This is a genomic window from Thermosinus carboxydivorans Nor1, assembly GCF_000169155.1.
Lineage (GTDB): Bacteria > Bacillota > Negativicutes > Sporomusales > Thermosinaceae > Thermosinus > Thermosinus carboxydivorans.
In genome coordinates this window covers 1-57,671 of record NZ_AAWL01000001.1, presented here as the reverse complement: position 1 = coordinate 57,671, position 57,671 = coordinate 1, and the positions used below count along the sequence as shown (strand labels likewise).

49 protein-coding genes, 1 pseudogene and 1 riboswitch (1 of these 51 running past the window's edge) are annotated in these 57,671 nt (G+C 53.1%); of the genes and pseudogenes, 40 read left to right on the top strand and 10 right to left on the bottom strand.

What is annotated here, in order from left to right; all coding sequences use genetic code 11:
• A protein-coding gene (locus TCARDRAFT_RS00240; protein WP_007288004.1) for an MFS transporter crosses the window boundary here: on the bottom strand, positions 1 to 92 show its 5' end (the start). Its footprint begins 1,252 nt before the window's first position; 92 of the gene's 1,344 nt are visible here — the first part of the coding sequence; its start codon is at positions 90 to 92; its stop codon lies off the left edge, out of view.
• Between the two features lie 487 nt (positions 93 to 579).
• Positions 580 to 719, top strand: a riboswitch (cyclic di-AMP (ydaO/yuaA leader).
• 44 nt (positions 720 to 763) lie between these two features.
• Here TCARDRAFT_RS00240 and TCARDRAFT_RS00235 point away from each other — a divergent pair.
• The 6 genes from TCARDRAFT_RS00235 to gmd all read left to right on the top strand — a co-directional run bounded on the left by TCARDRAFT_RS00235 (position 764) and on the right by gmd (position 9,095).
• Positions 764 to 1,156 carry a DUF2294 domain-containing protein gene (locus TCARDRAFT_RS00235; RefSeq protein ID WP_007288003.1) on the top strand — a complete coding sequence of 131 codons (393 nt, stop codon included), beginning with the start codon at positions 764 to 766 and terminating at the stop codon, positions 1,154 to 1,156.
• Between the two features lie 185 nt (positions 1,157 to 1,341).
• A complete protein-coding gene (locus TCARDRAFT_RS00230) occupies positions 1,342 to 3,183 on the top strand; it encodes an APC family permease (RefSeq protein WP_040682870.1) in 1,842 nt (613 codons plus the stop codon).
• A gap of 155 nt (positions 3,184 to 3,338) precedes the next feature.
• Entirely contained in the window at positions 3,339 to 4,739 is a 1,401-nt protein-coding gene (locus TCARDRAFT_RS00225; protein WP_007288001.1) for an FAD-binding oxidoreductase, read from the top strand.
• A 137-nt stretch (positions 4,740 to 4,876) separates the two neighbouring features.
• A complete protein-coding gene (locus TCARDRAFT_RS00220) occupies positions 4,877 to 6,076 on the top strand; it encodes an IS1182 family transposase (RefSeq protein WP_007288000.1) in 1,200 nt (399 codons plus the stop codon).
• 636 nt (positions 6,077 to 6,712) lie between these two features.
• Complete coding sequence (locus TCARDRAFT_RS00215; protein WP_007287999.1) at positions 6,713 to 7,903, top strand: glycosyltransferase; 1,191 nt, start codon at positions 6,713 to 6,715, stop codon at positions 7,901 to 7,903.
• Between the two features lie 106 nt (positions 7,904 to 8,009).
• On the top strand, positions 8,010 to 9,095 hold the full coding sequence (gene gmd, locus TCARDRAFT_RS00210; protein ID WP_007287998.1) for a GDP-mannose 4,6-dehydratase: 1,086 nt from the start codon (positions 8,010 to 8,012) through the stop codon (positions 9,093 to 9,095).
• Positions 9,096 to 9,161: 66 nt separating this feature from the next.
• On the opposite strand, the gene fcl is transcribed toward gmd, so the two are convergent.
• From fcl to TCARDRAFT_RS00195, 4 genes are all read right to left on the bottom strand, one after another.
• Positions 9,162 to 10,091: a GDP-L-fucose synthase gene (gene fcl, locus TCARDRAFT_RS00205; protein ID WP_007287997.1), complete on the bottom strand. Its 930-nt coding sequence runs from the start codon at positions 10,089 to 10,091 to the stop codon at positions 9,162 to 9,164.
• 192 nt (positions 10,092 to 10,283) lie between these two features.
• Positions 10,284 to 10,448 (bottom strand): DUF1540 domain-containing protein, encoded by a 165-nt coding sequence (locus TCARDRAFT_RS14765; protein ID WP_232199058.1) that lies wholly within the window; start codon positions 10,446 to 10,448, stop codon positions 10,284 to 10,286.
• Between the two features lie 772 nt (positions 10,449 to 11,220).
• Entirely contained in the window at positions 11,221 to 12,186 is a 966-nt protein-coding gene (locus TCARDRAFT_RS00200) for a bile acid:sodium symporter family protein (protein ID WP_007287996.1), read from the bottom strand.
• A gap of 213 nt (positions 12,187 to 12,399) precedes the next feature.
• The gene (locus TCARDRAFT_RS00195; RefSeq protein ID WP_007287995.1) at positions 12,400 to 12,648 is read right to left on the bottom strand and encodes a GlsB/YeaQ/YmgE family stress response membrane protein; all 249 of its coding nucleotides are present in this window, start codon (positions 12,646 to 12,648) and stop codon (positions 12,400 to 12,402) included.
• Between the two features lie 94 nt (positions 12,649 to 12,742).
• Between TCARDRAFT_RS00195 and TCARDRAFT_RS00190 the strand changes: the two genes are divergently transcribed.
• The 13 genes from TCARDRAFT_RS00190 to TCARDRAFT_RS00130 all read left to right on the top strand — a co-directional run bounded on the left by TCARDRAFT_RS00190 (position 12,743) and on the right by TCARDRAFT_RS00130 (position 30,310).
• Entirely contained in the window at positions 12,743 to 13,660 is a 918-nt protein-coding gene (locus TCARDRAFT_RS00190; protein WP_007287994.1) for a hypothetical protein, read from the top strand.
• 231 nt (positions 13,661 to 13,891) lie between these two features.
• Positions 13,892 to 15,166: an ArsB/NhaD family transporter gene (locus TCARDRAFT_RS00185; protein ID WP_007287993.1), complete on the top strand. Its 1,275-nt coding sequence runs from the start codon at positions 13,892 to 13,894 to the stop codon at positions 15,164 to 15,166.
• A 245-nt stretch (positions 15,167 to 15,411) separates the two neighbouring features.
• A complete protein-coding gene (locus TCARDRAFT_RS14450) occupies positions 15,412 to 17,502 on the top strand; it encodes a CHASE4 domain-containing protein (protein ID WP_007287992.1) in 2,091 nt (696 codons plus the stop codon).
• Complete coding sequence (locus tag TCARDRAFT_RS00175; protein ID WP_007287991.1) at positions 17,489 to 18,184, top strand: uracil-DNA glycosylase; 696 nt, start codon at positions 17,489 to 17,491, stop codon at positions 18,182 to 18,184. Before TCARDRAFT_RS14450 ends, TCARDRAFT_RS00175 begins: the two co-directional genes overlap by 14 nt.
• A 30-nt stretch (positions 18,185 to 18,214) precedes the next feature.
• Complete coding sequence (locus TCARDRAFT_RS00170; RefSeq protein ID WP_083795341.1) at positions 18,215 to 20,290, top strand: sigma 54-interacting transcriptional regulator; 2,076 nt, start codon at positions 18,215 to 18,217, stop codon at positions 20,288 to 20,290.
• Positions 20,291 to 20,423: 133 nt separating this feature from the next.
• Positions 20,424 to 21,083, top strand: a complete 660-nt coding sequence (locus tag TCARDRAFT_RS00165; RefSeq protein WP_007287989.1) for a nucleoside recognition domain-containing protein — start codon at positions 20,424 to 20,426, stop codon at positions 21,081 to 21,083.
• On the top strand, positions 21,064 to 21,534 hold the full coding sequence (locus tag TCARDRAFT_RS00160) for a nucleoside recognition domain-containing protein (protein WP_007287988.1): 471 nt from the start codon (positions 21,064 to 21,066) through the stop codon (positions 21,532 to 21,534). The genes TCARDRAFT_RS00165 and TCARDRAFT_RS00160 overlap by 20 nt, the downstream gene beginning before the upstream one ends.
• 22 nt (positions 21,535 to 21,556) lie before the next feature.
• Complete coding sequence (locus TCARDRAFT_RS00155) at positions 21,557 to 22,702, top strand: M20 family metallopeptidase (protein ID WP_007287987.1); 1,146 nt, start codon at positions 21,557 to 21,559, stop codon at positions 22,700 to 22,702.
• A 936-nt stretch (positions 22,703 to 23,638) separates the two neighbouring features.
• Positions 23,639 to 25,186 (top strand): 2-isopropylmalate synthase, encoded by a 1,548-nt coding sequence (locus TCARDRAFT_RS00150; protein WP_007287986.1) that lies wholly within the window; start codon positions 23,639 to 23,641, stop codon positions 25,184 to 25,186.
• A 2-nt stretch (positions 25,187 to 25,188) separates the two neighbouring features.
• A complete protein-coding gene (leuC, locus tag TCARDRAFT_RS00145) occupies positions 25,189 to 26,451 on the top strand; it encodes a 3-isopropylmalate dehydratase large subunit (RefSeq protein WP_007287985.1) in 1,263 nt (420 codons plus the stop codon).
• Positions 26,448 to 26,939, top strand: coding sequence for a 3-isopropylmalate dehydratase small subunit (locus tag TCARDRAFT_RS00140; RefSeq protein ID WP_007287984.1), 492 nt, complete (start codon positions 26,448 to 26,450; stop codon positions 26,937 to 26,939). Before leuC ends, TCARDRAFT_RS00140 begins: the two co-directional genes overlap by 4 nt.
• Positions 26,936 to 28,003, top strand: coding sequence for a 3-isopropylmalate dehydrogenase (leuB, locus tag TCARDRAFT_RS00135; protein WP_007287983.1), 1,068 nt, complete (start codon positions 26,936 to 26,938; stop codon positions 28,001 to 28,003). The genes TCARDRAFT_RS00140 and leuB overlap by 4 nt, the downstream gene beginning before the upstream one ends.
• Before the next feature lie 120 nt (positions 28,004 to 28,123).
• Complete coding sequence (locus tag TCARDRAFT_RS00130) at positions 28,124 to 30,310, top strand: putative bifunctional diguanylate cyclase/phosphodiesterase (RefSeq protein ID WP_007287982.1); 2,187 nt, start codon at positions 28,124 to 28,126, stop codon at positions 30,308 to 30,310.
• 61 nt (positions 30,311 to 30,371) lie between these two features.
• Here the strand turns inward: TCARDRAFT_RS00130 and TCARDRAFT_RS00125 are convergent, their stop codons facing one another.
• The gene (locus TCARDRAFT_RS00125; RefSeq protein WP_007287981.1) at positions 30,372 to 30,845 is read right to left on the bottom strand and encodes a coiled-coil domain-containing protein; all 474 of its coding nucleotides are present in this window, start codon (positions 30,843 to 30,845) and stop codon (positions 30,372 to 30,374) included.
• Positions 30,846 to 30,964: 119 nt separating this feature from the next.
• Positions 30,965 to 31,420 (bottom strand): N-acetyltransferase, encoded by a 456-nt coding sequence (locus tag TCARDRAFT_RS00120; protein ID WP_007287980.1) that lies wholly within the window; start codon positions 31,418 to 31,420, stop codon positions 30,965 to 30,967.
• Between the two features lie 435 nt (positions 31,421 to 31,855).
• Between TCARDRAFT_RS00120 and TCARDRAFT_RS00115 the strand changes: the two genes are divergently transcribed.
• Entirely contained in the window at positions 31,856 to 32,638 is a 783-nt protein-coding gene (locus TCARDRAFT_RS00115; RefSeq protein ID WP_007287979.1) for a sulfite exporter TauE/SafE family protein, read from the top strand.
• 71 nt (positions 32,639 to 32,709) lie between these two features.
• On the opposite strand, the gene buk is transcribed toward TCARDRAFT_RS00115, so the two are convergent.
• Complete coding sequence (buk, locus tag TCARDRAFT_RS00110) at positions 32,710 to 33,777, bottom strand: butyrate kinase (RefSeq protein WP_007287978.1); 1,068 nt, start codon at positions 33,775 to 33,777, stop codon at positions 32,710 to 32,712.
• Positions 33,778 to 33,906: 129 nt separating this feature from the next.
• Positions 33,907 to 34,551, bottom strand: a complete 645-nt coding sequence (gene ytaF / locus TCARDRAFT_RS00105; RefSeq protein ID WP_007287977.1) for a sporulation membrane protein YtaF — start codon at positions 34,549 to 34,551, stop codon at positions 33,907 to 33,909.
• Between the two features lie 178 nt (positions 34,552 to 34,729).
• On the opposite strand from ytaF, the pseudogene gyrA reads away from it, so the two are divergent.
• From gyrA to TCARDRAFT_RS00065, 8 genes and pseudogenes are all read left to right on the top strand, one after another.
• Positions 34,730 to 37,164: pseudogene (gene gyrA / locus TCARDRAFT_RS00100) on the top strand (DNA gyrase subunit A).
• Between the two features lie 146 nt (positions 37,165 to 37,310).
• Positions 37,311 to 37,916 (top strand): undecaprenyl-diphosphatase, encoded by a 606-nt coding sequence (locus tag TCARDRAFT_RS00095; protein WP_007287974.1) that lies wholly within the window; start codon positions 37,311 to 37,313, stop codon positions 37,914 to 37,916.
• A gap of 14 nt (positions 37,917 to 37,930) precedes the next feature.
• Positions 37,931 to 38,482 (top strand): RNA polymerase sigma factor, encoded by a 552-nt coding sequence (locus TCARDRAFT_RS00090; protein ID WP_007287973.1) that lies wholly within the window; start codon positions 37,931 to 37,933, stop codon positions 38,480 to 38,482.
• Positions 38,479 to 38,958 carry an anti-sigma factor family protein gene (locus TCARDRAFT_RS00085; RefSeq protein WP_007287972.1) on the top strand — a complete coding sequence of 160 codons (480 nt, stop codon included), beginning with the start codon at positions 38,479 to 38,481 and terminating at the stop codon, positions 38,956 to 38,958. Before TCARDRAFT_RS00090 ends, TCARDRAFT_RS00085 begins: the two co-directional genes overlap by 4 nt.
• A 9-nt stretch (positions 38,959 to 38,967) precedes the next feature.
• A complete protein-coding gene (locus TCARDRAFT_RS00080; RefSeq protein ID WP_007287971.1) occupies positions 38,968 to 39,807 on the top strand; it encodes a hypothetical protein in 840 nt (279 codons plus the stop codon).
• A 42-nt stretch (positions 39,808 to 39,849) separates the two neighbouring features.
• Positions 39,850 to 40,443: a DedA family protein gene (locus tag TCARDRAFT_RS00075; protein WP_007287970.1), complete on the top strand. Its 594-nt coding sequence runs from the start codon at positions 39,850 to 39,852 to the stop codon at positions 40,441 to 40,443.
• Positions 40,444 to 40,498: 55 nt separating this feature from the next.
• On the top strand, positions 40,499 to 42,124 hold the full coding sequence (locus TCARDRAFT_RS00070) for a putative polysaccharide biosynthesis protein (protein WP_007287969.1): 1,626 nt from the start codon (positions 40,499 to 40,501) through the stop codon (positions 42,122 to 42,124).
• 60 nt (positions 42,125 to 42,184) lie between these two features.
• Positions 42,185 to 43,765, top strand: a complete 1,581-nt coding sequence (locus TCARDRAFT_RS00065; protein ID WP_050769556.1) for an ArnT family glycosyltransferase — start codon at positions 42,185 to 42,187, stop codon at positions 43,763 to 43,765.
• Positions 43,766 to 43,827: 62 nt separating this feature from the next.
• On the opposite strand, the gene TCARDRAFT_RS00060 is transcribed toward TCARDRAFT_RS00065, so the two are convergent.
• A complete protein-coding gene (locus TCARDRAFT_RS00060) occupies positions 43,828 to 44,715 on the bottom strand; it encodes a LysR family transcriptional regulator (protein WP_007287967.1) in 888 nt (295 codons plus the stop codon).
• Positions 44,716 to 44,884: 169 nt separating this feature from the next.
• Here TCARDRAFT_RS00060 and TCARDRAFT_RS00055 point away from each other — a divergent pair, with 169 nt between their 5' ends.
• From TCARDRAFT_RS00055 to TCARDRAFT_RS00005, 12 genes are all read left to right on the top strand, one after another.
• The gene (locus tag TCARDRAFT_RS00055; protein ID WP_007287966.1) at positions 44,885 to 45,730 is read left to right on the top strand and encodes a fumarate hydratase; all 846 of its coding nucleotides are present in this window, start codon (positions 44,885 to 44,887) and stop codon (positions 45,728 to 45,730) included.
• 16 nt (positions 45,731 to 45,746) lie between these two features.
• Positions 45,747 to 46,304, top strand: coding sequence for a Fe-S-containing hydro-lyase (locus TCARDRAFT_RS00050; protein ID WP_007287965.1), 558 nt, complete (start codon positions 45,747 to 45,749; stop codon positions 46,302 to 46,304).
• 34 nt (positions 46,305 to 46,338) lie between these two features.
• The gene (locus TCARDRAFT_RS00045) at positions 46,339 to 47,700 is read left to right on the top strand and encodes an FAD-binding protein (RefSeq protein ID WP_007287964.1); all 1,362 of its coding nucleotides are present in this window, start codon (positions 46,339 to 46,341) and stop codon (positions 47,698 to 47,700) included.
• Between the two features lie 4 nt (positions 47,701 to 47,704).
• Positions 47,705 to 48,052, top strand: a complete 348-nt coding sequence (locus TCARDRAFT_RS15650; RefSeq protein WP_007288239.1) for a fumarate reductase/succinate dehydrogenase flavoprotein domain protein — start codon at positions 47,705 to 47,707, stop codon at positions 48,050 to 48,052.
• Positions 48,052 to 49,002 (top strand): succinate dehydrogenase/fumarate reductase iron-sulfur subunit, encoded by a 951-nt coding sequence (locus tag TCARDRAFT_RS00040; protein ID WP_007287963.1) that lies wholly within the window; start codon positions 48,052 to 48,054, stop codon positions 49,000 to 49,002. The genes TCARDRAFT_RS15650 and TCARDRAFT_RS00040 overlap by 1 nt, the downstream gene beginning before the upstream one ends.
• On the top strand, positions 49,002 to 49,865 hold the full coding sequence (locus tag TCARDRAFT_RS00035) for a CoB--CoM heterodisulfide reductase iron-sulfur subunit B family protein (RefSeq protein WP_040682896.1): 864 nt from the start codon (positions 49,002 to 49,004) through the stop codon (positions 49,863 to 49,865). Before TCARDRAFT_RS00040 ends, TCARDRAFT_RS00035 begins: the two co-directional genes overlap by 1 nt.
• A gap of 133 nt (positions 49,866 to 49,998) precedes the next feature.
• A complete protein-coding gene (locus TCARDRAFT_RS00030) occupies positions 49,999 to 51,906 on the top strand; it encodes a sigma-54-dependent Fis family transcriptional regulator (protein ID WP_007287961.1) in 1,908 nt (635 codons plus the stop codon).
• A gap of 140 nt (positions 51,907 to 52,046) precedes the next feature.
• A complete protein-coding gene (locus tag TCARDRAFT_RS00025; RefSeq protein WP_007287960.1) occupies positions 52,047 to 53,315 on the top strand; it encodes a four-carbon acid sugar kinase family protein in 1,269 nt (422 codons plus the stop codon).
• Positions 53,316 to 53,327: 12 nt separating this feature from the next.
• The gene (gene pdxA / locus TCARDRAFT_RS00020) at positions 53,328 to 54,335 is read left to right on the top strand and encodes a 4-hydroxythreonine-4-phosphate dehydrogenase PdxA (protein ID WP_007287959.1); all 1,008 of its coding nucleotides are present in this window, start codon (positions 53,328 to 53,330) and stop codon (positions 54,333 to 54,335) included.
• A 20-nt stretch (positions 54,336 to 54,355) separates the two neighbouring features.
• Positions 54,356 to 55,636, top strand: a complete 1,281-nt coding sequence (locus TCARDRAFT_RS00015; protein ID WP_007287958.1) for a nickel-dependent lactate racemase family protein — start codon at positions 54,356 to 54,358, stop codon at positions 55,634 to 55,636.
• A 24-nt stretch (positions 55,637 to 55,660) separates the two neighbouring features.
• Entirely contained in the window at positions 55,661 to 57,001 is a 1,341-nt protein-coding gene (locus TCARDRAFT_RS00010) for a GntT/GntP/DsdX family permease (protein WP_007287957.1), read from the top strand.
• Between the two features lie 95 nt (positions 57,002 to 57,096).
• Positions 57,097 to 57,279, top strand: a complete 183-nt coding sequence (locus tag TCARDRAFT_RS00005; RefSeq protein WP_040682868.1) for a hypothetical protein — start codon at positions 57,097 to 57,099, stop codon at positions 57,277 to 57,279.
• The last annotated feature ends 392 nt before the right edge of the window (positions 57,280 to 57,671 follow it).

The following is a 57,671-nucleotide window of genomic DNA, read 5'->3' as shown; positions in this document are numbered from 1 at the left end:
CGGCTGCCGCCATCCGCCGCGCTGGCCTGGGTTAAGCTTTGGGGCAAGAAACGGGGGGGTTGTTGCTCGATAACCTTGACGTGGGTTTCCATACCTTCTCCTCCTCGTTTTTGGTACCGAGGCAAGCGAAAAAGGCTTCCTGTCAGTCGCACTGACAAGAAGCCTTTTTAGTATGCAAAAGCGCCAACAAGCTGCAATCTTAGTTACGCCGCCTACCTTGTCAGCCTCACAGGACTGATTTAAAGGTACCAATAATATTGATTTTGTGTTTATTATGCCACGCCGCCCCGCCCGCTGTCAACCCTGCCCTTATGGCAACCAAGTACGGCGTAAAGTACTGGCTAGATTGTTCTACTAGCTTTTATGCCGACTGTTCATAAAATCATTATTTCGGAAAATGGGAGACAATGTTTTCACACCTGGTTTTTGCCGCGGCTTCAAATTTTGCGCAAACTGTTTTAATGCAGCGCCATAACCATCCCGTTGTATTATTAGCCGGCCAAGGCTATAAAAAGCCAGTTTTTCCTGCTAAAATGAAACTTTCTTTCTGTAACAGATAAGCTATAATTTACTCTGTAAAACAAAGCAAAGCCGAATTCCGTATGGAAGCGGAGGACCCACCTTTTTGGGGTGAATTCTGCCACAAGCAGAAAGGATGTTTACCTCTCTTGCCATCCTAACCCGACAGCTAACTTCGTAGGCTAAAGCAAAGAGGTCGAAAGGCCATATATGGTCTTTTCTTTTTATGGAGGAAACAGTTGTTATGGCTATTAAAAAAACTCTGTTGGAAGCCGAAATTAACGATGCCTTTATTAAGTTTCAGCGCAGCCTCATTGGCCGCGGACCTACGGAAGCCAAGACTTATATTATTGATGATATGGTCTTAATCCGCCTAAAAGGCGTTCTGACGATCGAGGAAACCCATCTTGTCAAAACCGAAAAAGGGCGGCAAATAGTTAAACAAATGCGGCAGATTCTGCGCGAGACATTTAGCGAAGACGCTGAAAACCTGGTAGCCCGCCTCACCGGGTGCCGGGTGGTCAGCAGCCACAGCGACATTAGCACGAAAACGGGCGAGCGGGTGGAAATATATATTCTTGACACAAATTTAGAAAAACAACTCCGTGATGAAGAAAAAACCAAAGTGGACACATAGCTGGCGGACAAAACGCAGAAGCTGCACAGCTTAGGCGATTTGTAGGCCGGTGCGCGAGTAACAGCCGGGCGGCTTATATTGGCCGCAAAGGTCTGGTTGCTTACGCACCGGTTTGCTTTTTATTGAATAACTTCGGGAATACTGTGTTAACAACAATAGGTATAATGGAGGTTGTTGATAGTTTTATGATGCGTGAAATCAGGCGTTTGCTAATTGGCAGACCGCTGCATAATCAAGAGCTTAGTCACGAAAAGCTTCCCAAATGGAAAGCTCTGGCAATTTTTTCATCTGATGCCCTCTCTTCGGTTGGTTATGGTCCAGAACAGATTATGCTGATGCTTGCGGTTCCGGGGGTATTAGCGTATGGCTATATCGGGCCGGTCGCCTTTGCTATCCTTGTCTTACTGGCTATTGTAACTGTTTCCTATGTACAGGTAGCCAAAGCTAACCCCGGCGGTGGCGGCTCCTACTCCGTAGCCATTACTAACCTTGGTGAGTTGCCGGCCTTAACGGCAGCAGCGGCTCTATTTGCCGACTATTCCCTTACTGTAGCAGTAAGTATTTCCTCGGGTACAGAAGCAATCGTATCTGCCTTTCCCCAGTTAGTCCCCCATGCCTTAACAATTGATTTAGCCGTGTTATTTGGTATATTGATGTTAATCAATCTGCGCGGCGTACGCGAATCATCCAATGTTTTTGTCTTTCCTACGTATGCTTTTATTCTGGGAATGTTAGGGCTTATTGCGGCAGGTGTTTATCAGGCGTTTACGCAGCCAGCGCCACTCATCCCGCCCGCATCTGCCGCTAAGCAATGGGACTGGGCAGTAGCCTTTCTGATCCTGCGAGCCTTTGCCTCTGGCTGCAGTTCTATGACCGGGATCGAAGCCATTTCCAACGGCGTACCCATGTTTAAAAAACCGGAAATCCGCAATGCAACAATCACAACTTATTGGATGTCGGCGATCCTTGCCGTCATGTTCGCCGGAATTTCCTTTTTGATTATGCATTATCACATCATGCCGGTGCCTGATGTTACGGCACTCTCGCAGGTGGCCGAGTTAACCTTCGGTCGCAATTGGGCGTATTACTATGTTCAATTTACCACCATGCTGGTACTATATCTGGCCGCCAACACGGCTTATAACGGCCTGCCGCCCTTACTCTCCATTTTAGCAAAGGATGGCTATATGCCCCGTTATCTTGGCGCCAGAGGCGAACGGCTCAGCTTTTCCAACGGAATAATTCTTCTCAGCGTCATAGCCGGCCTGCTAATCACTATTTTCCACGGCAACACCGAACATCTAATTTCTTTGTATGCCATTGGCGTCTTTCTTTCGTTTACCATCGCTCAAGTCGGTATGGTTGTTTACTGGCGCCGCGAGAAAAGCAAAGGCTGGACCAGGCGAGCAATTTTAAATGGAGTAGGGGCCATCGTCACTGGTACCGTTGTGTTGGTCATCGCTATTACCAAATTCTTTTATGGCGCCTGGCTGGTGCTTATTTTCATTCCGACAATGATTTATATTTTTAAAAAAGTCCGTCACCACTACAACGATATGTCAGAACAGCTCCAGCTGCCGCCTGAATATACCAATCCTGCCAGCTTGCAGCACCCCCAAGCTAAGAACTTGATCATCGTACCAGTAGCCAGTATTACCCGCGTGGTAGCCCAATCACTCCAGTACGCCAAAACGCTTAGTCCCGATATCCTGGCAGTGCACATTGCTACCGATGACGAAACAGGTCGTAAATTTAAAGAAAAATGGGAGAAATGGAATCCCGATATCCGCTTGGTTATTATTTACTCTCCTTACCGGTTGGTAATTAAGCCATTGCTGGATTATATTGAACAGCTTGAAAGAACCAAGGCGCCGTCTGATTTTATAACCGTCCTGATCCCGGAATTCGAAACAAAAAAGTGGTGGCACAGATTGCTCCATAACCAAACGGGCTGGGTTTTGCGGACGCTGCTTATCTTAAAAGAAAACGTAATTGTCGCTACTATTCCTTATCACCTACAAAAATAAAATCGGCAACCAATAGCTAAAAGCATTGGCTTATAAGACCCATTTTGATATATTTTATAAAAAATTTTTATAGACAAATTTTACCTGCCAGATTATACTGAATTTAGCAAGTAGTATAACTTGCTGGTTATACCCGAGTGAGGGAGGGAAAAAACATGGCCTCTTACAATCCGGTGAACGAGGCTGTAATTGCAGAGCTGAAAAAGATCGTCGGGGAGAAATATGTGTGGACCACCCCCGAGAAGATGGAGCCCTATTCCCACGACGAAGTAACCGACCCCAAATATGTGAAAATGCCGGAAGCAGTGGTCCTGCCGGCCAATGCGGCGGAAATCGCCGAAATTATTAAACTTGCCAACCGCGAACGCATACCCGTTGTCCCACGGGGCGCCGGCACCGGCCTGGCCAGTGCCGCCGTGCCATTCAAAGGCGGCATCGTCCTGTCGTTGGAGCGGATGAATAAAATTTTGGAAATTGATACCATTAATATGTTTATGGTCGTTGAACCAGGCGTAACCACCGAGGCGGTGCAAAAAGCGGCCAACGCCGCCGGTTATCTCTATGCCGGCGATCCGTGCAGCGGCGACAGTTCCTTCATCGGCGGCAATGTTGCCACCAATGCGGGCGGCAATAAGGCGGTCAAATACGGTACCACCCGCCGCCAGATATACGGTCTGGAGATTGTCACTCCCGAGGGGGAAATTGTCACCCTGGGCGGCAAATGCATGAAAGATTCCACCGGCTATAGTCTCGTCAACCTGATTATTGGCTCAGAAGGCACCCTGGGCGTCATTACCAAGATATATCTGAAGCTGATGCCGCTTCCCAAGGAACAGATTGACCTGCTGGCCGTATTCCCTGATCTTACGACCGCAATCGGGGTCGTACCAAAAATCATGGCCGCCGGTATCACGCCCACCTGCGTTGAGTTCATGGACAACGAAACCATCAAGTGCTGCGAGGAATTTTTGCGGGAAAAACAGCCCCACAGCGATAATGGCTATTATATTATCATTAAGCTGGAAGGCGAAAATGAAGAACAACTTGAAGAACAAGCGGCCACCATTGACGAACTGTGCAGCGAAAACGGCGCTATGGCCGTGCTGGTCGCCGACCCGGCGAAAATCTGGAAAGCGCGCAAGGCGTTCGCCGAGGCCGACCGCGCCCGCAGCCTAGTTTTCTCCATGGAAGACATTGTCGTTCCCATGAGCGAAATCCCCAAAGCTGTTGAGCAAATCGCCGCCATCGGCCGCAAACATGGCGTAACCATGCACTGCGCCGGCCATGCTGCTGACGGCAATATCCACGTCAATATCCTCAAAGATAAGATGAGCGATGAAGAATGGAACCGCGTTCTGCCGGCCGTCCAGGAAGAACTGTATACGCTGGTTTACAGCTTAGGCGGTAAACTGTCCGGTGAACACGGCATCGGCTACAAGCGGGTCAAATTGCTTGAAAGGTTTGCTAGCCCGGTAGAAATCAAGATGATGAAAGCGATTAAGCAAGCGCTCGACCCCAACCTCATCCTCAATCCCGGCAAAGTTATTGACATTTAAATTGAGAGATTTTCATATTTTGCAGCCCAGATAAATCAAGGGTTCTGAAGACAATAAAAAGGACTTCACCCCCAGAATTGCCGAATTTATCAAGTGACAAAACAATCCAAATCCAGCAAATGGAGGTTGAAGTCACTATGTATATTCGGCAAAAACCCTTATTTTCCTTCGATACTCTTATGCAATATCAACCCAAAACTCGTCTGGCGATGGTTTTTGAAAGTATTGATCTTCACCCCTTGTTAAAGACTTTACCAATAAAATCTATCCGCGGCCCTAAAGGATATAGTTCAGCCGCATTAATAAAAGCCTTTCTTGCAATGAGGTTATGTTCCATTCCTACCGTCACATTACTGGTCGAGCGCTTAAAAACTGACTTGGTTTTTCGCTACGAATGCGGCTTTTCACTAGAGCAGCCTGTACCATCATTAGCTACATTTAGTCGTTTCTTTCAAAAGATAGCTGAGACAGATAGCCTACAAGTGCTATTCTCTGCTTTGGTAGATACCGCCATTCAAGACAAGGTCATATCTGGTGAAGTTGTTGCAATCGATGCCAGCGCCATCGACTCTTATGAAAAACCTGTTCCTAAAAAGGAGCTAAATAGCAATGGCGACAGTGCTACCTGGGGTGCTAAGCTAGATACCCATGGTAATCAACATGTATGGTTTGGCTATAAACTACACCTGGCAGTTGACACCAAAAGCGAATTACCTATAGCCGTCAAAGTCACTCCTGCCAATCGGAACGATGTCACACAGGCTATCCCTTTAATGGATGAAATCAAGCACCAGCCAAAGTACTACTGCATGGATATGGGCTATGATGCCAAAGATGTTTATCAAGCCGCATATGAGCGCCAAGCACAAGCCATTATCCCTCTCAATCGCCGGAAAGAAAAATTACCGCCCGAAGGAATGGACGAAAATCGTACTCCAACATGCTCCATGGGTTATCCGATGGTTTACTGGGGGTGTGAAAGAGAAAAAGGAATATTAAAGTTTCGGTGTCCCCATGTATGTGGCAAAGTTAATTGTCCTAACGGGAGTGCATGGTGTTCACCGTCTAACTATGGCCTGGTTATAAAGAAAAAAGTTGAAGATGATCCGCGCAGCTTCTGTACTCCTCATCGTGGCACACGGGAATGGGAAAAACTTTATGCGGAGCGAACATCGGTAGAACGAGCATTTTCCCGATTGAAGGAGCAGCTTGGAGCAAACACGGTTCGTGTACAGGGAATTAAAAAGGTTACAGCACATCTAATGCTTTGCTGCATTGCTTTACTGGCAGGAACAATAGCGGTTAATCGCCAGATACATCAGCAAAAAGCAGCCTAATTATTGTTTTTCATCTTACTTTTTACAGAATTAGCCCACCATAGGGATAGGTCTACCCTTTTTTAGGATGATATTGGAGCATTTTTGTTAAAAATTGGCTAATTACACTAATAGCTCTTGAATTTGACATCAAAATTGCTTAAAGACATCTCTTTGTGGATAACTTGCGATTGAATTATGCAAAACTCTCAATAATGTTAAACGTATATGGAGATATTCATGCCGATAAATCGGCACCACAAAGATTATCATGCCAACAGTTGGCACCACAAAGAATGAAAACCGTTATTCAACCACAGAGGGCACAGAGGCGCGATATTCATCGCGCGAAGAATTGAATAAAAAATTTTCTCCGTGTCCTCCGCGGTTCCATATAAAATAATTCAAGCGCGACAACTGTCGCGCGCGTAGCCCTTTGCGTTCTTTGCGCCCTTGGCGGTTTAACGCTTTTCAGGGTAGACCCCCATGTCGTTAGCACGATACCAACAAAGAATGAAAACAGGTGTAGAGTTTTCGGAGTAGACGCTGACCATTATTAACAAGCTGGCGCAACAAGTGTCGCTATAGCGGCAGGCGCCGCAAAGAAACTAGCAAGTCTTGGATATCGGCGAAATATAAAAGGACGAGGAAAGGAAAATGGGTATGCTAAAACATTTACGCGTTGGAATTCCGGTTGTGGGCGGAAAAGGCTGGCTTGGCGGCGTTTTGCATATGGAGCTGCATGTCAAGGCGGTAACTTCCCTGCCGCGCGAGGAGCGGCCCCGGCTTTTTCTGGTAATTACCGGTGATACCCTGGACGGTTTTGCCTGCTATCGCCCGTTCGCCGCCTTGTTTGACGGCCTTATTTTCATGGGGGCTGATATTGGCGCGGCGTCTGCCGCTACCGGTCTGCCGCTGATCCATTGCGCGAATTGGGACGATTTATTTTACCGGATCGATTTCCTGTTTCCCGTTAGCTTCAATGTTCTTCCCGGCCGGTGTGCGGCATCATGGATTCACGATTTTCAGCACAAATATTTGCCCGGTTTTTTTTCGGATCAGGACATTGCGCTGCGGGATGAATTATGCCGCCGGATTGCCGACCAGGCACGTTTGGTTTTTTGCAGCAGCCGAGCGGTTGAACGCGACTTTTGGCGCTTTTTCCCTCAGTCGAAAGCCGTGACCAGAGTGCTGTCCCTACGGGTAGCGCCGGAAGCAGAGTGGTATGCTGGCGACCCGGCGGCGGTTCAGGCGAAATACCGCTTGCCGGACCGTTTTGTCCTTTGCTGCAACCAGTTCTGGGTCCACAAAAATCACCGGCTATTGTTTGCAGCAATCGCCCTTTTGCGCCAGGCCGGGCAGGAGGTTCAGCTGGTTTGCACCGGATTGCCCGATGATTTCCGCCATCCGGGCTATCTGCAAGAATTAGAACGCTATATTAACGAGCTGGGCGTCACCGATTTAATCCACATTTTGGGGCAAATACCCCGGCACGACCAAATTCAGCTTATCCGGCGTAGCCTGTTTGTCGTGCAGCCCTCGTTGTTTGAGGGGTTAAGCCTTATCGTTGAGGAGTGCCGGGCCTTAGGCAAGCCCCTTATCCTGTCCGATCTAGATGTCCATCTGGAACATGAATACGGCATTTATTTTAAACGCACCAATGTCCATGACCTGGCTGCCAAAATGGCCGCGCTACTGGCAGTCGCCCGGCCTGGTCCGGACGCTGCGCGGGAAACCGAGGCTAGGCTGCAGGCGGAAGGTTTAGCCGCTGGTTACGGTCAAGCATTCTGTCGGCTGGTTGAAGAGGCAGTGGCGCTTTTTGGGAAAAAGTTGGCGCCAGCGAGATAAGCGCCACAGGCGTGGTACTCGCGCCGGCCGTTGCCTTATCTGGTTTATCCGCCGCCAGTACTGGCAAGGACGATGCAATGCGTGCGCTGGGAGGGGGTAATAACCAATGAAAAAAGCGCTAATTACCGGGATTACTGGCCAAGATGGGGCGTATCTGGCGGAATTTTTACTAAAAAAGGGGTACGAGGTCCACGGCGTCAAACGGCGGGTTTCGCTGTTCAATACCGCGCGGATTGAACAATTGTACCGGGACCCGCATGAAAAGGCTGTAAATTTTTTCCTGCATTACGGCGATTTGACCGACGCCGCCAATCTTATCCGAATTATGCAGGAGGTGCAGCCTGACGAAGTCTATAATCTGGCGGCCCAAAGTCATGTAAAAGTTTCCTTTGAAATGCCGGAATACACGGTCAGCAGCGATGCTATCGGGACGCTGCGGCTGTTAGAAGCTATCCGCATCCTTGGCCTGACGGAGAAAGTGCGCTTTTATCAGGCCTCGACCAGTGAACTATTCGGCAAAGTTCAGGAAGTGCCGCAGCGGGAAACCACTCCCTTTTACCCCAGCAGCCCCTACGCCGCCGCCAAGTTGTATGCCTACTGGATTACCGTCAATTACCGGGAAGCATATAACATCTTTGCCTGTAACGGCATTTTGTTTAATCATGAATCGCCGCTTAGGGGCGAAACCTTTGTTACCCGCAAGATTACGCGGGGTGTGGCCCGCATCAAACTGGGACTAGAGGACACGTTGTATCTAGGCAACTTAAACGCCAGGCGCGACTGGGGGTTTGCCGGCGATTACGTGGAAGCCATGTGGCTGATGCTGCAGCAAGACCGCCCCGACGACTACGTCATTGCCACCGGCGAAAGCCATTCCGTCCGCGAATTCGTCGAGCTGGCTTTTGCCAATGTCGGCATTAAGATTGAGTGGCGCGGCGCCGGCCTTGACGAAATAGGGGTGGACAGTGCTACCGGTCAGGTGCTGGTTAGAGTCGACCCCCGCTATTTCCGGCCCACGGAAGTTGACCTATTGCTGGGTGACGCAGCCAAAGCCAAGGCCAAGCTAGGATGGACGCCGAAAGTTACCTTTCCCGAACTGGTAAAAATGATGGTGCAGGCCGACCTAGAGCAGGCCAACCGGGACGTTTTATGCCGCAGCCATGGTTTTCCAATCAGTAGTTATGCGGAATAATGTAAAAAAGGCGGCTGCCGCCGTATTTTTAACGGCTATAGCCGCCTTTTCCACATGGCTCCGCCTTTAACTTAAGCAGTCTTTAAACCAACGGTAGGTTTTCTCAATTCCTTCGCGCAGGCCAATTTTCGCCTGCCAGCCCAGCCGGTTAATTTTCGTTACGTCAAGCAGTTTCTGAAAAGTGCCGTCCGGTTTCGTTCGGTCGTAAATAATATCACCGTTAAAACCGACGATTTCCCGGATAAGTTCGGCCAATTCCCGAATGGTAATGTCCGTACCGGTTCCCACATTAATAATTTCTTCGCCGTCATAATTTTGCATCAAAAAACAACACGCTTCGGCTAAATCATCGACATAGAGAAACTCGCGCCGCGCCTTGCCGCTGCCCCAGACGGTAACAGCGCTCATGCCGGCTGCTTTGGCTTCATGGAATTTGCGCAGCAGGGCCGGCAGCACATGCGCTGTTTCTAAGTCAAAATTGTCGTTTATGCCGTATAAGTTGGCCGGCATGACCGCAATAAAGTTAGCGTCGTATTGCCGGCGGTAGGCCTGACATAACTTAATCCCGGCAATTTTCGCCACCGCGTACCATTCATTGGTCGGTTCCAATTCGCCGGTAAGCAAATATTCCTCTTTTAACGGCTGGCTGGCGTATTTGGGATAGATGCAGGAACTGCCGAGGAAGAGCAGTTTCTTCACGCCGTAGCAATGGGCGGCATGAATGACGTTCGTCGCGATCGCCAGATTATCATAGATAAATTCGGCGGGATAGCGGTTATTAGCCCAAATCCCGCCTACTTTGGCGGCAGCGAGAAAAACGTATTCCGGGCGGAAGGCGCGGAAAAACGCGTCGACGGCGGCCTGGCAGCGCAGGTCCAGTTCGGCGCTGGTGCGGGTAATAATGTTAACATATCCCTGACTGCGCAGCTGCCGGACAATGGCTGAGCCTGCCAGGCCGCGGTGGCCGGCTATATAGATCTTTGCATCTTTGCGCATAACGTTACCTCCCTCTCCCTTTTAGCCCCTGGCTGGGCTTTTGCCACTTTGAGCTACCGTATTGTATGCGGCGCGGCTTACGGCTGCTACGGTTTTTGCTTGCCGTCAGCCCAATGTGTCGCCTATTGCAGCATGTCGGCGTCTTTAAATGTGAAAAGGCATTAGAGAAGATTTCTCTAATGCCTTTTGGCGTTACCGTGGAACAAAGGTTTTGCAGTTTGTCTCGGGGCTTCTGCTAGCCGAGGTGCCGCCGCCATCGACATTTACTTCGATGGATGGGGCGGAACATTTGTAGCCACTGTTCCAGTATTTACAGTTTTGGACCGTGCATTTAACGCCTGCTAAGATATCAGCCATGGTTAATCCCTCCTTTCGCCATGTAGTATTTACATGGCTTGCCCGTCTCATGCACTCGGTAATAACAAGTGTCAGAGTATTGTCAAAGGGACGGATCTCATTGTCAGAGGGACGGTTCTCTTGACAACACTTAAGACAACACTTAACAATGCTGTTTCTGCTGTTTTGAAACGCTAATTTAGCCCTTTTACCAGGTTGTCACCGAAACTGTCTCTATGATAATTTTTGGGGCAACTTAACAGGAATAGTATATTGACTGGATGCATATGTTTCAGTATAATGTATTCAAAATGAATATTTGCAAGAAAGTGTATCTAGGGCTGGAGCTGCCTGGCAGGACTGGACCAAGCAATACAAATGCGGCCTATGCCGCTTACATCGTAGGGATAAAAGACCTCGCGGAAAGTTTCTTGCCTTCGGGTGAGAGGTTTCGCATGGTCTTTTGCTTTATGCCATGGATACAATATACATTGTTTTATTTTGGACTAGGAAAAGGAGGGAGAAGGATGGCGCAGCAACCGGAACTTGCCAATGTTGGCGGTATTGCTGACGACCTGGGCGGCGTTGATCCCTATGTTGACGCCGAACTCATGCGGTTATTCCGATTGGTTTAAGTATCTAAGCCGCCTGTCGCCAGGACAGGGGCTTTTTTCTTGTCTTACCCTGAAAATCGGTAAGCGGAAAGTGAAAAGTGGCGCCAATTATAGGCATGAGACGATATTGTTAATGGTGGCTCACTCATTACGGCAGGACGGCCGGCAGCGCGGCCTGGTTAATGCCCGGGGCGTTTTTCGGCAGCGGCCGGTTTGTAGATATGGGGAATGATGGCCGCCAGCGGCTGCTGGTAAAGCATAGATGTAATAATCGGGATGGCGGCGGTGGGCGGGAAATAGGCGAGGGCCAATACCAGGCCTGTCGCAATGTTGCGCATGCCTACATTGTAAATCATGGTCATGATCATTTCCGGGCTGCGTTCGCGTAAAGCGAAGGAGCCCAAATAGCCGATAAAGTAGCCGGACGTCGACACGCCCAGCGTGACGAGCAACGCTTTGACAAGCGAGAGGTCGAAGGTTAGTTCGGATAAGACCAGTGAGGCGTTGATAAAAATAACGCCAAAAAAGGCCAGTTTCGATGTGATACCGCCAATGCCTTTGGCAAAACCGGCCAACCGGCCTTCCGACCAGTCGTGCAGCGCCATGCCGATCAGACTTGGTAGGGTGATCATGGCTAATAGTTCCAGTACCATCTTTAGATAGTCAATCTGCACCGTTTGCCCGATAAACACTCTGAAGAACAGCGGCAGAAACACCGGGGCAATCAGCGTGTCCAGCGTGATGGCGACCAGGGAAACGGACGTATTTCCTTTGACCAGTGCTGTCCAGAGCAGGGATGTAACGCCGATCGGGATGGAGGCGCCGACCAGATAACCCATACGGATGGAGAGGTCATTGGGGTAAAAGATTAGTCCGGCCAGCCAGGCGACTAACGGGGTGACGCCGTGTACCAGCACAAGTATCCACACCGGCGCCGCCGGCCGGCGCAGTATTTTCACAAACTGGTGGAAACTGGTAGACAAGGCGGTAATGAAGGTCATATAGGCGAAAAATACGATCACCGCGGCCCGCAGCGTGGGTGTATCGGGGGCTTTTAGGTAAAAGCCCAGCGCCATGGCGGACAGGACGAGTAGGAACATCCGCTTGCCCAACCATTCATTCCAGCGGTAAAAGACAGCGGTCATGAACAGGTCCTCCTTTGCGAATTGGGGGCAAAGAATACTTAGTGCACTTTTTCTGCTTTATTCATTTTAACATTGTAAAGTATCATGGAAAAGCGCCTCAAAAAAAGAGCAGCGCCAAGTTTTGCACCAATAAAGCGTAAGGGGTGGCGCTTTTGGCGTTGCCGCATAAAATAAAAGCAGGGCACCAGCGCCCTGCTTTGCGTTAAAATCCCGCTATTTCGCCGGTGTTCTGCCGGTGACCATCCGCAGCGCCCAGAGAAAGATAATAGCGCCGATGGTACTCATGATGATGGAACCGATGGTGCCGTAAGCGGCCAGGCCGAGCAGGCTAAAGAGAAGGCCGCCTAAATAGGCGCCGATAATGCCGACGACGAGGTTGCCAACCAGGCCGAAACTGCTGCCGCGGGAGATTTGGCTGGCCAGCCAGCCGGCAACAAGGCCGATAACTAAAAACCAAAGCATAGTGATGCCTCCGCAAGAGTTAACGTTGTTTTTAGTATGCCTAACAGGGCAAAAGTTATGCTCTTTAATCTATTTTGTTTCCGGGGGGATAGGAATGTTTGGTTCCGTGATCCTCGAAGTACTTATCGGCATTGCTTTCGTGTATGCGGTCCTCAGTCTGACTTGCACGGTCATCAATGAATACATCGCCGCCATTCTGAAGTTAAGGCCGCGAATGATGGAAGCAGGGCTGCGCGGCATGCTGAAAAACAATCAATTGGTGGACGATTTGTATAGTCACCCGCTTATAAACACGCTGTCTATTGCTGAGCCGATGCGGGGCCTCTTCAGTGTTATGGCGGTCGATAAGCCGGCCTATATACCGGCGCAAAGCTTTTCCGTCGCCTTACTGGACATTGTCAAAGCCCGCTGTCCGGTGCAGGAAACGGGCGAGGGTAACGTTTTCACCAGCGTGGTGGAGGGGGCAAAGGCGGTAGACTGTGATTTTAAAAATATGTTGGTTGCCTTTGCCAATCAGGCTGAGGGAAATTTGGCGAAACTGCAAGATATGCTGGAAAAGTGGTTCATTAGTACAATGGAACATCTGTCAGCCTGGTACCGCAAGCAAATGCAACTGGTCGCTTTTCTCGTCGCTCTGGGACTTGCGGCGGCGACTAACGCTGATACGCTGGAAATCGCCGGCCGCATCTACCACGATGCGGCCATGCGCGGCGCCATTGTCCTGTCCGCGGTGGAGGCGGCTAATGTCCGGCCCGATGACCCGGTAGCTGGCCGGCAGGTCGCCCGTACCTACGCTGCCAAGGTTACCGATCCGCAACTGCCGCTGGGGTGGCGTGAATTTCCCCAGGGTTTTGGCCAGTGGCTGCAAAAACTGCTGGGACTTTTGCTAACGACTTTTGCCGTTTCGCTGGGAGCGCCGTTTTGGTTTGACATGCTCAACAAAGTAATGAACTTCCGTTGGTCGGGGGTTAAGCCGCGGCCGGCGTCGCCGGGCGATGGGAGTAATAAATAATGTATTGCCAATTTTGTGGGAAAATATTGACAATAGTAATTAACAAATGGTAAAATTAATTCACAAAAAATAAATATTGCTGTTTAAAATTAGGAGGAGTCTGGCAAACAGGCTCCTCTATTTGTATTTTTCACTTTACATAACCGCGGGAGAAAGGAGGCAGGCAAAAGCAGCGAAGAGCGGCGTTTTTAATAATATAGCAGATAAAATTCTTGCTATAAGGAGGAGAAAATGACAACGCAAGCATCCATCGCCACGGCCATCTTTTTGGCCGCTTACGCATTGATCGTGGCGGAAAAAATTCACCGGACGGTGGTGGCGCTTATCGGCGCCGTCCTTGTCATTGTGACCGGCATCCTCGCGCAGGAAGCAGCAATCGAAGTGGTTGATTTCAACACCATCGGCCTGCTGATTGGCATGATGGTCATCGTCGGCATTACCCGCCATACGGGTGTATTTGAATACCTGGCAATTTGGTCGGCCAAACTGGTGAAAGGCGACCCGGCCTGGATTATGGTATCCCTGGCCACGGTTACGGCGGGCTTGTCCGCCCTGCTGGATAATGTTACAACCGTACTGCTTATCGTGCCGGTTACGTTTTCGATTGCCGAACGGCTGCGGATAAGCCCATTGCCGTTTTTGATGGCGGAAGTGCTGGCCAGCAATATTGGCGGTACGGCGACGCTGATCGGCGACCCGCCCAATATTATGATCGGCAGCGCCACCGGTCTGGGGTTCATGGACTTTGTCATCGCGCTTACGCCAGCTATCATTATCATTCATATTCTGACCATGGGTTGGTTCCGCATCCTGTATAAACAGAGCCTGTGCTGCGATCCCCAGTGGCAGGCGGCGGTGCTGGCCATGGATGAAAGAGAGCAGATTAAAGATGCGGCGCTCTTAAAAAAGTGCCTGTTTGTCATCGGTCTGACTATCCTCGGCTTTGTGCTGCACCAGGCGCTGCACCTTGAGTCGGCGACGGTGGCCATTGCCGGTGCGGCCCTCCTGCTGCTTTTAACGCGGATGGAACCGGACCACGCCTTTGAGGCGGTTGAATGGGGCGTTATCTTCTTTTTCGTTGGTCTGTTCGTTATCGTCGGCGCGCTTGAGCACACCGGCGTTATTGAAATGGTGGCCAAAGCGGCGCTATCGGTTACCGGCAGCAATATCCCGCTGGCCGGGTCGCTTATCCTCTGGCTGTCGGCCATTGCCTCCGCCTTTGTCGACAATATCCCTTTTACCGCGACCATGATCCCGCTTATCCAGGACATGGGCCGGCTGGGCGGCATTGCCGACCTAAATCCGCTGTGGTGGTCGCTGTCCTTAGGCGCCTGTCTCGGCGGCAACGGTACCCTTATTGGCGCCTCGGCCAATATTGTCGTGGCGAGCATGGCGGAAAAACGGGGCCTCAGCATCGGATTTCTAGGCTTTACCAAGATTGCTTTTCCCATGATGATTATGAGCATTATTGTCAGTCATATTTACTTATGGTTGCGCTTTTTTTAAAATTAAAAGCCGGGCGGCTGCCCGGCTTTTAATTTTCTAAGCGCAAAGATAATTATGCCAGTAAATTGACGCCACCAATAGTGGAAATCAACGTTATTCCACCACTTACTTCATATCTTAATACTTCATAATACTTCATAATAGTGTGTATAGTATGTATTGTCACAGCAGGATATTTCCTTTTTTTTGCGAAATAAAATGATTCTACAGAAAATGATTCTTTAAAGAGATTCCCGGAGGATGCCGTGACTATACGTAAAAAGCTGCTTGCCTTGTTTCTGGCGATATTGATAGGGGCGGCCGCAGTCATGTATGCTGTTACCCACATGGTGCTGCTCCGCGGCCTCGCGGAACTAGAGAAAGTGGAAGTAATAGAAGACTTGGCCAGAGCGGCCAATGTAATCGCCTATGACACCGCCGTCCTGGATGATCAGGCTCTCGACTGGGCGGTGTGGGACGATACCTACCAGTTTGTGGTGGACGGCAACCGCGAGTATATTGCCAGTAATTTGGAGGAAACCAACTTTATAAGCCCCAAAATCAATTTTATTATCTTTTTTGATAATGAAGGCAAGCTGGTTTTCGGCAAAGGGTATGACTTAGAGCGACGTCGGGAACTGCCGCTGCCCGCGTCGCTACTCATGCTCGGTCGGGAAAACCAGCGGGTTAAGGGCATTGTCATGTTGCCGGAGGGGCCGCTGCTGGTGGCGATCGAGCCGATTTTGGACTCTAATGGCAACGGGCCGGCGCGGGGGATGCTGCTCTTTGGCCGCTATCTGGACGATGACCGGATTAAGCGACTGGCCGATACTGTTCAATTGTCGTTCACGGTGCGGCCGGCTAACGACCCGGCGCTGCCGGAAGATTTTCGCCAGGCCCGCACGGCGCTAGAGCAAGGAAATTCACCGTTCATAACTTTGTTAAACGATAATACGATTGCCGGATATCTTATCCTGCCTGATATCCACGGCAAGCCGGCGGTGCTGCTCAAACTGGAAGATAGCAGGAAACTTTATTGGGGAGTCATGCCTGCCATCGGCTATTATCTGTTGGCGCTAATGCTTGTCGGCTTTGTGGTGATGGCCACGGCGTTCTGGGTGGTGGAGCGTCAGGTGCTGGACCGGCTGACGGCTTTAGCCGGTGGCGTTGCCGAAATCGGTGCGGCCAGCAGCCTGTCGCGACGATTGACGATAAAGGGGAAAGACGAGCTGGCCGATCTTGCTAGGGCCATTAACGGCATGCTGGCGTCCTTGGAGCAGGCTGAGGCCCAGCTAAGGTACTGCAGCATCCATGACGCGCTCACCGGGGTATATAACCGGGCCTTTATTGAAGAATGGCTGCGAGGGCTGCCGGAATCCGGCCGACGGGCCATCAGCGTCGTTTTTTGCGACTTGGACGGGCTGAAACTTGTTAACGATATTTTCGGCCACAATTGCGGGGACGAGCTGATTAAGGCGTTTGCCGACCTGCTCCGGGCGTGCTGTCCCGAAAATGCCGCGGTTGCTCGTGTCGGCGGCGACGAATTTGTTCTTATAATCAATGACGACAGGCCGGAAGCAGCCGAGGCGATATGCACCTCGATCCGCGCCGCGGTAGCGGAATACAACCGGTCCAACCGGACTGCGCCGCTCCCGCTGAGCATTTCCTTAGGTACGGCTACGGGTTTGGCGAACAAAGAAGACATTTTATCCCTCCTTGGACAAGCTGATAATGCAATGTATCGGGAAAAATTTGAGCGCAGTCGCAAACTGCGCCGTTCGTTCCTGCCGCTTTTGAAAAAGGCGCTGGTGGCGCGGGACGCATCCGCTAACGGCCACGCCCGGCGTTTGAAGAATAGGATTGTTGAATTTGCCCTTGCTTGCGGTCTGACCGACTTTAATCCGCGTGACCTTAAGCTGTTCGCCTTGTTCCACGATATCGGCAAAGTTGGCCTGCCGCCGGACGTTCTGGCCAAACAGGGCGATCTTACGCCGGACGAAGAGGAAATTATGCACCGCCATGTGGAAATCGGGTTTCGCATTGCGTTGGCCGTACCCGACCTTCTGCCTATTGCCGATTGGATCTTAAAGCACCATGAATGGTGGAACGGCGGCGGGTACCCGCTCGGGTTCAAGGGTGAGGAAATTCCGTTGCCATGCCGCTTATTGGCCATTTTAGATGCCTACGACAACATGACAAGCGGCGCGCCGAGCGGCCAGGCTTTAAGCCATGACGCCGCTGTCGAAGAAATAAAGAATTTGGCAGGGATTCGCTTCGATCCCCGCCTGGTGGATATTTTTGTTGACATGATGGACGGCGGTAATAAGGAGGAAGCAAGTGGTGATGCCCGTGCCTGATAGTATGTTTCAAAACCATGCCGAATTGGAAGCGGCGCTCTTGGCGTGCAATCAGTGCGCGCTTTGCCGGGAAGGCAACCGGGGGCCGACTTCGTACAATGGAACACCGGACAGCCCCCTGATGTTGGTAGGAGAAGGCCCTGGCGGCGTTGAGGACGAGTATGGCGTGCCGCTCGTCGGTCCTTCCGGACAACTCCTAGACCGGGCCCTTGCCAGTGTGGGCATTACTCGCGACCGCATTTACACTACCAATGTCGTCAAATGTCGGCCTCGCGGCAACCGGACGCCGACCGTCGAAGAGGGACAAGTTTGCGCCAGCCGGTGGCTTGATGCCGAAATTACCCTAGTGAAGCCGAAAATTATCATCGCGCTGGGCAGTGTAGCCCTTAAATACCTGTATGAGCCCAATGCCCGCATTACCAAAGACCGCGGCCGGTGGTTCATGACCAAGTACGGCATACCGGCCATCGCAACCTACCATCCTGCTTATCTGCTCCGCCTGACCGGCCAGGATTTGGTCCGCGCCAAATGGGAGGTCTACTATGATTTGAAGGCGGCGGTGGAAAGACTTGCCGAATTGGCTCCGGACTATTGTTTGCAATCAGATCCGCCGCCCGATCTGCTTGCCATCTATGCTAAGCGGCGGCGTGAGCGGCTGGACAGGGGGAGGGCGCGGGCTTAGCGGCAACGCTGCTTTTACGCGGGGAGGATAATGATGACTGCCTGTATCGCCGTGTTTGCTTTAGGAGAGACGACAGCCAAATCAATAGCCGGCCAACTGGCCGGCTTCTTTGCAAGCGATAAAGTTATAATCCAGTCACATTGCCTGGAACGGCCGCAAGCGCTTCCTACCGCTCCGATTAAAGCTGATGTGGCGGTTATCTCCAGTAGCGCCGTGCTTCCTCTGGCCACTCCCCATATTCATCCTGCTACCCGCACGTTGGTAGCCCGCCGCTCCCTCGGGGTAGCCGCATTGGACGCGCTGCTGGCGCTGCCTAACGGGACAAAAGTTCTTGTCTGCCATAAATACCCCGCCGGCTGCCGGGAACTGGCCGCGTCCATCCGGGAACTGGGCATGTCGCACATTGAGTGCTATTCCCTATACGATGACGACCACGAACTGTGCAAAACTATTACCACGGCAGTTGTGGCCGGCGACCGGGATGGACTTCCCCCCTGGATAAAAAAAGTCATCGATATCGGTTCGCGGGAAGTGGAATTGGCCAGTCTGGTTGAGATTGCGCATATTATCAATTATCCCTTGGACAATTCGGGTTTGCTTACCCTGCGCTATTCCCGGGAAATAGTGCGGCGGACCGAGCGCCTCCAGCAGGCCGTCAAACATATCGAGGCGCTGCACAACCAGATCAGGACAGTGCTGAATACCGTCCAGGACGCGCTGGTTGCGATTGACAATAACGGCAACATCCGAGTGCTTAATGACGTGGCTCGGCGGCTGGCGGTCAGCAGTGAAGACGGGCCTACCGGCAAATGGCTGTTTGATGTCTTTCCTGGGTTGCGTGGTTGTCTGAGCAGCCGGTATGAAGTGGTTGCTGGCAAAAACCTGGTGCAAATGGCCGGGAAGACCTACCATGTAACCGTGTCGCCGGTTAAAGACAGCGGCGGAATGACTGATGGCTGTGTAGTTGCCCTGCGCGACGTAACCGATGTTATGCGTATGGAGAGCGAGGTGCGCAGCGCGCTAAAAGCGCGGGGTCATTTGGCCCGCTATACGTTTGACGATATTTTGGGAATATCGCCGGCGATCCGCGCCACCATTCAAACGGCGCGGAAACTGGCGGCCAGCGACCTTAACGTGCTCATTCTCGGCGAGAACGGCACCGGCAAAGAGTTGTTCGCCCATTCCATCCACAACGCGTCAGGGCGGGCCGGCGGCCCGTTCGTTGCCGCCAACTGCGCCGCTCTACCGGCTTCTTTAATCGAAAGCGAACTATTCGGCTATGAAGAAGGGGCTTTTACCGGGGCGAAAAGGGGCGGTAAGCCGGGCCTCATTGAGCAAGCCCACGGCGGAACCATTTTTCTCGATGAAATTGGCGATATTTCACCTGAGGCTCAGGCTCGGCTGCTGCGGGTCATTCAGGAAAAGGAAGTAATGCGGCTGGGCTGCACCCGCATCATTCCGGTAGATGTGCGGATAATCGCGGCGACTAACCGGGATCTCAAAGAATTGGTGCGGCAGCAGAAGTTCCGCCAGGACCTCTACTATCGTCTGTTTGTCGCTCCTTTGCCGGTGCCGCCGCTGCGGGAGCGCAAACAGGACATTCCCTATCTAACCTGCCAGTTTCTGCGGGAAAACGGCTTATCCGCTGATATTTTGGATGATGAGCTGGCCGACGCGCTTGTTGCCTACGATTGGCCCGGCAATGTCCGGGAGCTACAGAGCGTAATCCAGTATGCGGCGGTAATCGCCGATTCGCCGGCTGCTTTCCGGCAGGCGGTTCGGGACCGCATCGGCGGCGTTCGGGAAAGGCCGTCCCGGCTGCCGGTCAACCTCGACCGGCAGGAGCTACCGCTGTATTTTGCCCTTTTAGATATTTTGCGGGAAGCGAAAGCACTCGGCTATGCGCTGGGCCGCGGCCAGCTGGCCAGACGGATGGCCGAACGGGGCTTTTTCCTCAGTGAGCAGGCCATACGGCGCCGGCTTGAGCACCTCAAAGCCGCCGGATCTTTGACCAGCGGCCGGGGCCGGCAGGCCACCCGCATTACCCCGGCTGGGGAAGAACTGTGGGCCGCCCTTTGGACAGAAATTGGTTGCAAAACAGGGTGAAGTCACCTGTTGTTTAACCTGTTGTTTGACCAATTAAAAAATAGCTGACCGAAAAAGCTGCTAACTTGCAGCTTTTTTCTTTTGGCATGGAGTTTGCATTGTAAAGTTGTAAACTTTTAAAGGAGGATTTTTTATGAACGAAGCAGCCAAAGACCATGACAAAGTCAGCCTTAAAGGCTGGATTGCCCTGGCGATGTTTGTCCTGATGTTCTCCGGCCTGTTCAAGGTACTGGGCGATGCCTTGGGACTCAAGTGGTTGTCGGCGTTCGACTTTGTCGTGCTTAACGGCAAATTCGGCACCGACCTGGTCGGCAAGGGCGGTGTCGGCGCCCGGACAGGGTTTATGGAAGCTTTTGTCCTCTTTCCGACTGTAATGTTTGCGGTAGGTGTTGTCGAGGTCTGCGAGCACTTCGGGGCTTTGCGGGCAGCGGGCAAAGTATTCACTCCTCTGCTCAGACCTTTGCTGGGTATCCCTGGCATCTGCGGCCTCGCTTTCGTTGCCAGTCTTAACAGCTCAGACGTTGGCTCGGTATTGACGCGCCAGCTCAAAGAAAACGGTCATATCACGGACGATGAGCGTACCACCTTTGTTGCGTACCAATATGCTGCCTCGGCGCCCATTACCAATACGTTAGCAGCCGGCGCCGCTTTGCTTCCGATCAGTGTGGTGGCGCCCGGTGTGGTTATCGCCGTGGAACTTATGGCTAAGATTATTGGCGCCAATATCGTGCGCTTTTACTTAAAAATAGTGAACAAGAAGGAGGTAGGCGCCAATGAGTCAGCCGGCAGTTAATACCAACAAGTCGTTTGTCGAAGTCTTTATGGAGGGGGCGCGCAAAGGGTTTACTATTGCCGCCAACCAGATTGCGCCGGCCCTTATTTTTGCCTTTGTCCTTATTGAAATTTTGAACCAAACCGGTCTTATGAAAATTATCGGGACTTGGACGGCCCCACTGATGGCGCCGTTTGGGCTGCCCGGCGCTGCTTCGGTTGCCTTGATTTCCGCCTTTTTCAGCAAGGCGGCCGGCGCTTCTGCGGCGGCTGACCTTTACCGGCGGGGCCTGCTGACGGCCCAGCAGGCGACCATCCTCTATCCCGGCGTCATTCTCATGGGGACGCTGATTGGCCACTATGTGCGGATCGTCATCGTTGCCGGCACTAACCCCAAGTATCATCCGCTCATGTTTGCTATTTGCCTATTGGACGCCGCGATCGGCATGCTGCTGATGCGCCTGTTTATCTAAAATATATGGGGAGGTTGTCTTCATGGACAAGATTCTTGATGCAATTGCCGCCAAAGAGCAAACTATGCTGCGTTTTCTGGAAAGCCTGGTGAATATCGATTCGGGCATCGACAATCCGGAAGGCATTGACCAGGTGGCGCGCCTTGTCGGCGGCAAACTGGCCGAGCTGGGTTTTGCTGTCGAATATCTCGAGTATCCTGGCGCCTGCACTCATGTGCTGGCCCGGAAAAAGGGTACCGGCGACAAGCAGGTAATGATTATGGGCCATATGGATACTGTCTTCCCTAAAGGTACGGCGGCCGCCCGTCCCTTCACGGTCAAGGATGGCAAGGCCTATGGTCCGGGCGTCCTGGATATGAAAGGCGGTATCACGGCGGCGCTGTTTGCGCTGGAAGCCATGTATGAGCATGGCTGGAATGACAAAAATATCACTGTCTTCTTTTGTGGTGACGAGGAAACGGCCCATCCCAAGACTAACGCCGTGGAAATCTTCGAACGTGAAGCGCGGGGCAAGGATGCGGTGTTCAATATGGAATCGGGGCGCCCTGACGGCGGGGTCGTCATCGGCCGCAAAGGGGTGATTATTCCCGAACTAACGGTAAAAGGGCGGGCGGCCCATGCCGGCAATGAGCCGGAAAAGGGCGCCAGCGCCGTGCTTGAACTGGCCTATAAGACTATCGACCTTCACAACCTCACCAATCCGGAAACCGGGACGACAGTGAATGTCGGCGTGTTCCGGGGCGGAGTGGCCCAAAACGTTGTTCCGCCGGAAGCGTACGCAAAGGTCGACATCCGCTTTACCAAAGTCGAGGAAGCGGAAAAGGTGCTGCAGGCGGTGCGGGAAATCGCGGCCCGGACGTATGTCCCTGGTACGGAAACGGTGCTGACCGGCGACGAAATTGTGTTCATGCCGATGGAAACCACGGATAAGGTGCTCAGCCTGTTTAAACTGGTGCAGGAACAGGGACGCAAACTTGGCATTGAGGAGATTGGCGGTTTTGTCGTCGGCGGTGGCTCTGACGCGGCCTGGACGACCCGGGTAGGAGCGCCGACCGTGTGCTCCATGGGGCCGCGCGGCGGACTAAACCATAGTGAACGGGAATATATCGAAATTGACGGCCTTATCGAGCGGGCCAAACTGCTGGCGCTGTGCATTGATGCCGTCTGATAAGATTTAGTCGTTGGTAAGTTCTGTTGGGAACTTACCAACGACTATTGACGGTAGGCGATTGTTTTAGTATAATGTATACAGAATTACAGATTGGTGATAAGAAAGTGCGCCTAGGGTTCCGCTGTGTAACAGGACTGGACCGAGCGGCGCAGGTGCGCGTACGCGCATTACACCGTGGGTATAAAAGACCCTGCGGAAGGTTTCTTATCTGGCTTATAATGGCTAAGATTAGGGACTTTCGCGGGGTTTTGTGTTTTGGTATGAGGTATGAGGTAGGGGGAATGAAACCGCAAAGATATTCATGCCAATAAATTGGCACTACAAAGCATGAAAACATTGAAGTTTAACCACAGAGGACACAGAGCGCGTGATATCTATCACGCGAAGAATATAATAATTTAAATTTCTCCGCGTCCTCTGTGGTTCCCCATATTTTCCAACTTGAAGTCACTGATTTTTCAGGGTAGCGCACGGAGAGTGCGATATACATCGCACTTGGAGTATTAATTAATTTTTATAAAATGTTATCTCCGTGTCCTCTGTGGTTCCATATAAAAAATTCAAGCGCGACAACTGTCGCGCGCATAGCGTTTTGCGTGTTTTGCGCCTTCGCGGTTAATAAAAAAATAATGCAAAAGCGATGACTGGGAGCAGGCGACAAGCGAGCCGAGGCAGAGAGCCGGTGGGTGGTGCGAACCGGCAGGCGGCGCAGTTGGCTTTTCTCGCCCACGAGCTCTTTTGCTGAAGCAGTATACTGCACTTGGTATATTGCATTAGGTAAAAGCGGGGCCGGACGTTAGCCGGTATGTCAATGTTTGGCGCAACGAGAACCAAGCAGGGTGGTACCGTGGCAGTCGCCGCCCCTGCGGATGCTGGATGGCATCCGCAGGGGCGGTTTTATTTATAAAAAAACCAAATAAGGGGGTATTGAGTTTGTCAACACGTAGAATTCAAATTTTTGATACGACGCTGAGAGATGGCGAGCAAACGCCCGGGGTGTGTTTGGCTGCCGCCGAAAAATTGGAGATTGCTCAGGCGCTCGCAAGGCTTAAGGTTGATGTAATCGAAGCCGGGTTTCCGTTTGCTTCGCCCGGGGACTTTGCGGCCGTCCGGCAGATTGCCGCTCAGGTGAAGGGACCGGTCATCGCGGCCTTAGCTCGGGCCAACAAGGAGGACATTGATTTAGCCGCCCAGGCGCTGGAAGGGGCCGAGCGGCGGCGGATCCATACCTTTATCGCCACCAGCGATATCCATCTGGAGCACAAACTGAAAATGAACCGCTTTCAGGTGCTCAAGCGGGCGGAAGAGGCGGTGCGCTACGCCCGCAAGTTCACCGACGATGTGGAGTTTTCCGCTGAAGACGCTTCCCGCTCTGACCGGGACTTTCTCTGTCAGGTTTATGCTGCGGCCATTGCCGCCGGTGCCACCGTCATCAATATCCCGGATACCGTGGGCTATGCCACGCCGGAAGAGTTTGGTGCGCTAATCCGCTACATCCGTGAGCATGTTCCCAATATCGACAAGGCGGTAATCAGCGTTCACTGTCACGACGATTTGGGGATGGCAGTCGCTAATTCGCTGGCGGCCGTAGCAGCCGGCGCGACGCAGGTCGAATGTACCGTTAATGGCCTCGGTGAACGGGCCGGCAACGCCGCACTGGAAGAACTGGTTATGGCCCTCCATACGCGGCGGGATTTCTATCACGTCGGCACCGGGGTGGATACTCATCAGATTTACCGTACTTCCAAACTGGTCAGCACGCTGACCGGTATAACTGTACCGCCCAACAAAGCCGTGGTCGGGGAAAACGCCTTTGCCCATGAGTCGGGTATTCATCAGCACGGTGTGCTCAACCACGCTAGTACCTATGAAATCATGAGCCCCGAGACTATTGGTATCAGCCGCAATTCCATCGTTCTCGGCAAACATTCGGGCCGTCATGCTTTTGAACAGCGGCTCCGCCAGCTAGGGTATGAACTGGAGGAGAAGGCCGTGACTGAGCTTTTCGCCAGGTTCAAAGATCTGGCCGACCGGAAGAAAATCGTCTTTGACCGCGATATTGAGGCATTAATTGCCAACAAGGCGTCAGGCCAGCCCGAGTGGTACCAGCTTGTCTATCACCATGTGGTGAGCGGCAACCAAACACTGGCTACGGCGTCGGTACGGCTGGCGTCAAGCGGTGCTGTTTCCGAAGCGGCGGCTTGCGGTGACGGTCCGGTTGACGCTACCTTTAAGGCCATTGAAAAAGCGGTAGGGTTTAGTATAGGCCTCAAGGACTTCCAGCTTAAGGCGGTGACGGCTGGTGAGGATGCTTTGGGTGAGGCTACGGTGTGGGTCGAGCGCGAGGGGCGGACTTTCAGCGGCCGGGGTCTGAGCACCGACATCATCGAAGCCAGCGCCCGGGCCTATGTAAACGCAATCAATAAAATGCTGGCGGCGTGCGGCTGCGGCGCATCCGGCCAGGCGGCAGGGGGGAACTGATTATGGGTATGACAATGACGGAAAAAATTTTGGCCCGCCATGCCGGGCAGGCAGCGGTGGTTCCCGGTCAGCTTATCCGCTGCCGGGTGGATTTGATCTTGGGCAACGATATTACCGCTCCACCGGCGATTCAAGAATTTGAACGCATCGGCCGGCCGGTGTTTGACCCAAGCAAAATCGCGCTGGTGCCTGATCACTTTGCGCCCAACAAAGACATCAAGTCGGCCCAGATGTGCAAAACAATGCGCGAATTTGCCGTCAAACACGGAATAACCCACTATTTCGAGGTAGGGCGGATGGGCATTGAGCATGTGCTGCTGCCGGAAGTGGGCCTGGTGGCGCCCGGCGAGGTCATTATCGGCGCCGACTCCCATACCTGCACCTACGGCGCGCTGGGAGCTTTCGCCACTGGCGTTGGCTCGACCGATATGGCTGCTGCCATGGCCACCGGCGAAACCTGGTTTAAAGTGCCGCCGTCTATCCGGGTAGAACTGCGGGGTCAGCTGCCCCGCTGGGTGGGCGGCAAGGATGTTGTGCTCACCTTGATCGGCATGATCGGCGTTGATGGCGCCCGCTATCAAAGTCTGGAGTTTTGCGGCGAAGGAGTAGCCGCGCTTACCATGGCTGACCGATTGACTATCGCCAATATGGCGATCGAAGCTGGGGCTAAGAACGGCATTTTTCCCGTCGATGACGCGACCATCCGGTATCTTTCCACCCGGGTGGAGCGGGATTATGAAGCAGTGAGCCCGGATGCCGATGCCAGCTATGTGCGCACGGTGGTGATAAATCTGGACGACCTCGAGCCGGTGGTGGCGCTGCCCCATTTGCCGGAAAATGTACGCCCGGCCGCCCAGGTCAGGGATATCGCCATCGATCAGGTGGTTATTGGTTCGTGCACTAATGGGCGGCTGGAGGACCTAGCTCAGGCGGCGGCTATTTTAGAAGGAAAGACGGTGCACCCGCGGGTGCGGGCTATTGTCATCCCCGGCAGCCAGGCGGTGTATCTGGAGGCGATGCAGCGCGGCTATATCGAGACCTTTATTCGCGCCGGCGCGGTGGTCAGCACACCGACCTGTGGCCCTTGTCTGGGCGGTTATATGGGCATTCTCGCCGCCGGCGAACGGGCGGTGGCGACGACCAACCGCAATTTCCGCGGCCGCATGGGCCATGTGGACAGTGAAGTATATTTGGCGGGACCGGCGGTGGCGGCGGCCAGCGCGGTGCTGGGCCGCATCGCCGCCCCGTGGGAGGTGGCAGAATGATTTTGGAAGGCAAAGTATGGCGTTATGGCGACAATGTGGATACCGATGTCATTATTCCGGCCCGGTACTTAAACACGGCCGACCCGCGCGAACTGGCGGCACACTGCATGGAGGACATTGATCCTGCTTTTGCCGGACAGGTAGCGGTCGGCGACATCATTGTTGCTGGCAAGAACTTTGGCTGCGGTTCGTCGCGGGAGCATGCGCCGCTGGCCATTAAGGGGTGCGGTGTAGCTTGCGTGGTAGCAGACAGTTTCGCCCGCATTTTTTACCGCAATGCCATTAATATCGGTCTACCAGTCATCGAGCTGGGGGACGCGGTAGCCGGCATCGCCGCCGGTCACCGGCTTAGGATTGATTTGGCGGCCGGCCGGGTGGAGAATGTGACAACCGGCGAAGTGTTTAACGCCCAGCCGCTGCCGGAATTTGTGCAGGCTATTGCCAAGGCCGGCGGCTTAATCGCTTACGTGAAGGAGGGGTGGGCATGACCTACCGTGTTGTCGTTATTCCCGGCGATGGCATTGGTCCGGAGGTAGTCGCGGCGGCGCTCGGCGTCCTTCGCAAAGCGGCAGCCAAAGGCGGCGTTAACATTGAATACGAACACTGCCTTGCCGGCGGCGCGGCCCTTGACCAGTGCGGCGAGCCGCTGCCGGCGGCCACGGTGGCGGCGGCTAAAGCCGCCGACGCGGTGCTCTTAGGGGCTGTCGGCGGCCCGAAGTGGGACGGCGTAGCCCCGCACCTGCGGGCGGAAAAGGCTATTCTTGGCTTGCGCAAAGCCCTTGGCCTATATGCCAACCTGCGGCCGGTACGGGTCTGGGACGCGCTTGCGCCCCATTCGCCGCTCAAGGCTGAGGCGGTAGCCGGCGCGGACATCTTGATTGTCCGAGAACTAAGCGGCGGCATTTACTACGGCGCCCGCAAGGAAGCTCATGTCGCTGACGCGCCGGACGAAGCCTGGGACACGGAAATATATACGGCGCCGGAAATTGAGCGCATCGTACGCGTGGCTTGCCGGGCGGCCCGGCTCCGCCGCAAGCGGGTCACTTCGGTCGATAAAGCCAACGTGCTGGCCACGTCGCGGCTGTGGCGGACAGTGGCGGAGCGGACGGCGGCGGCCTTCCCCGATGTGCGGCTCGACCATTTGTACGTGGATAACTGCGCCATGCAGCTGGTGCTGGCGCCGAAAAACTTTGATGTTATTGTTACCGGCAACTTATTCGGCGATATCCTGAGCGATGAAGCGGCCGTGTTAGCCGGGTCGATCGGCCTCTTGCCGTCGGCAAGTCTGGGCGACGGCCCCGGCCTGTACGAACCCATCCACGGCTCGGCGCCGGACATCGCCGGCCAGGGCGTAGCCAATCCAATCGGCTGCATTTTATCGGCGGCCATGCTGCTGCGCCACTCGCTGGATGCGAAAGCGGCGGCTGATGCCATCGAACAAGCGGTAGAAGCAGTTTTAGCCGAAGGCTACCGCACCGCCGACTTGTACCGGCCAGGACTGACGCGCCTCAGCACCGAAGAAATGGCCCGGCGCATCGAAGAAGAGATATGACAAAAAAGGCTTCCCTTGAGCTTAGCGGGAAGCCTTTTTTGCCGGAACCCTGCTGAGGGCAGGATTTTGTGGTTTTATGGCAGAATATTACCAATTAATACTACGATGGGGGTGGCAGCAATGCGTGACAACGCCGCGTTGGTTATTACTGCTATTTATACCGCCGCGGCCTTGGCGTGGATAACTTTTTCCGATGCTGTATTGGCATGGGTGGTGGATGATGTGGCCCGGCTTACCGCGCTGCAGACGGCTAAAGGCTGGTTTTATGTCTGCATGACGGCGGCCGGGCTTTACTATCTTATTTGGCTGCATACCCGTCGTATGGCCGAAAAGAATAGAGAACTTACCGCCAAAGTGGCGGAACTTACCGCCGCGTACGAAGAAATTGCGGCCATGGAAGAAGAGCTGCGCAGTCAGTTCGACGAACTCCAGGCCAGTCAGCAGCTCCTTTTGGCCAGCGAGGAAAAGCTGCGTGAACAAAATGCGTACCTGAAAATGCTTTATGAAGTTACCCTCAGCATCAACCGGCAAGCAGACCTGGCCGGACTTTTGCGAACAGTGCTTGAGAAAGCCGGCCAGCTTGTCGGTACACAGCACGCCTGTATTTTTATGGTAGACCAGGCTGCCGACCGGCTAATACTCAAGTTTGCCATTGGGTATTACCAGGAAGTGTCTCGTGATTACCAAATTGCTCTTGCCAGGGGGGAAGGTCTGGCTGGACGGGCCTGGCAGACGGGAAATACCGTCAGCGTTGACAATTATGAGACCTGGCTACACCGGGTGACGTCGCTGCCTACCGCACAGATGGGGGCAATGGCGGCCATCCCGCTTAAAGTGAACGATAGGGTTATAGGGGTTTTAAATGTGCTGTATCTTGACAGCCAGATGGCATTTACTCCAGACAAGATAGATCTGTTGGAGCGATTTGCCAATCTGGCGGCGCTGGCGCTGCACAATGCCGGGCTGTATGACAAACTGCGCGTCGAACTGGCGCAGCGCCGGCAGGCGGAAGAAAAGGCGACGTTTTTGGCGTATTATGACCAACTCACTGGCCTGCCTAACCGGCACCTTTTGCAGGAAAGGTTGCGGGAACTGGAAGAAGCCGCCAGTTGCGTCGCGCTGATGGCAGTAGATATTGACGGGTTCAAGCTTGTCAACAATGTGGCTGGACACGCCGCTGGCGACAAACTGATCAGGGCGGTCGGCGAACGGCTGTCAGCCGTGGCGGGTCCCGAAGCATTGGTAGCAGCGCTGGGTGCCGACAAATTTGCCATTTTGTTGATGTGCGATGGACGGGAAACGGTTGAACGCGTCGCAAACGGTATTCTTACGGCCTGCCGGTCACCTTGGCTCGTTGAGGGACAGGAGTTTTTTCTTACGGCAAGCATTGGCATTGCGCTCTATCCTGACAATGCAGCGAGCGTTGCCGAGGTCTTTAAAAACGCCGAGGCGGCCGTAGCCAGCGCCAAAGCTGACGGTAAAAACCACTATGCGTTTTATACCGCTGCCGTGGCCGAACAAGCGGCGGCCAAAATCGCGTTGGAGCGCGAGCTGCGCCAGGCCCTGGAAAAAGGCGAATTTGTCTTGTATTATCAGCCGCGCTGGGAAATTGCCAGCGGCCGCATCGCCGGCGTTGAAGCGCTTGTCCGCTGGCTGCATCCCCGCCGCGGGCTGACGTTGCCGGGAGCGTTTATTGCGCTGGCTGAAGAAACCGGCCTGATTATTCCTCTCGGTACCTGGGTGCTTACTGAAGCCTGCCGTCAGCTGGGCGCCTGGCAGGCTGAGGGCATAGAAATCAATGTTTCGGCAAACTTAGCGGCCAGCCAGCTGTATCAGGCCGATTTCAGCGACGATGTCCTGGAAATTGTTTTATCTTCGGGTATTGACCCCGTCCGGTTGGAACTGGAAATCACCGAGAGTATGTGCATGCACGATATTGAACAGGCAGTTTCCGTGATCAACCGGCTGAAAAGAGCGGGCATTAAATTTGCCATGGACGATTTTGGTGCAGGTCAGACCTCGCTGTTTAGCCTGAAACGGCTGCCTCTTGATGTTCTTAAGATTGACAAGTCGTTTGTTAAAGACGCTGAAACTTCGCGGGAAAGTGCGGCAATAATACGCATGATTACTTCCCTTGCCCACGATTTTGGCATTAAAGTGGTGGCTGAGGGGGTAGAAACCGCCGCTCAGCTGGACTTTCTCCGCCAATTTGGCTGCGATGAGGCTCAGGGGTATTTGCTGTCGCCGCCAGTGCCGCCGGAAAAAATCAGGGGCATGCTAAAGCAGCAGGCGCGAAGTTATGGCTAGAACGGCGGATTTGGCGGTTCTGTTCGTAGTAAAAAAGTCCCGGACAAAACCGGGACTTTGCTTATTTGGCCGCTTTGAGGCGATGGATTTCGTATTCCTGATTTAACAAGCGGTCGTTGAGAAAACTAATTTTATATTCCATGCGGGCAATATCCTCTTTGGTGGCCATATTGGTCTGGATAGTGGTTACCTGGCCACAAAGTTTGTCGACATTGATGGATAGGTTATGCATTTGGGCGTTCAATTCTTCGGTGCGATGGAGCAATACTTCAATAAAATCAGTGTTCTCTTTTACTTGGCCTTCAAGGTTCTCCAACCGGGTTTCCAGTATGTCCAGACGAGATTCAACTTTGTCCAAGCGAGATTCAACTTTGTCGAGGCGAGATTCAACTTTGTCCAGGCGAGATTCAACTTTGTCCAAGCGAGACTCGATTTTGTCCAGACGAGATTCAATTTTGTCCAGGCGGTTATTAATTGGGCTTAATTCTTCTTTAATAATCGAGCGAAGAGTTGAAAGTAATTCCTCGTTGCTCATGGAATCACCGACCCTTTTCAGTAGTACAATTTCATTCTACCACTGACAGGGTAAATGGAACAAGAACTATTTAAGGTATTGCTGTTTTACCAGGACAAAGGTCTTATTGGGGATCTTATTTACTCAATATTTTTGACCACGGCAATCTCGTCGCAATTGGGAAACTTGGGGCAATTTATGCATTCTTTCCAGACTTTATGCAGTAATTTTTCTTTGGGCACTTCATGGAAACCCAAGCGTTCAAAAAATTCGCGCTGGTATGTCAGGGCAAATAAAGTTTTAACGCCAAGTTCTTTAGCTTCTTCGCTCAAAGTTTCCACTATCCGCCGTCCTACTCCCCTGCCGGTGGCTTCGGGCGCTACGGCCAGCGAGCGCACTTCTGCCAACGCGTCCCATATCAGGTGAAGTGCGCCTACGCCGATAATTCGCCCGGCTTCTTCGGCGACTACGAAGTCGCGCAGCGTTTCATACAGCGTGTTGCGCGAACGGGCCAGCATCAGTCTTTTTTCCGCATAGTGATTAATGATCTGATGCATAGCTTCGACATCATGAAAGGTCGCTTTACGAACCAGCATCGACAGCCCCCCTTTTTTAACTTTGTATAATTATAACTTAATTTGTTTGAATATGCAATTACTTTTAATACTTATAAGGTTTTGCAACGTCATTAAAGCTGGTGAGATATACCTTGACTTTGTTAAAAGTGTCGTTTTCTTACGAATGAAATAAATGAGACGGATTGCATAAATATAATATGCCTCGGCTGCTGCCAGTGGTAATCCTTTACCATGAGACTTACAAAATTCCCGTAAAGCAGCCGCGCAGGCTGAATAGGCGCAGATAAAGAACCGGCCGTGGAGCAAACAGCGGTGGATTTTGCCGGTAATGACGGCAATATTACACTGAGACGGCTGTTTACGCCTGCGGTGGGGTATTTATAAAACGGGAAAAACGCGTTAAGATATAAAAAGTAGTGTCTGAATTTTTTAATATTCTTCCGGAGGGTATGCATGTTTACGTTAAGCACTCTTTATATCTTTGCCGTCGTCGTCTTTGCCGGTTTCCTCCAGACGTTGACCGGCTTTGGTTATGCCCTTGCCGCTGCTCCCCTGCTGGCTTTCGCGATGAACCCCAAAGAAGTGGTGCTGTTTATTCTTTTTTCCGGGCTGATTATCAAGGCGGCGTTGACGGTAAAGACCTGGCACGTGGGCCGGGTTGCCAGCGTCATGCCAATCTTTTTAGCTAGTTTGGTGGGCGCGTTGCCGGGCGCTATTGTGCTGCGCTATATCAGCGACAGCGCCCTCAAATTGTTCATCGGCATCGTGCTGCTGGCGGCCACGGCGGCGATGAACGCTAATATCCGCCTTAATATCAGGCGGCATGGCCTGGCCAAGGCGGTCACGGGGCTCATCAGCGGTTTCCTTGCTTCTACGACCAGTCTTAACGGTCCGCCGGTCGTCCTGTACTATATGAACGAAGGGGAAAACAAGGATATACTCCGTGCCAATCTGGCTCGATATTTCCTATTGGGTAACTCGGCGTCGTTTCTTATGTCGGTGATAATCGGCGGCGTGCAGCTTTCGAAGCTAGTGGCTCCGATGGTCTTGGCCTTACCAGGCTTGCTTATTGGCTTTTGGCTTGGAGAAAAACTTTTTTCCCGGCTGGATGCTGCCCATTTCCGGCGCATTGGTCTAGCCGTTATCTCGGTAAGCGGTTTGATGATGGCCGGTTCAGGCCTATGGCCGTACATCGCGCCTCAGGCGGCCAAGGTTTTGTCTCGTTTCCATCTCTAGGCTGTATAAGGTAACAGCATAAACGAAAGACCCTGTATGCCAGTTTTGGCATACAGGGTCTTTGGCGCTTGCTACCGGTATTCTTTGGCCTGTTCTTCGCCGGTAAGGACGCGGTAGGCGCCTTCGGCCAAGGCCTGCAGTTCGTTTTCGCCGGGCAGGACGACGATGGGGGCGATGAAGCCGATATATTCTTCCAGTTTGCCAGTCAGGTATTTGGAGTACGCGATGCCGCCGGTAAGCAGGATGTGATCCACTTTGCCGCATACCGGCACGGCGGCGGCAGCGATGGCGCGCGCCACCTGATAAATCATGGCGTCATAGACCAATTTGGCTTCCTTATCCCCTTGCGCGATACGCTTTTCTACTTCGCGGGCGTCATTGGTGCCGAGGTGGGCGACAAGACCGCCTTTGCCGGCCAGCATTTTGGCGACCATTTCCCGCCGCAGGCCTTCACTCAGGATAAGGTCGGCAAATTGGCCGGCCGGCATGGTGCCAGCCCGTTCGGGCGAAAAGGGTCCTTCGCCGTCCAGGGCATTATTGACTTCCACCACTCGCCCTTGTTTGTGGCAACCGACCGAGATGCCGCCGCCGAGATGGGCGACAATGAGGTTAAGTTCTTCGTAAGGGCGGTTGATGCTCTTGGCGAAGCGCTTGGCCACCGCCTTTTGGTTGAGAGCGTGAAAAATGCTGCGGCGCTCGATTTCCGGCCGGCCGGTGATGCGAGCTACCGGCTCGAGTTCATCGACGACGACGGGGTCGACAATATAGGCAGGGCAGCCGGCTTCTTTGGCCAGCATGGCCGCCAAAATGGCGCCTAAGTTGGAGGCATGGGCGCCGTACCGACTGTGTTTGAGGTCGTCGAGCATGGCTTCATTAATTAGATATGTACCGCTAACCATGGGCTTGAGAAGACCGCCCCGGCCGACAATGGCAGCAAAGTCGCGGGGGGAGAGGTTTTGCGCTGCGAGAAAGTCCATGATTTTTCCCAGGCGGTAATCAAACTGGTCGGTGATGGTGGGGAATTCGGCAAGTTCGTCGGCGCTGTGGCTCAGGTTTTGCGCCAGTACCTCGCGCGTGTCTTCATAAATGCCGATTTTGGTGGATGTGGATCCGGGATTGATGGTAAGGATGCGAAACATTATGAAACCTCCGCTAAGTATATATACTTATTTATTATTGTAGTAGTATGTCCATAAAATGTTAAGAGGCGATAAAAAAATCAGGCGGACGGTCACGACGGTCCACCTGCGCGCTAATGGCGGTTTATGTTAGGCCAGCCGGATGAGGCCGAGGATGATCAGCAGCGTACCAGGCAGGTAGGGAAAGCGTTTTTTCAGACGGTCGGAGACAAAGCGCGCCGACGAATAGCAGCCGCTGGCGACGCACAGGATGTGGATGACGCCCACCTCCACCGGGGTATAGAGCGGCAATACACCCATGAGAGCGGCGGCAAAGGTGCCGACCATGGCGTCTAAGCCCACGGCGATGCCGAGGAAGACGGCTTCCAGGGTGCTGATATAGCCAAGACGGTCGACGTCGGCGGTTTCCGGCTTGGCCATAATGCTAATCACTAGGCGGCCGATGGAGAAAGTGAGTTTACGGGCGGTAACTTCGCCGTCAGCTTCATAGGACGGGACGTCTTTGGTTAAGTACTGCTGGAAGAGGCTCCATAGACCCAGCAGGATTAACAGCACTGCGCCAAGGATAATGGCGATGTCGGTAGCGATAAAGCGGCTGAATACATAGGCGCTCAGCATGGCGAACCCGGTCATGACGGCGGTGACAACGCCAATAACCGCCAGCGATTTGACCGGCATTCTGATGTTTTTTAGGCCGTAGGCTACGCCGGCAACAAAACCGTCGATGCTGACGGCGACCCCAAGCAAAATAACATAAAATAATCCCATATCCATAGCCTGCTCAGCCTCCTAAGGTAAACTTAAGCACTCTTTCACGTTAATATATGGTCGAGACTGGCATTTGGTAACTATGGGCTGCTTGTCCGGCGACAAGCGGCGCGGCAGGAATTTTTTACATAGATAAGGAAATGATATATGTTTGAGGTATTTTTGCGCATTGGGAGGTGAAAATGTGGATTTTGGCTTAGGCAAAGTGTTGCCTGTGCGCATAGAGGAGGAAATGAAAAACTCCTATATTGACTATGCTATGAGCGTCATTGTCATGCGGGCCCTGCCGGACGTGCGCGACGGCTTAAAGCCGGTGCACCGCCGCATTCTGTACGCCATGCATGAAGCGGGCATGACGCCAAACAAGCCTTATAAAAAGTCAGCCCGTATTGTGGGGGAAGTTTTAGGTAAATACCATCCCCATGGCGACAGTTCAGTCTACGACGCCATCGTGCGGATGGCCCAGGATTTTTCTACCCGCTATCCGCTCATTGACGGCCATGGGAATTTCGGATCGGTAGACGGGGATGCGGCGGCGGCCATGCGTTACACCGAAGTGCGCATGTCCCGCATCGCCGAGGAAATGCTGGCTGATATTGACAAGGACACGGTAGATTTTGTTCCCAACTATGACGAGTCGCTCAAAGAGCCGACCGTACTGCCGGCGAAAATTCCCAATCTGCTGGTTAACGGTTCGGCTGGCATTGCTGTCGGCATGGCCACCAATATTCCCCCGCATAACCTGGGCGAAGTGGTGGATGCCCTGGTAATGATGATTGACAACCCCGAGGTATCGGTTAAAGAGCTTATGATGGCCATCAAGGGCCCTGATTTCCCGACCGGCGGCCTTATTCTCGGGCGGGACGGCATCAAACAGGCTTATACTACCGGCCGCGGCGTCATCAAGATGCGGGCCCAGGCCCGCGTGGAAAAGATGTCCAGCGGTAAGCACCGGATTGTGGTTACGGAAATTCCCTATCAGGTCAATAAGGCAAAACTGGTGGAAACCATTGCTAACCTGGTGCGAGACAAGACCATCGACGGCATAACCGACCTGCGGGACGAAAGCGACCGCACCGGCATGCGCGTTGTTATCGAACTGCGGCGTGACGTCAATGCCGACGTCATTTTAAATCAGCTCTATAAACACACCCAGCTTCAGGAAACCTTCGGCGTGATCATGCTGGCCCTGGTGGACGGCCGGCCACGCATCCTCAACTTGCGCGACATGCTCCACTACTATCTGGAGCACCAGAAAGACGTCATCATCCGGCGCACCAAGTTCGAACTGGAAAAGGCGCGGGCGCGGGCCCATATCTTGGAAGGCCTCAAAATCGCCCTTGACCACCTGGACGAGGTTATTACCACCATCCGCCAGTCGCGAACGCCGGAAATTGCCCGTGACGCGCTAATCGCCAAGTTTGCGCTCAGCGAGAAGCAGGCGCAGGCCATCCTCGACATGCGTCTCCAACGCCTTACCGGCCTGGAGCGAGAAAAAATCGAAGAGGAGTACAAGGACGTCCTTGAAACCATCGAATGGCTGGAGGCCGTTTTGGCGGACGAACGCAAAGTTATGGGCATCATTAAGGACGAGCTGCTGGACGTGAAAAAGCGCTTCGGCGATGCACGCCGCACGGTTATTACCAGCGATGTGTCCAAACTGGAGGTCGAGGATCTCATCGCCAATGAGGACATCGTCATCACCATTACCCACCAGGGGTATGTCAAGCGCCTGCCGGTCGACACCTACCGCAGCCAGCGGCGGGGCGGCCGAGGCGTAACCGGCATGGGTACCAAAGAAGAGGACTTTGTGGAGCATTTATTCGTGGCGACTACCCACCATAATATCCTCTTCTTTACCAACAAAGGCCGGGTATACCGCCTAAAGGGCTATGAACTGCCCGACGCCGGGCGCACGGCCAAAGGCTCGGCCATCATCAACCTCCTGCCGATGGAAAAAGACGAAAAAATCACTGCTGTTATTCCCATCAAGGATTCAGCGCCAACCGATATCTCTTCATGGCCACCAAGAAGGGCATTGTCAAAAAGACCGAGCTTTTAGAGTTTGACACGGCTCGGAAAATTGGCCTGATTGCTCTGACGCTGGATGAGGATGACGAGCTGATTGACGTCAAACTGACCAACGGCGAACAGCATATCCTGCTCGGTACCCGCGACGGTATGGCCATCAACTTCCCGGAAAGCCAGGTGCGGGTTATGGGCCGCACCGCTCACGGCGTTAAGGGTATTACTCTGCGGGATGGTGACGTCGTTGTCGGCATGGATACGGTGAAAAAAGACGGCCATGTACTGACTGTAACCGAGGCCGGCTATGGCAAACGTACGCCGGTTGAGGAGTATCGTCAGCAATCGCGCGGCGGCAAAGGCCTTATTAACAACAAGATTACCGAGAAGACCGGTAAAGTCATCGGTCTTAAAGTAGTGCGCCCGGGCCAGGAACTGATGCTTATCACCGGCGACGGCGTTGTTATTCGCACCAAGGTGGATGAAATCTCGGTCACCGGCCGCAATACACAAGGCGTCAAGGTTATGAGCGTGGGTGAAAATGATCGTGTTGTTGCCCTGGCGGCCGTAGACAAAAAATCGGATAGTGATTAAAATAGACTTGTATAAGGTAAACGCCCTGACGGGATTCCCGGCAGGGCGTTTTACATAATATACCAGCAAAAATATCTTGTTTTCGTGAACTTTTTTAAACTTACTTCGGTCTTAAATGGTGAAAGACTAATAAAAGGGGGAAAAACATGTTTTACGATAATATGCTACTAAAGCTTATTAACAGTTTCGCCGGTCATTGGATTTGGCTTGATAAAGCGATGATGGCTATTTCGCAATATGGTCCGGCGGTATTTGGCATCTATCTAATAGGTTTATGGTTCGGCGGGGGTTCTAAAGACGAAGTGGAACAAAACCGCCGACGGGCGATGTATGCCTTTTTTTCCGCGCTGCTGGCGCTCGGTATTAACCAGATAATTTGTCACGCCTGGTTCCGTGAACGCCCATATGTGCACAATCCGGTCAACCGGTTGCTGCCTGTTTCTGAAGATCCGTCTTTTCCGAGCGACCATGCGGCAGGAGCGTTTTCAATCGCCGGTAGTCTGATGGGACATGTTGTGGGCGGCAAGGCGCTAATGCTGTTTGCCGGTCTGGTGGCTTTATCCCGTGTTTATGTCGGTCTTCACTACCCAAGCGATATTTTGGGCGGAATGCTGGTTGGGCTGATTAGCAGCTGGATTGTGGAGCGAAATAAGGCGATACTCGAAAAACCGGCTGCTTTGTTATTTACTCTTTGGCATATGATTGAGGCCAAACTGCCTATTGCGAGGTTAGAAAAAGTTAATAACCGTTAGCCGGGTGAAACATTTTGGATAAAGATGTAAAAGCATGGGTGAGTAAAGCGCGGTCCGGTGATAAAGCGGCTTTCGGCAAGCTGGTGGAATTCTATCGGGGCCGGATATTTGCGGTGGCTTACGGTATCGTGGGCAGACGCGAGGATGCCGAGGATATTGCCCAGGATACTTTTATCAAAGCCTTTAAAGCCATCAGCGCCTTAAAAGCTGAAGAGGCTTTTTACGGCTGGCTTGTGCGGATTGCTGTCAATACCAGTATTAATTATAAAAAAGGCGCAAAAGACAAACAATTTGTACCCATTGACGATGCCGCTGAGCTGTTCTATCAGGGAGAAACGCCGGAAACCGCTGCCGAAAAACGGGAAGGGGAGGCGATGATGGCGAAACTGTTAGCCGAACTGCCCCCTGAACACCGGGCGGTATTGGTACTAAGGGAGATTGAGGGATTGGCTTATGATGAAATTGCCGCGATGCTTGATATTCCCTTAGGGACCGTGAAATCCCGTATCAATCATGCCCGTGACAAGCTGCGCCGGGCCGTACAAAAATCAGAGGTGGTTTTATGAATTGCCGGGAATGCGCGGAACTTTTATATGATTATCTGGACAATGAACTAAACAGCCTGACGTGCCGCGACGTGGAAAACCATTTGGCCGCGTGCGGCGCCTGCCGGGCTCAACTGGAAGAAATCAAGGCGTCTTTGGCGCTATATCGCCGCCATATTACCGCTGTTGAACTGGACGAAGCTTTTACCGGGCGGGTGCTGGCCAGCCTGCCGGAACCGGCTCGGGCGATGGCGCTGTCCCGGTTCCTGGTCGTTTTAGGAGCGGCGCTATTGGCTCTTTTGGTTATAGGGATGGCTGTAGTATTGCCTGTCATCTATCCTGTTTTAGCAATAACAGCCGAGTTACTGGTTAACTTGCTCCCCATCCCCGGGATTATTCTGGCCGCTTTCCCGGCAGTCAAGCTAAGCAGCCTGACGGTGCTTGCCTTCACGCTTATTGTTATGACCTGGGCAACGCGGCGGGTTATCTTATCTTAGGAGGCACGCATGAACATTAAGCGATTTATCAATATTTTACTAATGTGTTTTCTGTTAGTCTTTAGTACCGTCATGCCAGTCCTGGCAGCGGCGGTGACAAACGGCAATATTGTCAGTTTCACCGATGCCGAGGTTCCTGCCGACGCAACCGTGGAAAACGTAATTGTGGTTGGCGGCAATGCTATCATTGCCGGCAATGTCAAGGACGAGGTGGTTGTCGTGAACGGCAACGCAATATTAACTTCAACGGCCTACATTCGCGACCATGTTATCGTCTTGGGCGGCGATTTACGTGCTGAAAGCGGCGCATATGTAGGCAAAGGCGTATTCCGTTTTGGCGGTAATTTCGATTTGGCCGCTACCCTCATGGGGGCAGGGATTGTTATTCTTGCTTTATGGATGTTTAAATTATTCCTTACTTTGAGTTTAATTATTATTCCCGTACTTTTTGCCTGGGCCTGGCCGGTCGGTGTGGAGGAAGTTGGCGAAATTATCGGCGCCGGTCCGACCAAAGCCGCCGTAGCCGGCATCTTTGGCGGCCTAGCCGCCATTATCCTCATAATTTTCTTAGCCATGACCATTATCGGCCTTCCGGTTGCAGTTATTGCCGGCCTGCTGGTTCTGGTGACGATAGCGGCCGGCCTGGGAGGCGTAAGCCTCGCTATTGGGCAAAACTTGCCGCTAAATATCACGCCCGGTAATGCCAAACCGGTCACCGGCACTTTACTGGGCGCTGTATTAATTGCCCTTGTGTTCAATGTGCCGGTTTTCGGCATTATTGCCTTGACAGGGGCTTGTGCCACCGCATTTGGTGGTATGCTCATGAAGTGGTTTACAAAAAAAGAATAAAAAGTACTTGTTTTAATGTTATTATTTAAGGAGAAATTATTTATGGAACAATTTTTTTATATTATTATTAACTATATCGCCCTATGGGGTTATACCGCTATTGTCGTCGCGATGGCCATGGAAAGCGCGTGTTTACCGGTACCGAGTGAAGTGATATTTGGTTTTACCGGTTATCTTGTTTATCTGGGCAAGCTGGACTTTACCAAGGCGGTCGTGGCCGGAGTGGCCGGCGGGCTGATTGGTTCGGTCGTGGCTTATCTGATAGGCTATTATGGCGGGCGGCCCGTTGTTGCAAAATACGGCAAGTATGTTTTTCTGTCCCACCGCCATGTGCATATGGCGCAGAGGTGGTTTGACCGGTATGGGTTGAAAGCTGTTTTTTACAGTCGCTTGTTGCCCGTGGTACGGACCTTTATTTCCCTGCCGGCCGGGTTTGCCAAAGTGGATTTTGTTAAATTTGTTCTTTATACTCTGTTAGGCTCTGTTCCGTGGACGGTTGGGTTAATTTACGCCGGTATGTTATTAGGAGAAAACTGGCAAAAAATTAGTGCCATCGGGCATAAAGCCAGCCTCGTGGTGGTTGCCGGCCTAATAGTACTGGGAATTTATTATTTAAGAAAAAACATATGCATCTGATCCGGAATAGGGCGAAGTGGTAAACTGGATATAAAGACTGGAGAAAAGTGAGGAAATGCAGCAAATACAAGACAACAGACATGGCGCCAATCAGTTTCTTAAAGGCACGCTCATCTTAACTGCGGCCGGCATCATTGTCAAAGTTATTGGGTCATTGAACTGGATTATTTTATCCCGGGTGTTGGGCGGGGAAGGAATTGGCCTCTATCAGATGGCATTTCCGATTTATCTTTTGGCGTTAAGTCTTTCAACCGCCGGCATTCCGACAGCGATCTCGATTATTACCGCGGAAAAAGTAGCGCTCCGGGATTACCGGGGGGCTAACCGCATTTTTCAACTGTCGCTCATTCTTTTGGTCGCAATGGGCCTCGGCTTCAGTATGCTCATGTACTTTGGCGCTGGCTGGCTGGTCGAACTCCGCTTTATTCGCGACGCCCGTGCCTACTATGCGCTGCTCGCTTTATCGCCGGCGATTTTTCTGGTTACGGTGTTGTCCAGCTTTCGCGGCTATCTGCAGGGCTGGCAGATTATGACGCCGACCGCCGTGTCCCAAATTGTCGAGCAGCTTTTCCGGGTCGCGACCATGCTGATCTTTGCCGCCCTGCTTTTGCCCAAGGGGATTGACTATGCCGCCGGCGGCGCGAGTTTAGGGGCGGGCGCGGGGGCGGCGGCCGGTTTAGCTGTTTTGCTTTATTATTATTGGCGGCTGCAGCGTGATGTGGCCGCACAGGCAAGGCTGCTGCCAAGCAGTTTTCCGCAGGAAAACGCCAAGAGCATTATGCGGCGGATTATCGTCCTCGCGCTGCCGGTATCTATATCCAGCATCATGCTGCCGCTGGTGGCTAACCTAGATCTGTTTATTGTGCCGGCCCGGCTGGAAGCGGCTGGCTATACGGTAGAGCAGGCAACCGAACTGTTCGGGTATTTGACCGGCATGGCGGTACCGCTGGTCAATTTGGCGACCCTGTTCACGGCGGCGCTGGCTACTAGCCTAGTACCAGCTGTGGCGGAAGCATGCGCCTTAGGAAATGGTGAGCAGATTATACAGCGCACGGCGGCGGCGATACGGCTGACCAATATCGTAACCATCCCCGCCGCCGCAGTGTTGTGGCTGCTGGCGACGCCAATTTCTACTTTTGTTTACCACGCGCCCCAGGCTGGCGAAGTGGTGAGCGTTCTTGCCGTCAGCGTATACCTGCTGGGATTGCACCAGACGACTACCGGCGTGCTCCAAGGGTTGGGCCATACCGCCATACCGGTTGTAAACATGGGAATATCTGCGGTGGTCAAAGTCGTGCTCAATTGGCGCCTTGTCGCTCTGCCGGCATTGGGGATAAAGGGGGCGGCGTGGGCTACCGCCGCCGATATGGGCGTAGCGGCCTTCTTGAATTTGTATTTTGTTTATCGCTACACCGGCTTTAGGATGGATCTGAGGGCTTTGGGGATAAATATTTTTGCGGCGGCGGTGATGAGCGCCGGTATTTATGTATTTTATGACGCCGCGTCAAAAATCCTTACGGAAACGCAGACAACGCTGGCGACCATGCTGCTAGCGGCGATTGTTTACGTTGTTGTGTTACTGCTAATGGGCGGGCTAAGCGAGCGGGATATCATGCAAATTCCCCTGGTAGGCGCTGCCGCGGTCAGAATATTAAGTGGTCTGGGGTTGCTTAAGCCTTAAAGTTCAAGTTTTATTGGCGAAAAAAGCTGTGGGGTGAGGAATATAAAACGGTTGTTAGCGATGACGTTTATCTTTTTTGCCGCGGCGGCGGTGTATCTGTTGTTTAACGCGTCCATTCCGGTTACTGACCCGGTAGAGGCCAATTACGCCCTGACCGCGAAAGAAATGCTGCTTAGCGGGGACTGGCTGTCGCCCCGGATTTACGGGCAATACTGGTACGATAAGCCGGCGATGATTTATTGGCTGATTATCTTTAGTTACAAGTTATTTGGCGTCAATGAGTTTGCCGCCCGGTTTCCGTCGGCGCTCTTTAGTGCGTTAAGCGTCAGTTTTATCTATTGGTTTGTTCAGCGGATTTATGCAGACCAACGGACGGCAATGCTGAGCGCACTGGTGCTGGGGACGTCGCTGCAGTTTTGGATACTGGCCAAAATGATTATAACTGACGCCTGTTTATTTTTCTTTGTCAGCGTCGCGTTGGCCACTTTCTACTTAGGGTTATTAGGGCAAGGGAAAAAATGGTTTATCGTGGCATATGCAAGTTCCGGACTGGCTGTTTTGACGAAGGGACCGGTCGGCATTGTCCTGCCGGCGTTAGTCATTTTTACTTATATATTGGTCTCGCGCCGATGGGCATTGTTTAAGCAACTCTCGCTTATTTCCGGCATGACAGTTTTCGGTGCTATAGTTCTGCCATGGTATTTTTACATGTACAAAGCGCATGGAGCGGAGTTTATTAACACATTCTTGGGTTTGCACAATTATATTAGGGCAACTGTTGCCGAGCATCCCAAGGACAATGTTTTTTACTACTACTTAGTATTGTTTCCGCTGAGCTTGCTGCCGTGGACCGGTCTTTTCCTAAAGGCTCTGGGCAGTTTAGCCGTCCGTTCCCAGGCGATGCATGAGCGGTTTTTATGGGTATGGGCAGCGGTAATTCTGGTCTTTTTTACCATGATGGCTACAAAGTATCCGACCTATGTTTTCCCCGCGCTTTTTCCGGCGGCAATTATTACCGGCCGCTATATGGCCCTGATGCAAAACAACACAGGGCGGACTGAATGGTTATGGCTTACCATACCTGCCGGTTTATTATTTGCCGGATTGGCCATCGGACTAAAATATTTAAAAGCAAATCCAGACTGGTTTGTCGTATATTCGCTAAGCGGGGCGGCGATTATTGCGCTCATTTGGCTGCAGATCCGGGGTAATAGCCGGCTAATGCCGGCCGCCACGGCCCTGGCGGTGGCCGCGCTTAGTTTAGTTATAAGCTGTTATGGGTTTTCAGCCTATGCAGATGCTCGTTCGGCTAAAGCTTTAATTACGGCGCTGCCCAAGGAAGGGGCAATAGTTGCGTCTTATGGTGATTACCCAACCTCGGCGGTATTTTATAGTGATTACCTTGTAATACGACTGGTCACCAGCGAGGAAAGTATTAAAGCGCGCGGTATCTGGGCAGGTAAATATACCATGCCGACAGAACCTGAGGATGTATTTTATACCCGCACGCTAACCAATCCGGCGACATATGTCGTCGTAAACGCTCATGATCAGCAACCGTTCCAGGCAAAATTGCAAATCCAGAATTTTGTACCGGTGTCCAGCCACGGTAAAATGACACTATATAAACGGGAGCTATAAGAACAAAGCAGAAATAGTTAAAAGCCGCGAGCGCAAAATAAGCTGTGCTCGCGGCTTTGGCATTAGGGCTGGGATTGATTTATTGACCTGCCGGCGACAAAATCGATAAACGCCCGGGCCGCTTTCGATAAATATTTATCCTTCTTCCAGGCGAGGCCGATGCGGATCTTCAGCGCCGGCGCCAGGGGGACGGTGGTGATGTTTTTGGCGTCTTCCGTCACCATTCGCATCAGAAACGAGATGCCGCCGCCCTTTGCCACCAGCGCCTTGATGGTCTGGATCTGGTTGGAGGAAAATACGATTCGCGGCGCAAAGCCGTTTTGTCGGCAGCGGTCAATAATAAGCTGGCGGTGGCACGAATCCTCCTTGAGCAGGATAAAGGGCTCATGTCGCAGCTCGCTGAAAGTAACAGCCTGTTTGCCGCTCAGCGGATGCGCGGGGGGCAGACAGAGGACGATTTCTTCCTCTACGATGGGCAGGGTGTGAAAAACATCGGTTTCCTCCGGAAGGATAATAATGCCTAGATCGAGTTCTTCCCGCTCAATCATCGTGCGCGCGGCCAGCGACCCTTCTTCGAAGACCTGCAGGTCCAGGCCGGGGTACGCCTTTTTGAAACTGGTAAAGATATTGGGAAACAAATAGGCGCCGATCATCGGCGGCACCGCAGCCTTAATGGCCCCGCGGTTAAGGTTCTTCAGGTCGTGCATTTCGGCCAGCGTTTCCGCCACTTCCCGCAGGATTTTATCTACCCGCCGCTGAAAAATCAGCCCTTCGGCCGTTAAGGCCACTTTTTTTTGGTTGCGGTCAAACAGGCGGATGCCGAGCTCGTCTTCCAGTTTACCGATGGCGCTCGTCACCGACGGCTGGGCGACATGCAGTTTTTCGGCCGCCTTAGTAAAACTGCTAAGCCGGCTGACCATTTGAAAGTATTCCAGTTGGCGCAGTTCCACTGGCGCTCCTCCCCAATTAATAGACAAAAACTATTATATAATAGATTATAATTATTTTAAATTAATAAATAAAGGTGATAGACTTATAAAAAAGGGGTTATCCTCACTTTTTCTTAAATTTTTATTTGTGAAAATTTACTCAAATAATGTGAGGGACAGGAGGCTGGATATGCGTACGATTGAGGCGGGAAAAATTACCGAAGCTGTCGCCAAGCTGGCCGTGGAAGCCAACTACTATCTCGGCGACGATGTGCACCAGGCGCTGGTGGAGGCTCAGGCGAAGGAAGAGTCGCCGCTGGGCCGCGAGATTTTGGCGCAGATTATTGAGAATGCCCGTATTGCCCGGGAAGAGGACAAACCGATGTGCCAGGATACTGGTCTGGCGGTAGTGTTCGTCGAACTCGGTCAGGACGTCCAGATTGTGGGCGGTACATTGGTCGAGGCCATTAACGCCGGCGTAGCCAAAGGTTACCAAGAAGGATATCTGCGGAAATCGGCCGTGCAGGAGCCGCTGTTCAACCGCAAAAACACCGGCGACAATACTCCGGCCATTATTCACGTCGACAGCGTACCGGGGGATAAAATTAAAATCACCTTGGCGCCGAAAGGGGCCGGCAGCGAGAATATGAGCGCCCTCAAGATGCTCAAGCCGTCGGACGGGGTACAGGGCGTCAAAAAATTTGTCGTCGAAACCGTAGCCAATGCCGGTTCTAATCCCTGTCCGCCTATCGTGGTCGGCGTCGGCATTGGCGGCACCATGGAGAAGGCGGCGCTACTGGCCAAAAAGGCGCTTATCCGTCCGCTGGATAAGCGAAATGATCATCCTGAATACGCTAAACTGGAAGCTGAACTTCTGGAACTTGTCAATAAAACAGGGGTAGGGCCGCAGGGCCTCGGTGGCCGGATTACCGCCCTCGCCGTCAATATCGAGTGGTTTCCCACCCATATCGCCATGCTGCCTGTAGCTGTCAATATCAACTGTCATGCCACCCGGCATGCCGAAATTGTGCTGTAAGTGAGGAGGAACCGCCATGTCTGGACAGATTCGCGTGACTGCTCCCTTGACGAAAGAAACGGTAGCGCAGCTCAAAGCCGGTGACAGCGTGCTGCTGACCGGCACAATCTATATTGCCCGCGACGCCGCCCACAAGCGTATGGTCGAGGCGCTGGCGCGCGGGGAAAAGCTGCCGGTGGATCTTACCGACCAGATTGTGTACTACGCCGGCCCGTCCCCGGCCAAGCCCGGTGAACCCATCGGCTCGGCCGGCCCGACTACCAGCGGTCGGATGGATGCCTATACGCCTCGCCTGCTTGCCGAGGGTCTGCGCGGCATGATCGGCAAAGGCTACCGCTCGGCTGAGGTAGTGGAGGCCATGAAACGCCATGGCGCCGTCTATTTTGTCGCCACCGGCGGGGCGGCGGCCCTCATCTCGAAGCGGATCAAGTCTTATAAAGTTATCGCCTACGAAGACCTCGGGCCGGAGGCGCTGGCTGCGGCCGAGGTAGAGGACTTCCCGGCAATTGTCGCCATCGACAGCCAGGGCCGCAATTTCTATGAAGAAGGCCAGCGGCAATATCGCCAGGAATAACCGGCAACTAACCAAACTTAGATTGAGGTGACGTATGTTAAAGTTTGACGTCCTTGTAATCGGCAGCGGCGGCGCCGGCATGCGGGCGGCTCTGGAAGCCAGCCGGCAAGGCGGCGTCAGCGTCGCGCTGATGACCAAGATGTTTCCCACCCGTTCGGCCACTGGCTGTGCCCAGGGCGGCATCAACGGGGCTCTGAAGAATGCCGATCCCAACGACTCGATCGAGAAGCACTTTTTTGATACCGTTAAAGGCAGCGATTACCTGGGCGACCAGGATGCCATCGAGTTTTTTACCGCCAATGCCCCGGACTGTATCCGCGAGCTCGATTATTTCGGCGTGCCTTTTTCCCGAGATAAAGAAGGCCGTATCGCCCAGCGTCCTTTCGGCGGTGCTTCCTCGCCGCGTACCTGCTATTCGGCCGACAAGACCGGCCTGGTGATTCTCCACACCTTGTATGAGCAGTGCCTGAAATATAACGTAAAAGTGTTGCAGGAGTGGTATCTCTTAGAGCTGGTGGTTGACCAGGGCAAGCTGTGCGGCGTGGTGGCGCTGGAGCTTAAGACCGGCCGCATTGTGCCCATTATTGCCAAAGCCGTGGTCATGGCTACCGGCGGTGCCGGCCGGATGTACTGGCTGCGCACTACCAACCCTTTTGCTTCCACTGGGGACGGGATGGCGGCTTGCCTCAATGCCGGCATTGCTCTCAAAGACCCGGAATTCGTCCAGTTCCATCCCACCGGCCTGGCCGGCACCGGCATATTGATGTCCGAAGCCTCCCGCGGCGAGGGTGGTTACCTAATTAATAATAAAGGCGAGCGCTTCATGCAGCGCTACGCGCCGGAAAAAATGGAACTAGCTACCCGTGACCTGGTGTCCCAAGCTATTGAAACGGAAATCAAGGAAGGTCGCGGGTTTGGCGGCGCTGGGATGAGCGCTTATGTCCAGCTCGACCTGCGCCACCTCGGCCGGGAGAAAATTCTCGAGCGGTTGCCGCAAATCCGTGAGTTGGCTATCGCGTTTGAACAGGTCGACCCCATCGAGCAGCCGATTCCCATCCGGCCGAGCTGCCATTACTCGATGGGTGGCATCGACGTAGTCGACTACCGTACCTGCGCCACGGCCGTGGAAGGCGTGTTCGCCGCCGGGGAATGCTCCTGCATTTCCATCCACGGCGCCAACCGCCTCGGGGGGAACTCGCTGGCCGATATCGTCGTCTTCGGCAAGTTTGCCGGTAAAGGCGCGCAGGCGTGCGCGCTAGAACGTTCCTTCCACAATGAAGGGGCGGTGCTTGAGGCCGCTAAGGCGTGGGAGGCCAAACGGGCTCAGGCGCTGGCTCGTACCGATGGGCCGACGGTGGCGTCTATCCGCGACCGCCTGGCCGAGGCCATGTGGTAACAAGGTGGGAGTATTCCGCAAAGGCGCCGAGATGGAAGAGGCGCTTAATACGGTGGACAGCCTGCTGGTCGAGTATCAGTCCTGCCGGGTGGGTGACACCAATTTGGTGTACAATACCGCCTTTGTTAACTATATTGAACTTGGCAGCATGCTAACGGTCGCTAAAGCGGTTGTGCTCGGGGCGCTTAACCGGACTGAAAGCCGCGGCTGCCACCTGCGGGAAGACTATCCGCACCGCGACGACGTCAACTTCCTCAAACACACCCTTGTAACCAAGGAAGGCGACGCTTACAAGTTGTCTTATCGCGACGTAGTCGTCACCAAGTATCAACCGGCGGAGAGGAAATACTGATGGGCAAAATAACTTATAAAATTGAACGTTTTGATGGCGAAAAAAGCTATCTGCAGGAATATCAGTTTGACCATGAGCCCGGCAAAACTATTTTGTGGGGGCTTATCAAGATAAAAGAAGACCTCGACCCGACGCTCACCTTTACCGCTTCCTGCCGCTCGGCGGTGTGCGGCGCCTGCGCTGTCCGGGTCAACGGACAGGCCATGCTGGCCTGTGAAACACCCCTGGATGCGGTACTGAAGCGTTACAATACCGATACGTTATTTTTGCAGCCCTTGGCTAACTTCAAAGTCATCCGCGACCTGGTGGTGGACTGGGAGCCGAAGGCCCAGCGGCTGGCGGAAGTCAAGCCGTGGCTCATTCCCCATGATGAATTTACGCCCCAAACCGGGTGCCGCCAGACTCCGGCGGACTTTAAAAAGATTGATACCCAGGCCGGCTGTATTCTCTGCGGCGCCTGCGCGTCCGAGTGCAGCAAACTGTCGGCCGACGGCAGTGATTTCTATGAGCCATTCATCTATGCCAAGGCCGGCAAGTTCGTATCTGATTCCCGCGACAAGGCGAGCCAGGAGCGGCTCGAGGCCACCTTTAACAAAGGGCTGTGGAAGTGCATGCACTGCGTCGAGTGCGTCACCAAATGCCCGAAGAACGTTGCTCCCGGGCAGGAAATCGCCAAACTGCGCCAGCTCTCGATTAAGCGGCGCCTGCCGGACAACCCCGGCGCCCGTCACGCCGTTGCCTTTCTCAAGGACATTAAGGATACGGGCCGCTTGAATGAAATGCTGCTGGCTTTACGGACCGAAGGGGTGGTCAAGTCGGCGACCCGGCTGCCCTTCGCTCTGCGCCTCTTGCGGAAGGGCAAGCTCAATCCCTTCCATTTCCCCAAGCCGGTGAAAGGCATTGAACAGGTCCGCGCTATCATCAAAGCAGTAGAGGAGGCCGAAAAATGATGCGCTACGCCTTTTTCCCCGGCTGCGTCCTGGAAGCGGCTGCCAAAGAAGCTTACCAGGCTACCGTGAAGGTAGCGGCGGCCCTGGGTATTGAGCTTGTCGAGCTGGAGGGGTGGACGTGCTGCGGCGGTTCGCACCTGCAGGATGTCAGCGAGACGACGGCCCTGGCCGTGAACGCCCGTAACCTCGTCCTGGCAGAACAGCTAGGCTTGCCCCTGCTTACGGTATGCAACACCTGTACTCTCATGCTGCGCCAGGCCAAGGCCAAGCTGGACAACGGGCAAAAAGAAAAAATTAACGGCTTTTTAGCCCAGGCGGGCCTTGAATATAAAGGGACAACTGATGTCACCCATCTCTTGTGGGCGCTTATCCGCGACTATGGCGTGGAGAAACTGAAGACCAAAGTCAAGCGGCCGCTCAAAAACCTGAAGGTGGCCGGATACTACGGCTGTCATATCCTGCGGCCGCCGACGGTCATGAACTTTGAGGACCACGCCAACCCTAAGTCGCTGGAGACGCTTATCCGCGCCCTCGGCGCTACGCCGGTCGACTTCGCGGCTAAACTGCAGTGTTGCGGTTTCCACGCTGTTTTCACGGCCGAAAAAGATGTGATGAAAATTACGGGAACGACCAATCAAAGCGCTGCTTTAGCGGGAGCAGACTGTATAGTCACGCCGTGCCCGCTCTGTCAGATGCAGCTTGACATGTACCAGCCCGAAGGCCGCCAAGCCGTGGGCGGTGACCGGGAAATGCCTGTCCTGCACCTGGCCCAGCTGATTGGTCTGGCCCTTGGCCTTGCGCCTACAGAGCTTGGTCTCAGCCGGCATATCGCTGACACCGGAACACTGGTGGCAAAAATCTAGACCTAATATTGAAATTGCCGAAAAGTCCTGCATCTTGCCGCAGGACTTTTTTATCTTTAAACTAAGAATATCTAAAACCACTTACTACTTACCAATTTCCACTTTCTACTTTTCACTCCAGAGGAGGAACGCTATGAAGCCGCGGATAGCCATTGTTGCTCCCTATCCGGCGCTGAAGGCGGAGGCGGAAGCGGTCGTCGCCGACCTGGGGGCCCATGTCACTGTATATGAAGGTGATTTGGATGATGGGGTTCAGGCGGCCCGCCAGGCTGTGGCCGGCGGCGTGGAAGTAATCATCAGTCGCGGTGGCACGGCCAGACTGATTGCCAGGACGCTGGACATCCCGGTGGTGGAGATCAAGGTTACGCCGTTTGATATTCTTCGCTGTCTTGCCCAATTGCGGGAGTACAAGGGAAAGATCGGTATCATCGGGTTTAGCAATGTGGTCTACGGCTGTGAGAGCATTGGCGCCGTTTTGGGCATGGAGCTGAAACAGATCATCATCGATTCCCGGGACGATGCACCTGGCAAAATCGCGGCAGCCGCCCAGGCCGGCATCGAATTGGTTGTCGGTGACGCCATTTCTATCAAACAAGCCACGCGGCTCGGGTTAAAAGGAGTATTGATTACTTCGGGAAAAGAAGCCATTGTCCAGGCCATTCACGATGCGGAAAACATTGCCGAGGTGCGAATTAGCGAGCGGGAGCGGGCCGAGCTCTTCCGCATCATCGTCAATTCCAGCCATGATGGCATTATTGCCATCGACGATGCCGAACGCATTACCCTGTTTAATCCGGTAGCCGAAAAAGTTTTCGGCATACCGGCCGCGGCGGCCGTTGGCGCCAAGATACGGGACAAAATTCCTAACACCAATCTTCCGCGGATTCTGCGCCAGGGTGGTTCTGAAGACGGCGAGCTGCAGTATGTCGGCGAGAAGGTAATAGTGACCCAGCGATTTGCCATAAAAGTCAACGGCCGGGTGGTTGGGGCGGTCGCCAATTTTCGGGATGTAACCGAGCTACAGCGGCTGGAGCGGCTTGTCCGGCAGAAGCTGCACGCCAAGGGGTTGGTTGCCAGGATTCGCCTGGCAGATATCATTGGGGAGAGCGCTGCATTGAAAGGCTTAATTGAGCGGGCCCGGAAGTTCGCAGCGGTAGACGCTACCGTTCTTATCGTAGGGGAGACCGGAACAGGTAAAGAAATGCTGGCCCAGGGCATTCATAATGCCAGTCACCGGGCCAACGGTCCGTTTGTTGCCGTGAATTGCGCGGCCTTGCCGGAAAATTTGCTGGAGAGCGAACTGTTCGGCTACGCCGAGGGGGCGTTTACCGGGGCGAAAAAAGGCGGTAAACCCGGTTTGTTTGAGTTGGCGCACGGGGGGACGATTTTTCTCGACGAAATAAGCGAAATGCCTCTGCCGCTTCAGTCCCGGCTGCTCAGGGTGCTGCAGGAGCGGGAGGTGCTCCGCATCGGGGGAGACCGGATTATACCCGTTGATGTGCGGATTATTGCCGCTTCCAACCGGAATCTGCGAAATCTAGTGGAAAAGGGGTTATTTCGGGACGACCTTTACTACCGCTTGCATTTGCTTACTTTGACGGCGCCGCCGCTGCGCGAGCGAAAGGAAGATATTCCGCTGCTCGTAAGAGCGTTTTTGCGTAAGCATTCCCATCTTAATCCGCTGGTGAGCGACATTGACTCATTGGCGGTACAGCTGCTGGCGGAGTATGAATGGCCGGGAAACGTACGGGAGCTTGAAAACGCCATCCAGCGGTTGATAATCTTAAGTGAAGAGCAAATAATCGGCAAGGCGGCGGTTAGCGCGCTGCTAGAAGAACTGCAGGGCGGCCAGACGTTGCCATTTCGGGGGAAGCAGCAAGCAGCACCCAGCCTGGCAGACTTGGAAGCCCAGTATATCGCGGCAGTGTTGGCAGAAGAAAACAATAATAAAAGCCGCGCGGCCAAGCGCCTGGGCATTGACCGGTCGACGCTGTGGCGCAAGTTGCGCGGTGTAGAAAAAAGCAACAATGCTGTTGAATAATGCAACAAAATTTATTACGGAGATTGCCAACCATAACCGGGACATTTCTTGTCCTGGTTTTATTTTTTTAGTTTGGCACATAATTTGCATTGATATTGCACCATAACATAAAATTTAGTGGCGAGGGGGGTGTACAGAGAGTGCAAAAGTTAGCCGTTATTGCCGATGATTTGACAGGGGCCAATGACACCGGCGTGCAGTTCGCCAAGCAGGGCCTGACTGTTGAAGTGCTGCTTGGTAGCCAGGATGCGGCGGCAACTCAGGCGGACATTATCGTGATTGACACCAATAGCCGGGCAATTTCATCAGCAGAAGCCTACCGGCGGGTAGCGCAGGCGGCGGCCATTGTCAAGGCAAGCGGAATTGCTGCCGTGTATAAGAAAATCGACTCGACACTGCGCGGCAATCTGGGCGCCGAAATCGACGCCATAATGGACACCTGCGGCCAGGCGGCAGCCATCGTTGCACCGGCTTATCCCCAAAACGGGCGGTGCGTGATTGGCGGCTATCACCTGCTAAATAATATTCCGTTGGAAGCAACGGAAATAGCCCGCGATCCTAGATGCCCGGTTAAGGAATCGCACATTCCGACACTCATCGCGGAACAAACGCGCCGGCCGGTGGGTCATTTGAGCTTTAAAACACTGCTAAAGGGCGAAGATGCTACCCAGGCAGCGCTGGAAGAGCTGATAGGCTGCGGCAAGGAAGTCATTGTCTGCGATGCCTGGGAGGATAAACAGCTTGCGTTGATTGCCGCCGCGGCGGCCAACCTTGGCAAGCCTGTTCTCTGGGTGGGTTCGGCCGGGCTGGCACAATGGCTGCCTACAGTATTGGGTCTTACGGCCCGCAAGCAAAGTTCGCCGGTACTGGTTATTGCCGGCAGTGTGAGCGGTGTTACCCGGGGCCAGGTCGCGAAGTTAAAACAGAATGCCAACGTAAAAGGCATTGAAGTAGATGCGCGCGCCCTGCTGGCCGAACCGACCCGGTCGGGTGAGGTAAAGCGGTGCTGCGCAGAGGCTGCTGCGGCGCTGCGCGAAGGCTATGACGTGGTGATCGCTTCCGGCTATGCGGAGGAGGTCGTCGAGCATACCAAGGCCCAAGGCGCGGCTTTAGGCTACACCGCCCAACAAGTGGGCGACATTGTCGCTGGCGCTTTGGGCGAAATAGGCAAGGGTTTGGCGTCCGAGCTTACTTTGGCTGGAATGGTGCTGACAGGCGGCGATATTGCCGTCAGCGTCTGCCGGGCGCTCGGGGCGGCGAGTCTTAGCGTGGCAAGCGAGGTCGCGCCGGGCATACCGGTAGGCTTTTTGACCGGCGGGCTTTGTGACGGGCTCAAGGTAGTAACCAAGGCAGGCGCCTTTGGCGGTGAAGATGCGCTAGTAAAAGCCGTACATTGCTTAAAATCGTAAGGAGATGAAACAGTGAAACCTGTTGTTGCCATCACAATGGGCGACGCAACTGGCGTTGGCCCGGAGATAATTGTAAAGGCCTTGGACGATCAAGGCGTTTATGATGTTTGCCGTCCGCTCATTATCGGGGATAAAGGCATCATGGAAAGGGCGGCGCGGATTGTGGGCAAACCGCTCGCGTTTCGCGCAATCAGCGATGTGGCAGAAGCGCGTTTTGAATTTCAAAATGTGGATGTACTAGACCTTGCTAACCTGCCCCCTGATTTGCCGTTTGCCAAAGTTGACGCCCGGGCGGGCAAGGCGGCCTATGAATATTTGGCGAAAGCGGTAGCGCTGGCCATGAGCGGCCAAATCGGGGCAATCGCTACCGCGCCGCTGCACAAAGAAGCGCTTAATGCCGCCGGTTATCCGTTCCCGGGGCATACGGAAATATTGGCCCATCTTTCGGACACCCGGGATTATGCCATGATGCTGGCCAGCGACAAACTGCGCGTCATCCACGTCACTACCCATGTGGCGCTCAGAAAGGCGTGCGACCTAATTAATAAAGACCGGGTCCTTAGGGTAATCGAGCTGGCGGACCAGGCAGTCCGCGCTTTGGGCATTGACAGGCCGCGCATTGCTGTCGCCGGACTCAATCCCCATTCCGGCGAGGGAGGGTTATTCGGCAACGAAGAAATTGACGAAGTCATTCCGGCGGTAGAAGAAGCCAAACGGCTGGGGTTCAACGTCTTTGGACCCATCGCTCCCGATACGGTATTCTACCGGGCGGCAATAAAGGGCGAATTCGATATTGTCGTCGTGATGTATCATGACCAGGGGCATATTCCCATGAAAGTATTGGCCTTTGAAACAGGCGTCAATGTCACCGTGGGCCTGCCATTTATCCGTACTTCCGTTGACCACGGCACGGCCTTCGGCAAGGCGGGCAAAGGCACCGCCGACAGCCGTAGCATGACCGAGGCCATTTACCTTGCGGCCCGGATGGCCCGCGGGCGTACTACCGCAAATAGCCATTAGTTTTGAAAGGGCGGATGGTTGTGGAAAAAATTAAAGTTACGCTGCCTTATGGCCGGGAAACGGTCGAGGTAATAATTCCCCGGAAAAACCTTATCGGCGTATACTCCCCTAAAGATGTAGCAGCTGTCGCTGATGTAAAACAAGAGGTAATACGGGCGGTAAACAACCCAATCGGTACCAAACCGCTTCGTGAATTGGTCAAGGGGGCGAAAAAAGTCGTTATTGTTGCGGATGACAACACCCGCCTTACACCTACCGATAAGATTATTCCTGTACTCCTTGACGAGATGAATGCGGCAGGGATCAAGGATGAGCAGGTAACGGTAATTATTGCCCTCGGCACGCACCGGTTTATGAATAATGAAGAAATATTGGCTAAATTTGGCGAGGAAACCGTTAAGCGAGTAGCTATTAAAAACCATGACTTTAAAAATCCGGAAGCGCTGATCGACCTTGGTAAAACGCCAAACGGTACTAGCGTATGGGTGAACCGTGAAGCTTATGAAGCTGACTTTAAAATAGGCGTCGGTAGCATTGTTCCTCACCATATTCCGGGATTTGCCGGCGGTGCCAAAATTGTCCAGCCCGGTATTTCGGGCGAACAGACTACGGCCGAGACGCATCTTTTGAGTGTAAGGGCGCCCCGGTCCTATCTAGGGGTAGAAGACAACCCGGTTCGCCGTGAACTCAATATGATTGCCCGGCAGATTGGCATGAACACGATTTTTAATACCGTCCTCAACCGTCACGGCGAGGTTGTCGGCGCTTTCTTCGGCGATCTGGAAGAAGCGTTTCAAGCAGGCGTTAAACTGTCAAAAGAAGTGTATGCCGTCGAAATTCCCGAGGAGGCGGACATTGTCCTTTCTAGTTCGCACCCCTGCGATTTGGAATTCTGGCAGGCCCATAAAACGCTATATCCTTCCGACCTCGCGGTAAAAGCCGGTGGCACCATCATTGTCGTTACTCCCTGCTACGAAGGCGTGGCTGTTACGCATGCCGACATTCTTGACATTACCCCCTATTCGTCACAAGCGCTTTGGAAGCTGGTCACTGAGAAAAAATTAGCGGACGAAGTTGCCGCCGCGTTAGCCATTGCCTGGGCACAGGTCAAAGAACGCGAGGATGTCTATATCGTGTCGCATGGAATTAGCGAAGATGATGCCGTTAAACTAGGCTTTAAACCGTTTGCGAATGTTCAAGCGGCAGTTGATGCAGCGTTGGCCAAATATGGTGAAAATGCCAAAATAACAGTGCTGACACACGCGCCGGATATGCTCCCCATAATTAGACAAGAGCGTTAATATTGCTAAAAAAGAGGGAAGAGTATGGAACATACAACAGCAATGCTCACCGTGCTTGGCTTGGCCATTCTTCTTATCATCGTTCTCAGTATCAAATTTCGTATTCACGCGTTCGTCTCCCTGTTGACAGCATGTTTTTTCATTGCCTTTGCTACCGGCATGCCGTTGGAGCAAATCGGAAAATCCATTGAGACGGGGATGGGTGGTACGCTGGGCTTTTTGGCGCCCATCCTTGCTCTTGGCGCAATCATTGGTAAAATGATGGAAATTTCCGGCGGCGCGGAAAGGCTGGCCAGGACGCTGATCAATATCTTGGGCCAAAACCGGGCTGCCTGGGCAATGATGGTGGTTGCGTATATTAGCGGTATTCCCGTTTTCCTCCAAGTTGGCATTGTACTCTTAACGCCCATTCTTTTCTGTGTTGTTATGGAATCCAAGCGCCCGCTTGTTCAGGTCGCGCTGGGCATGCTTACCGCCCTAACTGTTGTGCACTGTATTGTGCCCCCGCATCCGGCGGCTATGGCGATAGCCTTATCCTTGAAGGCGGATGTTGGCAAAGTGATTTTCTACGGACTGCTGGTTGGTCTGCCGGCGGCAGCGATTGCCGGCCCTATCTACGGCAAGTGGCTTTCGAAAAAATTTGATTTTCAGCCGCCTGAGCGATATTGCAATATTGCGCCTACTCCTGATGAGAACCTGCCTCCGTTTGGCCTTACTCTCTTTACCATTCTTTTTCCCCTCCTATTAATGATCGGCAAGACCATTATTGAACTGGTGGCCCCGAAAAACGCGCCATATATGCCGATCGTCAACTTTTTCGGCAGTCCAATCACGGCACTGTTCCTTGCCGCAGTCCTGGCATATTTCGTGATGGGATTAAAGCGTGGCTTCAGTCTTGCCGATTTGGCGAAACAGACCGAAACAGCAATGGGCCCGATGGCGACGATTATCCTGGTTATTGGCGCCGCCGGGGCATTTAACCGGGTCATCATGGACAGTGGTTTAGGCGATGTTCTTAAACAAGTGTTAACGGCCATTCAGATTAGTCCGCTGGTTATGGCGTGGGTAATCGCGATTGTCATGCGTTTCGCCATCGGCAGCGCTACGGTTGCCATGATGACATCTGCCGGCTTTATTATGCCGGTGCTGACGGCGTATCCCAACCTTGATCCGGCTTTGGTGGCGGTGGCAATTGGCGCCGGCGCGATTGGTGCTTCGCACGTAACCGATCCTGGTTTCTGGTTTGTAAAGGAATCAATGGGCATTCCTATGAAACAAATGTTCCCAATCTATACCGTCTCAACGACCATTGCGGCGGTTTTAGGCCTGATTGGCACACTGGTGATTGCCAAAATAGTAGGCTAGCGGACGGCTTTCTTTAGACTGTCGTTGCTAAGCCTGACAAACGTTTGGAAAGCCTGGTTTTGGGGAATATTGCAAAATTGTAAAAGCGGGGACGGATGTCTCCGCTTTTTGGCATTTATACAACAATTTCTGACTTGCCGGTGCGCGGCAGCATCGGGCTCCTTTATGGCTTGACTTCGCCGTTTGTTGTCGCGTCACTGGCGCTCGGCATTTTTATCTCAACCATGGCCGTGACTCAGATGCAGGCCATGCAGATGCCGCTCTTACGGCAAGCATAATAAAGTTCCAGAAAAAGCTGGCATAGTAGCGGATTTAGGTTGCCTTCAGGGAAGTGGCTCATAAACACTACCATGCAACAGAATATTCGCACAAATTATTGACGGGACGTCCCAAATATGTTATGATAATAATCCCAAGCAATCTGTTGTAGTTATTGAAAAAAGTTCTTGACGTAACATAATGCATCATGCTATTATAAAAAAGCCGCTGCTGCGGCGGACGGTAAAAGTTGCTAAGAAAAAAGCTGTTGACACAGCGAGAAGCTTGTGTTAACATAAATAACTGTCGTCGCCCTGATGGCGGCGGACTGTGTTCCTTGAAAACTGAACAATGTAAGCATAAACGCCAGATGTGCGGCGCTTCTAAAAAAAGAAGTGCAAATAATTCCGGT

Coding starts and splice junctions, on each gene's coding strand:
- TCARDRAFT_RS00235 (WP_007288003.1), top strand. CDS start 764: ATGGCTATTAAAAAAACTCTGTTGGAAGCCGAAATTAACGATGCCTTT.
- TCARDRAFT_RS00230 (WP_040682870.1), top strand. CDS start 1,342: ATGATGCGTGAAATCAGGCGTTTGCTAATTGGCAGACCGCTGCATAAT.
- TCARDRAFT_RS00225 (WP_007288001.1), top strand. CDS start 3,339: ATGGCCTCTTACAATCCGGTGAACGAGGCTGTAATTGCAGAGCTGAAA.
- TCARDRAFT_RS00220 (WP_007288000.1), top strand. CDS start 4,877: ATGTATATTCGGCAAAAACCCTTATTTTCCTTCGATACTCTTATGCAA.
- TCARDRAFT_RS00215 (WP_007287999.1), top strand. CDS start 6,713: ATGGGTATGCTAAAACATTTACGCGTTGGAATTCCGGTTGTGGGCGGA.
- gmd (WP_007287998.1), top strand. CDS start 8,010: ATGAAAAAAGCGCTAATTACCGGGATTACTGGCCAAGATGGGGCGTAT.
- fcl (WP_007287997.1), bottom strand. CDS start 10,091: ATGCGCAAAGATGCAAAGATCTATATAGCCGGCCACCGCGGCCTGGCA.
- TCARDRAFT_RS14765 (WP_232199058.1), bottom strand. CDS start 10,448: ATGGCTGATATCTTAGCAGGCGTTAAATGCACGGTCCAAAACTGTAAA.
- TCARDRAFT_RS00200 (WP_007287996.1), bottom strand. CDS start 12,186: ATGACCGCTGTCTTTTACCGCTGGAATGAATGGTTGGGCAAGCGGATG.
- TCARDRAFT_RS00195 (WP_007287995.1), bottom strand. CDS start 12,648: ATGCTTTGGTTTTTAGTTATCGGCCTTGTTGCCGGCTGGCTGGCCAGC.
- TCARDRAFT_RS00190 (WP_007287994.1), top strand. CDS start 12,743: ATGTTTGGTTCCGTGATCCTCGAAGTACTTATCGGCATTGCTTTCGTG.
- TCARDRAFT_RS00185 (WP_007287993.1), top strand. CDS start 13,892: ATGACAACGCAAGCATCCATCGCCACGGCCATCTTTTTGGCCGCTTAC.
- TCARDRAFT_RS00175 (WP_007287991.1), top strand. CDS start 17,489: ATGCCCGTGCCTGATAGTATGTTTCAAAACCATGCCGAATTGGAAGCG.
- TCARDRAFT_RS00170 (WP_083795341.1), top strand. CDS start 18,215: ATGATGACTGCCTGTATCGCCGTGTTTGCTTTAGGAGAGACGACAGCC.
- TCARDRAFT_RS00165 (WP_007287989.1), top strand. CDS start 20,424: ATGAACGAAGCAGCCAAAGACCATGACAAAGTCAGCCTTAAAGGCTGG.
- TCARDRAFT_RS00160 (WP_007287988.1), top strand. CDS start 21,064: ATGAGTCAGCCGGCAGTTAATACCAACAAGTCGTTTGTCGAAGTCTTT.
- TCARDRAFT_RS00155 (WP_007287987.1), top strand. CDS start 21,557: ATGGACAAGATTCTTGATGCAATTGCCGCCAAAGAGCAAACTATGCTG.
- leuC (WP_007287985.1), top strand. CDS start 25,189: ATGGGTATGACAATGACGGAAAAAATTTTGGCCCGCCATGCCGGGCAG.
- TCARDRAFT_RS00140 (WP_007287984.1), top strand. CDS start 26,448: ATGATTTTGGAAGGCAAAGTATGGCGTTATGGCGACAATGTGGATACC.
- leuB (WP_007287983.1), top strand. CDS start 26,936: ATGACCTACCGTGTTGTCGTTATTCCCGGCGATGGCATTGGTCCGGAG.
- TCARDRAFT_RS00130 (WP_007287982.1), top strand. CDS start 28,124: ATGCGTGACAACGCCGCGTTGGTTATTACTGCTATTTATACCGCCGCG.
- TCARDRAFT_RS00125 (WP_007287981.1), bottom strand. CDS start 30,845: ATGAGCAACGAGGAATTACTTTCAACTCTTCGCTCGATTATTAAAGAA.
- TCARDRAFT_RS00120 (WP_007287980.1), bottom strand. CDS start 31,420: ATGCTGGTTCGTAAAGCGACCTTTCATGATGTCGAAGCTATGCATCAG.
- TCARDRAFT_RS00115 (WP_007287979.1), top strand. CDS start 31,856: ATGTTTACGTTAAGCACTCTTTATATCTTTGCCGTCGTCGTCTTTGCC.
- buk (WP_007287978.1), bottom strand. CDS start 33,777: ATGTTTCGCATCCTTACCATCAATCCCGGATCCACATCCACCAAAATC.
- ytaF (WP_007287977.1), bottom strand. CDS start 34,551: ATGGATATGGGATTATTTTATGTTATTTTGCTTGGGGTCGCCGTCAGC.
- TCARDRAFT_RS00095 (WP_007287974.1), top strand. CDS start 37,311: ATGTTTTACGATAATATGCTACTAAAGCTTATTAACAGTTTCGCCGGT.
- TCARDRAFT_RS00085 (WP_007287972.1), top strand. CDS start 38,479: ATGAATTGCCGGGAATGCGCGGAACTTTTATATGATTATCTGGACAAT.
- TCARDRAFT_RS00080 (WP_007287971.1), top strand. CDS start 38,968: ATGAACATTAAGCGATTTATCAATATTTTACTAATGTGTTTTCTGTTA.
- TCARDRAFT_RS00075 (WP_007287970.1), top strand. CDS start 39,850: ATGGAACAATTTTTTTATATTATTATTAACTATATCGCCCTATGGGGT.
- TCARDRAFT_RS00070 (WP_007287969.1), top strand. CDS start 40,499: ATGCAGCAAATACAAGACAACAGACATGGCGCCAATCAGTTTCTTAAA.
- TCARDRAFT_RS00065 (WP_050769556.1), top strand. CDS start 42,185: ATGACGTTTATCTTTTTTGCCGCGGCGGCGGTGTATCTGTTGTTTAAC.
- TCARDRAFT_RS00055 (WP_007287966.1), top strand. CDS start 44,885: ATGCGTACGATTGAGGCGGGAAAAATTACCGAAGCTGTCGCCAAGCTG.
- TCARDRAFT_RS00050 (WP_007287965.1), top strand. CDS start 45,747: ATGTCTGGACAGATTCGCGTGACTGCTCCCTTGACGAAAGAAACGGTA.
- TCARDRAFT_RS00045 (WP_007287964.1), top strand. CDS start 46,339: ATGTTAAAGTTTGACGTCCTTGTAATCGGCAGCGGCGGCGCCGGCATG.
- TCARDRAFT_RS00040 (WP_007287963.1), top strand. CDS start 48,052: ATGGGCAAAATAACTTATAAAATTGAACGTTTTGATGGCGAAAAAAGC.
- TCARDRAFT_RS00035 (WP_040682896.1), top strand. CDS start 49,002: ATGCGCTACGCCTTTTTCCCCGGCTGCGTCCTGGAAGCGGCTGCCAAA.
- TCARDRAFT_RS00030 (WP_007287961.1), top strand. CDS start 49,999: ATGAAGCCGCGGATAGCCATTGTTGCTCCCTATCCGGCGCTGAAGGCG.
- TCARDRAFT_RS00010 (WP_007287957.1), top strand. CDS start 55,661: ATGGAACATACAACAGCAATGCTCACCGTGCTTGGCTTGGCCATTCTT.
- TCARDRAFT_RS00005 (WP_040682868.1), top strand. CDS start 57,097: ATGTCTCCGCTTTTTGGCATTTATACAACAATTTCTGACTTGCCGGTG.